Annotated in this window: 54 protein-coding genes and 1 tRNA gene (1 of these 55 running past the window's edge); 16 read left to right on the top strand and 39 right to left on the bottom strand. The window is 34.1% G+C overall.

Going from position 1 to position 57,671, the window contains the following annotated elements; all coding sequences use genetic code 11:
* Positions 1 to 490: the 5' portion of a CheR family methyltransferase gene (locus tag PPBDW_RS22600; protein WP_036788735.1), read on the bottom strand. It extends 335 nt beyond the left edge of the window; the window shows 490 of its 825 coding nt (coding positions 1-490); the start codon lies at positions 488 to 490; the stop codon falls past the left edge of the window.
* A gap of 1,224 nt (positions 491 to 1,714) precedes the next feature.
* Entirely contained in the window at positions 1,715 to 1,957 is a 243-nt protein-coding gene (locus PPBDW_RS22595) for a hypothetical protein (protein WP_036788659.1), read from the bottom strand.
* Between the two features lie 1,269 nt (positions 1,958 to 3,226).
* On the opposite strand from PPBDW_RS22595, the gene PPBDW_RS22590 reads away from it, so the two are divergent.
* Together PPBDW_RS22590 and PPBDW_RS22585 are read left to right on the top strand one after the other, a co-directional pair.
* Positions 3,227 to 4,909 (top strand): methyl-accepting chemotaxis protein, encoded by a 1,683-nt coding sequence (locus tag PPBDW_RS22590; protein ID WP_054262249.1) that lies wholly within the window; start codon positions 3,227 to 3,229, stop codon positions 4,907 to 4,909.
* 556 nt (positions 4,910 to 5,465) lie between these two features.
* A complete protein-coding gene (locus PPBDW_RS22585; protein ID WP_036788656.1) occupies positions 5,466 to 5,882 on the top strand; it encodes a hypothetical protein in 417 nt (138 codons plus the stop codon).
* Positions 5,883 to 6,204: 322 nt separating this feature from the next.
* Here PPBDW_RS22585 and PPBDW_RS22580 read toward each other — a convergent pair whose 3' ends face one another.
* Complete coding sequence (locus tag PPBDW_RS22580) at positions 6,205 to 6,975, bottom strand: hypothetical protein (RefSeq protein ID WP_036788654.1); 771 nt, start codon at positions 6,973 to 6,975, stop codon at positions 6,205 to 6,207.
* Positions 6,976 to 7,609: 634 nt separating this feature from the next.
* Here PPBDW_RS22580 and PPBDW_RS22575 point away from each other — a divergent pair.
* Both PPBDW_RS22575 and PPBDW_RS22570 read left to right on the top strand, forming a co-directional pair.
* Positions 7,610 to 7,684: transfer RNA gene (locus PPBDW_RS22575), tRNA-Gly, on the top strand.
* A gap of 322 nt (positions 7,685 to 8,006) precedes the next feature.
* The gene (locus PPBDW_RS22570) at positions 8,007 to 8,432 is read left to right on the top strand and encodes a hypothetical protein (protein ID WP_036788651.1); all 426 of its coding nucleotides are present in this window, start codon (positions 8,007 to 8,009) and stop codon (positions 8,430 to 8,432) included.
* A gap of 266 nt (positions 8,433 to 8,698) precedes the next feature.
* Here PPBDW_RS22570 and PPBDW_RS22565 read toward each other — a convergent pair whose 3' ends face one another.
* The 20 genes from PPBDW_RS22565 to flgB all read right to left on the bottom strand — a co-directional run bounded on the left by PPBDW_RS22565 (position 8,699) and on the right by flgB (position 25,721).
* Positions 8,699 to 9,526, bottom strand: coding sequence for an OmpA family protein (locus PPBDW_RS22565; RefSeq protein ID WP_036788648.1), 828 nt, complete (start codon positions 9,524 to 9,526; stop codon positions 8,699 to 8,701).
* A 3-nt stretch (positions 9,527 to 9,529) separates the two neighbouring features.
* Positions 9,530 to 10,396, bottom strand: a complete 867-nt coding sequence (locus PPBDW_RS22560; RefSeq protein WP_036788645.1) for a motility-associated protein — start codon at positions 10,394 to 10,396, stop codon at positions 9,530 to 9,532.
* Between the two features lie 39 nt (positions 10,397 to 10,435).
* On the bottom strand, positions 10,436 to 10,747 hold the full coding sequence (gene fliE / locus PPBDW_RS22555) for a flagellar hook-basal body complex protein FliE (protein ID WP_036788643.1): 312 nt from the start codon (positions 10,745 to 10,747) through the stop codon (positions 10,436 to 10,438).
* Positions 10,748 to 10,773: 26 nt separating this feature from the next.
* Positions 10,774 to 11,133: a FliM/FliN family flagellar motor switch protein gene (locus PPBDW_RS22550; RefSeq protein ID WP_036788640.1), complete on the bottom strand. Its 360-nt coding sequence runs from the start codon at positions 11,131 to 11,133 to the stop codon at positions 10,774 to 10,776.
* A gap of 4 nt (positions 11,134 to 11,137) precedes the next feature.
* The gene (locus tag PPBDW_RS22545) at positions 11,138 to 11,968 is read right to left on the bottom strand and encodes a FliM/FliN family flagellar motor switch protein (RefSeq protein ID WP_036788637.1); all 831 of its coding nucleotides are present in this window, start codon (positions 11,966 to 11,968) and stop codon (positions 11,138 to 11,140) included.
* A gap of 45 nt (positions 11,969 to 12,013) precedes the next feature.
* On the bottom strand, positions 12,014 to 14,149 hold the full coding sequence (locus tag PPBDW_RS22540; protein ID WP_052957442.1) for a flagellar biosynthesis protein FlhA: 2,136 nt from the start codon (positions 14,147 to 14,149) through the stop codon (positions 12,014 to 12,016).
* Between the two features lies 1 nt (position 14,150).
* Complete coding sequence (flgA, locus tag PPBDW_RS22535; RefSeq protein WP_181316458.1) at positions 14,151 to 14,834, bottom strand: flagellar basal body P-ring formation chaperone FlgA; 684 nt, start codon at positions 14,832 to 14,834, stop codon at positions 14,151 to 14,153.
* A gap of 1 nt (position 14,835) precedes the next feature.
* Positions 14,836 to 15,765 (bottom strand): FliG C-terminal domain-containing protein, encoded by a 930-nt coding sequence (locus PPBDW_RS22530; RefSeq protein WP_181318631.1) that lies wholly within the window; start codon positions 15,763 to 15,765, stop codon positions 14,836 to 14,838.
* 60 nt (positions 15,766 to 15,825) lie between these two features.
* The gene (gene fliF, locus PPBDW_RS22525) at positions 15,826 to 17,958 is read right to left on the bottom strand and encodes a flagellar basal-body MS-ring/collar protein FliF (RefSeq protein ID WP_082386875.1); all 2,133 of its coding nucleotides are present in this window, start codon (positions 17,956 to 17,958) and stop codon (positions 15,826 to 15,828) included.
* 37 nt (positions 17,959 to 17,995) lie between these two features.
* A complete protein-coding gene (locus PPBDW_RS22520) occupies positions 17,996 to 18,688 on the bottom strand; it encodes a sigma-70 family RNA polymerase sigma factor (RefSeq protein WP_036788625.1) in 693 nt (230 codons plus the stop codon).
* A 26-nt stretch (positions 18,689 to 18,714) separates the two neighbouring features.
* Positions 18,715 to 19,155: a hypothetical protein gene (locus PPBDW_RS22515; protein WP_036788622.1), complete on the bottom strand. Its 441-nt coding sequence runs from the start codon at positions 19,153 to 19,155 to the stop codon at positions 18,715 to 18,717.
* On the bottom strand, positions 19,155 to 19,427 hold the full coding sequence (locus PPBDW_RS22510) for a hypothetical protein (protein ID WP_036788619.1): 273 nt from the start codon (positions 19,425 to 19,427) through the stop codon (positions 19,155 to 19,157). Before PPBDW_RS22510 ends, PPBDW_RS22515 begins: the two co-directional genes overlap by 1 nt.
* Positions 19,427 to 20,530 carry a flagellar basal body P-ring protein FlgI gene (locus PPBDW_RS22505; protein WP_036788616.1) on the bottom strand — a complete coding sequence of 368 codons (1,104 nt, stop codon included), beginning with the start codon at positions 20,528 to 20,530 and terminating at the stop codon, positions 19,427 to 19,429. The genes PPBDW_RS22510 and PPBDW_RS22505 overlap by 1 nt, the downstream gene beginning before the upstream one ends.
* A 13-nt stretch (positions 20,531 to 20,543) precedes the next feature.
* A complete protein-coding gene (locus PPBDW_RS22500) occupies positions 20,544 to 21,233 on the bottom strand; it encodes a flagellar basal body L-ring protein FlgH (RefSeq protein ID WP_054262248.1) in 690 nt (229 codons plus the stop codon).
* 31 nt (positions 21,234 to 21,264) lie between these two features.
* Complete coding sequence (gene flgG, locus PPBDW_RS22495) at positions 21,265 to 22,050, bottom strand: flagellar basal-body rod protein FlgG (protein ID WP_036788613.1); 786 nt, start codon at positions 22,048 to 22,050, stop codon at positions 21,265 to 21,267.
* Between the two features lie 12 nt (positions 22,051 to 22,062).
* Entirely contained in the window at positions 22,063 to 22,797 is a 735-nt protein-coding gene (locus PPBDW_RS22490; protein WP_036788611.1) for a flagellar basal body protein, read from the bottom strand.
* A 30-nt stretch (positions 22,798 to 22,827) separates the two neighbouring features.
* Positions 22,828 to 24,024, bottom strand: coding sequence for a flagellar hook protein FlgE (locus PPBDW_RS22485; protein WP_036788607.1), 1,197 nt, complete (start codon positions 24,022 to 24,024; stop codon positions 22,828 to 22,830).
* Positions 24,025 to 24,026: 2 nt separating this feature from the next.
* Complete coding sequence (locus PPBDW_RS22480; RefSeq protein WP_036788604.1) at positions 24,027 to 24,713, bottom strand: flagellar hook assembly protein FlgD; 687 nt, start codon at positions 24,711 to 24,713, stop codon at positions 24,027 to 24,029.
* Positions 24,714 to 24,900: 187 nt separating this feature from the next.
* Complete coding sequence (gene flgC / locus PPBDW_RS22475; protein ID WP_036788601.1) at positions 24,901 to 25,311, bottom strand: flagellar basal body rod protein FlgC; 411 nt, start codon at positions 25,309 to 25,311, stop codon at positions 24,901 to 24,903.
* A gap of 59 nt (positions 25,312 to 25,370) precedes the next feature.
* The gene (flgB, locus tag PPBDW_RS22470) at positions 25,371 to 25,721 is read right to left on the bottom strand and encodes a flagellar basal body rod protein FlgB (protein WP_036788598.1); all 351 of its coding nucleotides are present in this window, start codon (positions 25,719 to 25,721) and stop codon (positions 25,371 to 25,373) included.
* 79 nt (positions 25,722 to 25,800) lie between these two features.
* On the opposite strand from flgB, the gene PPBDW_RS22465 reads away from it, so the two are divergent.
* The 6 genes from PPBDW_RS22465 to flhB are packed head-to-tail and all read left to right on the top strand — an operon-like array spanning position 25,801 to position 29,756.
* Positions 25,801 to 26,511, top strand: a complete 711-nt coding sequence (locus tag PPBDW_RS22465) for a FliH/SctL family protein (protein ID WP_036788595.1) — start codon at positions 25,801 to 25,803, stop codon at positions 26,509 to 26,511.
* A complete protein-coding gene (locus PPBDW_RS22460; protein WP_036788592.1) occupies positions 26,498 to 26,809 on the top strand; it encodes a flagellar biosynthetic protein FliO in 312 nt (103 codons plus the stop codon). The genes PPBDW_RS22465 and PPBDW_RS22460 overlap by 14 nt, the downstream gene beginning before the upstream one ends.
* Positions 26,799 to 27,545, top strand: coding sequence for a flagellar type III secretion system pore protein FliP (fliP, locus tag PPBDW_RS22455; protein WP_036788590.1), 747 nt, complete (start codon positions 26,799 to 26,801; stop codon positions 27,543 to 27,545). The genes PPBDW_RS22460 and fliP overlap by 11 nt, the downstream gene beginning before the upstream one ends.
* Positions 27,546 to 27,554: 9 nt before the next feature.
* Positions 27,555 to 27,827: a flagellar biosynthetic protein FliQ gene (locus PPBDW_RS22450; RefSeq protein ID WP_036788587.1), complete on the top strand. Its 273-nt coding sequence runs from the start codon at positions 27,555 to 27,557 to the stop codon at positions 27,825 to 27,827.
* A gap of 2 nt (positions 27,828 to 27,829) precedes the next feature.
* Positions 27,830 to 28,630: a flagellar biosynthetic protein FliR gene (gene fliR / locus PPBDW_RS22445; protein WP_036788584.1), complete on the top strand. Its 801-nt coding sequence runs from the start codon at positions 27,830 to 27,832 to the stop codon at positions 28,628 to 28,630.
* A 1-nt stretch (position 28,631) separates the two neighbouring features.
* Positions 28,632 to 29,756 (top strand): flagellar biosynthesis protein FlhB, encoded by a 1,125-nt coding sequence (gene flhB / locus PPBDW_RS22440; protein WP_036788582.1) that lies wholly within the window; start codon positions 28,632 to 28,634, stop codon positions 29,754 to 29,756.
* Between the two features lie 40 nt (positions 29,757 to 29,796).
* On the opposite strand, the gene fliD is transcribed toward flhB, so the two are convergent.
* The 8 genes from fliD to PPBDW_RS22400 all read right to left on the bottom strand — a co-directional run bounded on the left by fliD (position 29,797) and on the right by PPBDW_RS22400 (position 39,394).
* Complete coding sequence (fliD, locus tag PPBDW_RS22435; protein WP_036788579.1) at positions 29,797 to 31,908, bottom strand: flagellar filament capping protein FliD; 2,112 nt, start codon at positions 31,906 to 31,908, stop codon at positions 29,797 to 29,799.
* Between the two features lie 8 nt (positions 31,909 to 31,916).
* Positions 31,917 to 32,441, bottom strand: a complete 525-nt coding sequence (locus tag PPBDW_RS22430) for a flagellar export chaperone FliS (protein WP_036788576.1) — start codon at positions 32,439 to 32,441, stop codon at positions 31,917 to 31,919.
* 7 nt (positions 32,442 to 32,448) lie between these two features.
* Positions 32,449 to 33,774 (bottom strand): FliI/YscN family ATPase, encoded by a 1,326-nt coding sequence (locus PPBDW_RS22425; RefSeq protein WP_036788573.1) that lies wholly within the window; start codon positions 33,772 to 33,774, stop codon positions 32,449 to 32,451.
* A 79-nt stretch (positions 33,775 to 33,853) separates the two neighbouring features.
* The gene (locus PPBDW_RS22420; RefSeq protein ID WP_036788570.1) at positions 33,854 to 34,768 is read right to left on the bottom strand and encodes a hypothetical protein; all 915 of its coding nucleotides are present in this window, start codon (positions 34,766 to 34,768) and stop codon (positions 33,854 to 33,856) included.
* A 3-nt stretch (positions 34,769 to 34,771) separates the two neighbouring features.
* Complete coding sequence (locus PPBDW_RS22415; protein WP_036788567.1) at positions 34,772 to 36,382, bottom strand: flagellar hook-associated protein FlgK; 1,611 nt, start codon at positions 36,380 to 36,382, stop codon at positions 34,772 to 34,774.
* Positions 36,383 to 36,519: 137 nt separating this feature from the next.
* Positions 36,520 to 37,800 (bottom strand): flagellin N-terminal helical domain-containing protein, encoded by a 1,281-nt coding sequence (locus tag PPBDW_RS22410; protein ID WP_036788564.1) that lies wholly within the window; start codon positions 37,798 to 37,800, stop codon positions 36,520 to 36,522.
* A gap of 659 nt (positions 37,801 to 38,459) precedes the next feature.
* On the bottom strand, positions 38,460 to 38,657 hold the full coding sequence (locus PPBDW_RS22405; RefSeq protein ID WP_036788562.1) for a hypothetical protein: 198 nt from the start codon (positions 38,655 to 38,657) through the stop codon (positions 38,460 to 38,462).
* Between the two features lie 269 nt (positions 38,658 to 38,926).
* Positions 38,927 to 39,394 carry a flagellar export protein FliJ gene (locus PPBDW_RS22400; RefSeq protein WP_160295702.1) on the bottom strand — a complete coding sequence of 156 codons (468 nt, stop codon included), beginning with the start codon at positions 39,392 to 39,394 and terminating at the stop codon, positions 38,927 to 38,929.
* Positions 39,395 to 39,437: 43 nt separating this feature from the next.
* On the opposite strand from PPBDW_RS22400, the gene PPBDW_RS22395 reads away from it, so the two are divergent.
* Both PPBDW_RS22395 and PPBDW_RS22390 read left to right on the top strand, forming a co-directional pair.
* Positions 39,438 to 40,571 (top strand): flagellar hook-length control protein FliK, encoded by a 1,134-nt coding sequence (locus PPBDW_RS22395; protein WP_156312928.1) that lies wholly within the window; start codon positions 39,438 to 39,440, stop codon positions 40,569 to 40,571.
* A gap of 133 nt (positions 40,572 to 40,704) precedes the next feature.
* The gene (locus PPBDW_RS22390; protein ID WP_052957447.1) at positions 40,705 to 42,180 is read left to right on the top strand and encodes a flagellin N-terminal helical domain-containing protein; all 1,476 of its coding nucleotides are present in this window, start codon (positions 40,705 to 40,707) and stop codon (positions 42,178 to 42,180) included.
* A 588-nt stretch (positions 42,181 to 42,768) separates the two neighbouring features.
* Here PPBDW_RS22390 and PPBDW_RS22385 read toward each other — a convergent pair.
* Both PPBDW_RS22385 and PPBDW_RS22380 read right to left on the bottom strand, forming a co-directional pair.
* On the bottom strand, positions 42,769 to 43,128 hold the full coding sequence (locus PPBDW_RS22385; protein ID WP_036788556.1) for a hypothetical protein: 360 nt from the start codon (positions 43,126 to 43,128) through the stop codon (positions 42,769 to 42,771).
* A gap of 266 nt (positions 43,129 to 43,394) precedes the next feature.
* Entirely contained in the window at positions 43,395 to 44,147 is a 753-nt protein-coding gene (locus PPBDW_RS22380; RefSeq protein ID WP_036788554.1) for a hypothetical protein, read from the bottom strand.
* A gap of 1,180 nt (positions 44,148 to 45,327) precedes the next feature.
* Between PPBDW_RS22380 and PPBDW_RS22375 the strand changes: the two genes are divergently transcribed.
* Positions 45,328 to 46,617, top strand: coding sequence for a hypothetical protein (locus tag PPBDW_RS22375; protein WP_036788551.1), 1,290 nt, complete (start codon positions 45,328 to 45,330; stop codon positions 46,615 to 46,617).
* Positions 46,618 to 46,701: 84 nt separating this feature from the next.
* Here the strand turns inward: PPBDW_RS22375 and PPBDW_RS22370 are convergent, their stop codons facing one another.
* From PPBDW_RS22370 to PPBDW_RS22350, 5 genes are all read right to left on the bottom strand, one after another.
* Complete coding sequence (locus PPBDW_RS22370; protein WP_036788548.1) at positions 46,702 to 47,628, bottom strand: chemotaxis protein; 927 nt, start codon at positions 47,626 to 47,628, stop codon at positions 46,702 to 46,704.
* An 11-nt stretch (positions 47,629 to 47,639) separates the two neighbouring features.
* Entirely contained in the window at positions 47,640 to 48,128 is a 489-nt protein-coding gene (locus PPBDW_RS22365; RefSeq protein WP_036788545.1) for a chemotaxis protein CheW, read from the bottom strand.
* A gap of 61 nt (positions 48,129 to 48,189) precedes the next feature.
* Positions 48,190 to 50,130: a chemotaxis protein CheA gene (locus PPBDW_RS22360; protein ID WP_036788543.1), complete on the bottom strand. Its 1,941-nt coding sequence runs from the start codon at positions 50,128 to 50,130 to the stop codon at positions 48,190 to 48,192.
* 10 nt (positions 50,131 to 50,140) lie between these two features.
* Positions 50,141 to 50,884: a protein phosphatase CheZ gene (locus PPBDW_RS22355; RefSeq protein ID WP_036788540.1), complete on the bottom strand. Its 744-nt coding sequence runs from the start codon at positions 50,882 to 50,884 to the stop codon at positions 50,141 to 50,143.
* Positions 50,885 to 50,911: 27 nt separating this feature from the next.
* Positions 50,912 to 51,292, bottom strand: a complete 381-nt coding sequence (locus PPBDW_RS22350; protein ID WP_036788537.1) for a chemotaxis response regulator CheY — start codon at positions 51,290 to 51,292, stop codon at positions 50,912 to 50,914.
* 1,007 nt (positions 51,293 to 52,299) lie between these two features.
* On the opposite strand from PPBDW_RS22350, the gene PPBDW_RS22345 reads away from it, so the two are divergent.
* From PPBDW_RS22345 to PPBDW_RS22335, 3 genes are all read left to right on the top strand, one after another.
* Positions 52,300 to 52,536 (top strand): DUF4223 family protein, encoded by a 237-nt coding sequence (locus tag PPBDW_RS22345; RefSeq protein ID WP_237043590.1) that lies wholly within the window; start codon positions 52,300 to 52,302, stop codon positions 52,534 to 52,536.
* Positions 52,537 to 52,839: 303 nt separating this feature from the next.
* Complete coding sequence (locus tag PPBDW_RS22340) at positions 52,840 to 53,295, top strand: META domain-containing protein (RefSeq protein WP_036788534.1); 456 nt, start codon at positions 52,840 to 52,842, stop codon at positions 53,293 to 53,295.
* Between the two features lie 78 nt (positions 53,296 to 53,373).
* The gene (locus PPBDW_RS22335; RefSeq protein WP_036788531.1) at positions 53,374 to 53,667 is read left to right on the top strand and encodes an H-NS family histone-like protein; all 294 of its coding nucleotides are present in this window, start codon (positions 53,374 to 53,376) and stop codon (positions 53,665 to 53,667) included.
* A gap of 363 nt (positions 53,668 to 54,030) precedes the next feature.
* Here PPBDW_RS22335 and PPBDW_RS22330 read toward each other — a convergent pair whose 3' ends face one another.
* A complete protein-coding gene (locus PPBDW_RS22330) occupies positions 54,031 to 56,313 on the bottom strand; it encodes a hypothetical protein (protein ID WP_036788527.1) in 2,283 nt (760 codons plus the stop codon).
* Between the last annotated feature and the right edge of the window lie 1,358 nt (positions 56,314 to 57,671).

Raw genomic sequence — 57,671 nt, 5'->3', positions numbered from 1 at the left:
TCATGGCTAACTCATCATAAATACCCGCTTTACAAGCATTCAACATTTCAGAAGATATGTCAGTACCGACAATAGAGACATTATTTAATAATCCAGGAAGCCTAGTCTGTGTTTCAAGTACTGTTATAGCAATTGAATACGCCTCCTGCCCAGACGAACTAGCTGCTGACCAAACACGAATAGTTTTTTTCTTCTCAATCAATTCAGGGAAAATTTTTGATTGAAGAACTTTAAAAGGATAAACATCTCGAAACCACAACGTTTCATTGGTTGTCATAGCATTAATTACGTTATTTTTGAGCTCCGTATGGCCAGGAGCTTTGATTAATTGCATCAATTCAGATATTGTGGATATTCCAATTTTTGTCATTAATGGACTTAATCTACTTCTTACCAAATATTGTTTTCCATCGCTAAGAACTATTCCGCACTGTGCTTCTAGGAACCGACAAAATTCTGTGTATTCTTGTGTACCTATTATCATTGTCAAAGCTTTACTTCCCATTATTAACTCAATATTATTTTCTATTTTTTCAATATACACTAGCCGTCTGATATAACAAAAAGCGATAGCTTGGCCACCAAATTAGCGGGCAATACTCATGTAAGCAGCATGAATTTTGAACGTATATTTAAGAAGAAATCTAACTAAACACCTTCCATATTCAGTTAACTATTTAATTACTACTCTAGCCACGCTAGCTAAGCATGTATCCTTAACAGTAACCATAACCTAATAGAACAGCATAGATTGAGGCTACCTTCTGTTGTAGAAAGAACTTCCTGTAAGTTCAAAGTTCTTTGTGTATAAAAATGTTTATAGTTATAAAAAAATATAACTATCGATGTCCTGAAATAATGTCACCAAATTTTGTTATCCTCAGTGAACGTAAGCTTCAAAGATAACAAATTTAGTCAATCAATATATTATAAATTAATCATGTTATAAATGTCAGGTATGTTATAATATATCGAATAAATAATAAAATTCATTTTAAAATACACTCCAGACTTTTTTACTATAGCTATTTTCTTCAGACCCCAAACTTATTGACATTCGAGGGTCATTCAAATTAATCAGATATCCACCGCAATCGAAAGAAACCAAATCATACTAGGAACATCAATAAACACATATCAATTAATTTCCATGTAATTAATGAACTAACTTTTTTTAATCACTACTAGAGAATTTCTAATAGTATCTACTATATGATATTAATGTCTTCAAGAAAATAGCGGAACATTAGGAATGTGGGATTTTAATGCACCCCGATAAAGTCTTAATCCATTACCAGTTAATTTTATAAGTTAAATTAACCTATTGTATATCAATAAAAGCGAGTAATTTATGATAAAATGGTAACTTGTAAAATAATAGTGTGAATTAATTTTATGATTTTAACAAAAAAATCATAAACTTGCTTAATTATCTATCTTGAAAATGACATAACACCGCTTAAAATCATAAACAAATCATGTCATTTGATAGTTGTGATAATTTTTGTGACTTTTAATTCTTAAAAATATAGAAAAATGTTCTATAACTACCAGCAGTATATCAAGAGGTTGGCTATAGATTATATCTATAATTCTTTTGGAATTAGTTATCTTTTTAAGATATCTAAATAATTTTAATATATTTAATGGCAATAATCTAACCCACAGCTTATTTGAATGTATATGACAAATTTTTAATAATTATCGGCGATAATCAATCATCACTTTCCCAGTTTAATACTAAAATAGGAACATCTTTTGGAATGCCAACATCTCGATACTGATCAAAAACCTCTTTCCGTTCAACGTCTTCTATTTCATCGTTCTCACAATCAAGAAATAAAGCAGCTGCATTTATAGCATCAGCTTCGTTATAGCCAAAAACAATGGCTTGAAAACCTTCATCGCTGGTACAAACATAGGCGACTGACTGAGGATTATTAACTTCATTTGTCATGATCGAAATTTGCCAATTAATAAGATACTAAATTGAAAGTTATTTTTAATGATGACAAGTTACAAGTCAATGATTATTTGAAATTATATTTCACTAAAGTGACTACCTATTAAGTAATATCGCTTAGTTAAAATCGAAATATTTAGGAGAAATAATCTGTGCCGTATATCGCTAAATATTCTCGACTGAGCTTAAATATTTAGCGATAGAAAACCGAAACATTTCGAATGTACTACAATGAGAATAAAAGTAATAAAGTTTCAATACTGACAGCATACTATGACAATGTTTACAGTTTTCTCATCAGCCACTGAAACAAAATAAGCTATTGAAAAAATTGATAAAATAACAAAAAACGGCATTCTTCAATGCATAAATTTAAAGAAATGATATTGTAGAGTAATAATAAAAGCGGTCTTTTATCAGCGTAAATTTAGCGATTGATGACATGATTTAGAGAATGCCGGCACTCGAAATCATACTGCTTTTCTCTTTAAAAAAAGACACTACATCCACAAGTAAGAGTATGTTATCAGATAGAATTTTTAATACAGGATCACAACAACATAGTTATGTTTTCAAAAAAATCCCCAACATAAAATAATTAAATTTAGAAGATGAAATGATAAATTAGTCGCATTTCGTTATCATAAATTCAGGCCTGAATGCCTAAAACTATGATGGCTCACTTTAGGTTAACAGTATTACTATATATTATGGTTTTACCTAAAATATTTAAAAAAAAATTATTATTCCTTTAATAATAGTACAACTATTAAGTCTCACGAATGAGAATGTAAACTTAAAAAACTCATTCAGTATGTTATTCGCACAAAAAAATTAACTCAAAGATAAATAGGAACTTAACGAGATGACTTTTATCAGACTATCGCTCCATGCGAAAAAAGATTACTAAGTTATGATTTGATGATTAATGGAAAGTTTAGTCAAAAGAAATTGGATGTTTGATCTGAAAGGGAGTATTTCAGAAAATCTAAGAGCGCAGATCAACTCACTCATAAAAACACCATCATGCGTACTTTATAGTCGATATTTATTGGTAATTATGGACAAAATGACTGTTAATAAATCTATAGCAATAACAACTTAGTGTGAACAAGGTTACAATTACAAATATTGCTTACATTATACTTATGTAATTAATTATTTTAAAAAATTCCATTATAGATTCATACAAATAATCGTTTACGAAGTCATTGCAATTCATTATATTACAAATAATTACAACAAAATTTATATGAGCAATATATGAAACCTTTAACCCTCTCAAAAAAAATCTATCTGTCTTTTGGTGTCTTATGCGTCGGCATTACTGCTTTAGGGGTTGTATCAATGATCCGTATAAACGACCTCAATGATAATACAGCATATTTTGCGCAAGCCATTGTGCCATCTCTCACCTCTATTGATAAGATTAGTATTTACATGTCAGATCTTCGTCGATACCAATTTGCTCTTCTTGGAGAGGTTAGAGATCCATCTCCTGATTATGACAAGATTAATAACTATACGTTAGCTAGTACTGACTTATCCAATAAAATTACCAATGAATTCATTAATTATAGTAAGAATCTTAACGGAAAATACATCGATCGATTCAATACAAAAGATGAAGAATTAGCTAGCTATAAAAGACTTGATCAGATGTGGGAAAACTACCAAGAAATCAGTAAAAATTTTTCTGATGAAATCAGCAAAAATGACAATAAGTCAGCTAAAAAAACATTAAACACCACACTTAAAATATTTATCAAAACCAAGATGGTTTTTGATGAAATTCGACAAACTAATGAAAAGATGATGAAATCTGCAAACGATATGTCGACAACAATGTTTTATGACACATTATACCTCGTTGCTTCTATACTTGCTGTCGCTCTCGCATTATCAATTGGTATCTGTATTACCTTAATGAGAAATATTAATAACTCATTAGCTTTAATTTCCCGTTCAACACAAGGCGTTTCTAACGGAATTTTAATTCCTGATGAGCTATGTCAAGCCATTGATACTGGAAAATTTGCAGATGATGATATCGGTGCTCTAGCTAATTCAGTCAAAGTGATGAAAATTAATCTCAGCAAATTAGTTATAGACATCATAGAATCGACAGATAGCCTATCAAGTGCATCAAGTAGTATGCAAGAGGTCTCTAAAAGAACAGAATTAGGAATGAATTCTCAAGAGCAAGAACTGGAGTTGCTAAGTTCAGCGATGAACGAAATGCAGTGCACGCTTCAAGAAGTAGCAGAAAATACAGAAAATGCATCAACCAGTGCGAATGAAGCATCCAAATTATCAAATAAAGGTCGCGCTGTTGTGGGTCATACCGTCGACGATATTCGAGTGGTATCGACAGATATCGACTCTGCCAGCGAAATCATTGCCAAGTTAGAACAAGATTGTGCTGAAATAACCGTGGTGTTAGATGTAATCAAAGGAATAGCTGATCAAACTAATTTACTTGCACTAAATGCTGCTATTGAAGCTGCGAGGGCTGGTGAAAATGGGCGTGGATTTGCAGTTGTAGCAGATGAGGTACGAACTCTTGCTCGACGCACCCAAGATTCAACCGCTACAATAAATGACATAATTGTACAACTTCAAGGACGCTCTAAAGAGGCTAATAGTGCAATTACTCAAAGCAAGGTAAGAATGGATAGTTGTGTAGCTAAATCAATCGAAGCCGAAGATAATATCGCAAATGTTACCGATTCTATTGCCAACATCTCTGATCGAAATACTCAAATTGCAGCGGCTACAGTAGAGCAATCAAGTGTAGCAGAGGAGCTTAATTCAAGTATAATTAAGATTAAAGATGTTTCCAGCGCAGTATACGATGATTTAGGTCACGCAGAACAGGCAAGCAATGCCCTGTCAAACCTAGTTACTGGACTAACTAAGCTAACGAATCAGTTTACAGTGAAATAAACACTTATTCAGTATGCATTGATTAATGAAGTTGAAATAAATTTAAGGGGCTAGGCAAAAACAACCCTAGTCTCTTAAATATCAAAGACATCATACAACTTCAAACGTTACATAATAGCGGAGATATTTCTTTCATATCTTATATACGTCCAATCATGCATCTCCTTCCCCAAAGCCTAATTGAAATCTGTTTCACTAGGAAAAATGCGTTCAAACCCGAATTCAGCTACCACTACTGTCAAATCAGCAAGTAAAAAACCACAAGGTATACCTACTTGTAGCAAATTATACCCAAAAGCTATACCAATCTTAGCAAACACAGCATTATCATCCAACCAACTAAGCACATATACTAATATAAATATTACCCAAATTTAAAATTTTACAGCTACTATTAATTTAATTAATTACAATATATTTAATATATAAACACCTCCTCCCGATGATAAAAAAACACTAATACCATAAAAGCCTATTGCAACAAACGCCAACACTGATACAATTAGTATATAAGATACCTTATACCCAAAGAGAATATGCATGGTGCGTAGGTAATATGAAACAATCCGCTATCTATATTACACAAAGAACAAATAAAGCTTTCCATTCAGCACTGGCTAAAACAGGTAACCTCTCGTTAGCTTCAATCGTAAATTCACAATTAAATAGTAGCCTGCAGAGAAAGCAAAACAATATTAGAACTCAAGATGGTGGCCTTTTTCAGATAACATCTCATAAAAAAGTGCATAAACTAAGAGAATATAATCCTTATAATCGGCCCAAGAACTTCAAATATACAGAACTTAGCATTGCATCAATGGTTAAAACAAGAGCATTAAATAAAGAAAAACAATTTTTAGTTACTAAAAAAAGACTTGAAAGCTTTAATGCTACAACTTCAAAAGAAAATGGTTACTTCGCTATAAAACAAAAGATAGAATCTTACAATATCACCGAGAGAAATAGGTTATAGATGTAAATTATTTAACTGAAGAAACCGCTTTTATATTAAAAACGATAGGTAAATATAATACGCCTAATAAATTTATCAAAAACCAACCGAAAATATACTGGCAATTGTAGATAAAGTATCAAAAGCGGTAATACTCTAATTAAAATAATTGAAAATCTTTGCTATTCAACGTTTAATAACATTATTATACTGTATTTAAAGACAATATTTCATTTATCCATACTAGCCCCCCCCTAAATTAGTTGATACCCCCGTATATAATAATATTTAAATTAATATATTTTATTGAGAATGTGACAGGTTAAATATTACATCATTTTCATTACGCTTCTATTTCAATAATGGCTTTATTAACCAGAACCCCAGCAAGATCTGCTTGAGTAATACGCTTATTAAGGTTATTATAAAATAATGTACTAATACCCAAACGTGCTATTGTGAACTTATATGTAGAGACCTCTGTCTCACCACTCTTAATAAATAACGATTTAAATTCAAGCGATTGAGACCCTCCTACAATTTTTTTCAACTTACTTAAAGCCTTATTTGCCTGCTTTTCACTATTAATAACATCATATCGTTGTTCGAACTCCATCACTGCCTGCTGATGTTTCGCGGTGCATTCTTCTTTCTGGACTTTTGCTTGCTGTGCAATTTTACTTTGTGTTTGTTTCATCTTTGTTTGGCGTTCATATAATTTGGATTCAATCATATCTCTATGATCTTCTAAGCAACGACAAATCAGCGTCAGTGCTATATATGCAGATGCCTTATTTTTATACGCATAAATATTAGTTTCCATAGGACATTTATCTTTTACAGGCTGATTAGTCCCACATCTTGAGCTATTAATTTCTTTGAATTTTAGTTCTGTTTTATTATTTCTAGTATGGTGCCAATAAACTAACTGGGCTGCTGTTGATGCCCACCAACCATCAACTAAAAGATTAAACTTTAGTTCGTTAGAAACAATATGCACTTGTGCTGTCAGACTTTTGCTAATCTTTACTTCGTGATAGTTACGACTGTCAGCAAAATCAATACCGCTAATAACAGCTTCAATATGCTCCGGGTTTAAATCTAGATTAAGCATGTTTAATAATTCCTACTTTGTAAACTTTGGGGACAATCTCGATATTAATAATTAATATCATATACAATTGATATTTATAGTCAATCAGCTTTGTACTCTAATTTAATAAGTTAGCATAAAATAATAAATAAAAAATTCTTGAGTCGAATGAATAGAATCTAAAAAAATGCCGTTTAATATTCTAAGGGGGATTAGGATTATTTAACTAAATGATATAATATTAATTATGTCATTAAAGTTTTTGTTTAATTGATAAGCAGAATATTTTTAAAAGACTTAACCATGTAGAATTATACTACTTTCACTCTATAAATTGAGATAACAGAAATAGTTGATTTTATCCTTTAGTTAAGTATATAATTATTAAAAATATAAAGATGTTCATTTATAGTAAAAGAAACCAGACAGCGCTCTCTAAGTATATAGTCATAAATTCTTACTATCGAATAAAATGTAAAGTAACTGTATCTCAGTTTATATTAATAGTTATGTAATTAATGATCCAATTTCACGTTGGTGTATAATCAACGAAGAACTACTACCATTAATTAGTTTCATCAGATGATAATAGGTATTCGCATTACCCGTCATCAAAGCCCCTCGACTGGCCTAGATTTTATCTAGAAAGTCGTTTGCGAGCATCGTATAATGGTTATTACCTCAACCTTCCAAGTTGATGATGCGGATTCGAATCCCGCTGCTCGCTCCAATCCTACAAGATTTAAAGTGGTTGTAGTAAAGTATACCGTTAATTAAGCTAAAAACCCTATCATTACTAGAAACAAGAAGTGGTTGTAACTTATTGTAATATAATGCTTTTTATTACTTACAATGAGATAAGTAGATAATTGAAAAATACAGCATAATTCAAGTAAATTTTCACATGATAAATTAAACGCATATTAATTATGCGGCAAAGCATTCACTATTGATTATTAATCAGTTGTTTCGAATGCAGCAATATAATCCTTTATGTATACCATACAGTATATGCTAATGGTATCATTTAATAATTAATAATCGGTATATTAATGAAAAAACTAATTCCCTTAACAACTGCATCTGTATTTCTTTGCTTATCGGGTTGTTCAGTAAACAATTCTATTTACGATCATTTAAAAATGATGGGATATAGTGATTTAAGCAGAACTCAGCTATTATCTCATATAGATAATACATACATAAAAAGCTATGTTGATGGAATTTATAAAAATAAAACTGATATTATAAACAAAAACATCGATAGTATTGTTAGAAATAAATCTTGTATACTAGAAAAATACAACTCTAAACTATCAAAGCAGGATTTGGTTATTACATCTCTAATCTATGCTGAAAATCCTAATTCTATTCCCATCGCAACTATGTTTGCCATCGATCATTATGGATCTAATGTTGTGGACACTGTCATTAACAAGGTCAACTTTATAAATCATAGTTGTTTAACGAGTGCCTAATTGGCCTGATTCAGTCATCAGAATATATTTTTCTCACAGTACTTTTATTATCAGAATTAAAATAAAGTATAGATTGGATTTCGATTTTTTATGAGGAGTGTTATAATATTTTATTAACAACTCTCAATTTAACATTATTACAAACATTGATTATACTTATCTAAATATTTTCTAAAAAGTAACGCGTATTGAATATAAAAAACAACCAATTAAAAAAATTGGTTGTTTTTTATATTTATATCTATTTTATTAATCCTTATACATTTCTATTTTTTAATTCTTTTCCAAAATTCACGTGGAGGAGATGAGTTTAGCGTTATATATACCTCAACTCGTCTATTTTCCTTCCGTCCAGCCCTTGTATTATTATCTGCAATAGGATTTAAAGCACCATCTGCATGCATTGTTATAAATATATTGTCATGTTTAATTGTATTTATATGATTAACTACAGCCATTGCCCTTGCTGAGGATAAATTTAGATTATCTCTAAACTTTTGGTTTGGTCTCATTTTTCTATTATCGGCAAAACCATACACATGGGCGTATAAACCTTTACCATTTAGTATCAACCCAACCTTATCAATACTTTTAATTGACTTTGGTGAAAGATCATCTGAAGCGCTTTTAAACAGAAGGTCAGCAACAAATTTTATTTCAATCGATTCTTTATTAGTTGCTAAAATAACTTCTGCAACATTTTTATCTAGCTCCTTAGATAATTGATTGTATACAGCAATGATAGTTTCTTTATTCGGTTTTTCTTCTTTTATATCCTCATTGTCTTTTGTATCTTCTTTAGAACCAGATACGTCAGCCTGTGTATTTTTATCTGATAAGACTTTTCCATTTGCATCTAATTTAATTGCATTGTAAGTTTGTTTAACATCCTGTTTAAAAAACTCACTGACACCGGCTAATTTATCTTCAGGAACGGTGCCTGCAACCCACAAGACAAAAAATACCATTGCTAGCGTTGTATAAAAGTCTGCTAGTGCTATTTTCCAGGCTCCGCCATGATGGTCATCACCATGACCACGAACTTTTTTGATAATATAGTACTTTTTAAGTACTTCTGTGGGTGGTTTGGCCATTATTTACTGCCCTTTAGAAATGCTTGCAACTTTATTTCTTAAATCCTCACGTGAAATTCTTTTAGCTGGCAGTACCTTTTTTCGTGCAATTTCTGCAGCTATAAATAAATTATGTTTTTCACGAACAGACATTATAAAACTTAAAATAACAGTAAGATAATCTCTCTTTTGATCAGCCATCTTTGTTAAAATATAAGCAATTGGATAAAAGATACCATACGCAAAAAATATACCCAATAGCGTACCATATAGTGCAGCACCAATTTTCTCACCAATAATCAGAGGTTCTTGATCTATATACATCATGGTAATATTCATCCCCATTACAGCGGCAATAATACCGAATGATGGCATAACTTCAGTCAATGCAGTGATAGCTTTTACTGGGATCATTTGCTCATGATGATATAACTCTATTTCTTGCTCAAGAATAGCTTCTAGTTGATGAGCTTCAAGTTTATCCCCTCCAGATTCTAGCAGATTGAAATTATCCACGATAAAATTTAATGCATCATTATCAGATAAAACTAATTCATATTTTTTAAAAACGGCACTCGTTAGTGGATTTGAAATATGCTCTGCAAGCTCCGAATTTCCGCCATTTTTTAAAACAACCAGTAATTCTGTCATCAGTTGCAATGTTTGAGTCGTTTTTTCTTCTGTATATAATGGCTTAATTAATGATTTTAAAGATAGACCCGTTTGTTTAACTGTTTCTATTGGGTTGGAAATCAAAAAAATCGTCACAGCCGAGCCAAATATAATTACAAACTCACCAGGATGCCATAATAACCCAAGATGGCCTCCGTTAATAAAAAAACCACCTAAAAGGGCGGCAAATAGCCCTAAAAAGCCTAATGGTATCCTCATTGTTATTTCTCTATTGTTATTTAAAGTATAGTAATTAAGCTAGATAGGCATGTTGCTTAGTGAAGTATAGGCTTCTAGCATTTTATTTCTAATTTCAATTGCAGTTGCCATGGAAATTTGTGCTTCACTACTTTTTAACAGCATGTCAGCAACACTTACATTAGGTTTGTGTTCGATAACGTCTTTTTTAGCTTGAAGTGCGACTTTCTGAGATTCATCTAATTTATTTATGGTATTAATAAATGCATTATCTTGACCGTGAACAAACCTATTCTCATGATTATTTGATCGGCTAGCTTCCGTTGCTAGCCTATCCATTGTCATGAGCATACTAGCGTTAGTGATTTCCATTATACTCATTTACCCAAAGTGTTTAATTAATTTGATACATTTACCATTTCAGTAATTTTTACTGCAAACTTTTTATCGTGCTTAACAATTACACCATAAGCAAATAATGTATCTTGTACTGTAATCGGGAAGCTTGCGTGCTCATCAGTATCTAAAGTGATTAAGTCACCAGTTGTTAGCTTGGTAATATCACTGATTAACATTGCAGCAGTGCCTGCTTGTACCGATATATTTAACTTTACATCAGGAAGCTTAATCGCTGACGTAACTTGAGGAGTTGGCATGCTCGAATCTCCTGAAAAATTTTCATACATATCAGGGGTACTAATTCCTTGCACATCTTTGAGAGACTGCTCAATGCTTTCATTTGATAGATTACTATCCATTATCTTACCTTATTTTTACTGCTCGTTGGTTATCAAGTAGCCCCATAACGCCAGAGGCTATTATAGAACCGTCATTCGTTTCAATATCAACTAGATTTATGTTTCCAAGCGGTATCAATGAACCAATTTGAAGCGCTGAAACTTCTTCAATGGTCATCTCCGTTCTAAGTAAAACAGCAGTTAAATCAAGTTCAACGCTCTCTAATCGTGCAATATTATCAGCTCTAGTTGATGTTTCTTTGTATTCATTTAATCCACTAATAAGCGTGTCACTGATTATATAGCTTATTTTATATGATGTCTGATCAATTTCTATGTCATGTTCAAGAATAAAGAGATTGCTATCCAAATCAAATGGCATTTTATTAATGTCAACAAATCCATCAGGAGCAGGGAAAAACCCAAGTTGATTTGTCCACATTTTCGGGTAGAAGTTATTGAATAATAGCATTAAAGTTAATGCCATTTTATTCTCAAACCATCCAGCCATCTCTTTTTTTTCTACCGGAGCGGTGTAACTTGGCGCTCCGTATTTAATAGAGTTTAAGTGATCAACCAGCTCAAACGGGAGATGTACCATGGAATATTCACTTTTATGGTTGTAAAAGTAAATATGTCCTGGTTTACGATCACCAATAAAATACTCATTAAAAGTCATTATTGTTGAGTTTGATCTCTTAGTGAATTTTACTACACCATCAGAGACATCTGACGCAAGATGAGCTAGCTTTTTGGTAGCTATTTGATGAATCGCCTCAATTTCACTTTCGCTCCTCGAACGTAAGTGCTTTTTAATATCAATGGTTTGACACCAATCATCGTTATAGTTTTTCATATTCTCTACTTTAATTAAATATACTGCAATTAATGCGCATTAACATTATTTTATTTCGGCCACAATGTCGAATTTAATATTGGTTGGCAGCTCATTAAATCCAAGTATATTAATTTCTGGGATTTGCGGCTTTAATAGCTTAATGAGCGGTAATCTAAGCTGATCAGCAACAACCATTATTGGTGCTAAACCATTGCTTATCATTGCCTGGCATTCTTTATGTGATACCAAAAGTAAATCAGCTAATTTAGGCCCATTTATGATTATTCTACCATCATTGTTAATGCTCTCCATTAAGAGTGCTTGTAGTTCATGATTAACAGTCATTACTGATATGTATTTAATACTACCAGTAAGTTTATAGATAATATGCTCAATCATTGCTTTTCTAACTAAAGTAGTTAATTCAGCAGTATTTATTCCTGATGGAGCATGAAGTGCAAGTGTTTCAAGTATGGTGTTAATATCCTGAATCGATATACCTTCCCTTAATAGGTTGCGAAGTACATCAAGCAGCCTTGAGATTGTAAGTGATTTTGGAATCAACTCCTCGATAAGTTTTGGAGACTGCTTTGACATATGATCCACAATCTGCGCTACGTCCTCATGAAACAACAGTACATGCATATAATCGTGCATTATCTGTGATAAATGAGTAATAATAACCGTTGCAGGATCAGAAACCTCATAGCCTTGCAATCTAGCTTGAGATGCATTGTCTTCATCAATCCAGTATGCAGGTAACCCATATACAGGATCTTGGGTTGGTATACCGTCAATAGCACCTCTTGAGCCGCCCATATCAATTGCTATTTGCATCGATGGCTTAACCTTACCTTCTCCCCTTACAATGCCTCGAATTCTTATCTCATAGCTTTCAGAATCCATATCATAAACATCACGAATCAAAATACCTTTAATAAGGACACCCATTTCTTGCGATAAGTGTTTTCTTACACCGGTTACCTGTTCGATAAGTTCTGCACCATTTTCAGCATCAAGAAGTGGCACCAATCTCATACCAATGCAAATTTCAATAGGTTCTGGCGGTGTGATATCATCAAGCGTAAGTTCTTTCTGCTCAATATTTTCTAAAGCACTACCATCAACGTTTTCAAGCACATCTACCGCTGGTGAGAATTCATTATCTGACATGACAAGCTTAGCTGTAGGTACAGTTAACTCTTTGACACCTTGCTGGTTATAATAAGCATATATACATATTGCAGAGCCAATACCACAGAATGCTATTGTTGGCATGCCAGGTACCAAGCCAATAATGATCAATATAGACCCAGAAATATAGATAACCTTGTTATCCATCAGCATCTGCGAACCAATCATTTCTGATAAATCTTGGCTTCCCGATGATCTCGATATTATTATAGCTGTCGCCGTAGAGAGAATTAAAGCTGGAATTTGAGCAACTAATCCATCACCAATTGATAATAGAGAGAAAGTCTTAAGTGCTTCGCTAAACGGTAAACCATGCTGTACAACACCGATACAAATACCACCAACCAGATTAATGGCTAAGATAATCAATCCTGCGATTGCATCACCTTTTACAAACTTAGAAGCACCATCCATACTGCCATGGAACTCACTCTCCGTACTCAGTATCTCACGCTTAATAGCCGCTTCTTCTGATGTTATAGAGCCACTATTCAACTCAGCATCAATGGCCATTTGTTTACCCGGTAAAGAATCAAGGGTGAATCTTGCATTTACCTCAGAAATTCTCTCCGAACCTTTGGTAACAACCATGAAATTAATAATAATTAATATAAGGAATACAACAACACCGACCGCAAAATTCCCGCCAATTACAAATTCACCAAATGATTCAATAACTTGCCCTGCACCACCACCACCACTATGTCCACTTGTTAAAATTAGACGAGTAGAAGCAACGTTGAGTCCAAGTCTTAATAGCGTTGCAGATAGTAATACTGTTGGAAATATAGAAAAATCAGCAGGCCTTTTTGAATAGACACAGATCATTAATATCATTATCGAGAGAGCAATGTTCACTGTAAAAAACATATCAAGCACTATTGCCGGTAATGGCACGGCTATCATTGACAGCAAGACAAGTAAAAATAATGGAGCACCTGAAGCATTTCCAAGTATGATCTTTAATCTGTCTTTCGGTGTCAGACTGTATTGACTGTCTGCCATGTTATAGAACCTCGACACTAAATGAATTCAAAACCTTTGCCCTTATTATCGTTAACGATTGATTGTTTAAAACATTAATAACATCATTAATATATCCATCATCTAAAGCTTTTCCTTGCTCCTCAAGATAAAACTTATCATTATGAACAATAATTCTAACATTACTATTCCTCATAATTGCTGGAGGGCTATAAATATCACCAAAATTTAAAATTTTACCATTTTCCAAGTCTCTTTTAGCTCTGACACCATTAATATCTTTAAAACTAAATATATTTGAACGTCTAACAGTAGACATATCTTCAAATTCGAGCGTAGTATTGGTTTTATCTATAAGCTGATGTCTTAATATCCTGTTCCTTGTAACTAAGACTGGTACTGTACCTTTAATCTTATATCTCAAAGATATTTCTGCATTATTAGAACTACATGAAAGATTAACTGTTCCCGAATCATATCTACTCTTAGATGCATAGAGTTTAGTTATTAATTTTCCAGTACAATTTTTATTAAAGCTGGAAACTACCTTTTTATCAAAAATAATTTCAGCAATTTTAGCTTTTACTGATACCAACGCTGCAATTTCACTCGTTAACTTATCTTTTTGCGGCTGTAATCTATTTTGACTAGCGGCATTAAATGATAAAAAAAGCAGTGCCAGCACCACTGCTTTTTTGTTTAACACGCTAGTCTTGACGTAATTGTACAAGTCCATTGACTTCTTGTTCTCTTGCTGTAGCCAAAATCACATTTTGCGCAGCAAGAATATCAGCATCCGATACATTGCCACCCGTTAATTCAAGCTCTGCAATTTGTCGCGCATTCTCAGATAACGCACTTAATGCCTTTTCCTGCAGATTTTGCGATAAATTACGTATAGCAAGACCTATTGTTGATGAATCAATTTCATTTAGAATGATGTACAACGTGACATCATCAAGCATTAAAATATCATTGAACGTTAGAATATGACCACGTATTTCTTTTACAAGATCAGGATTGATTTTCTCAATTAATTCTAATTGTTCTGTCATTTCATCTTCGGTTAAACCTTCTAAAATCTGCGCGACTTCTTTAGCACCGTCGTAAGTTCCTTTATTAACAGATTCATCGATTTTATCTTCAAGCCAATCGTTAATCTCTTTTAGTTTCTCACGACTAATATTTTGAGAAGTCCCCATATAGAGTAGAATTTCAGTCCGATGTTCATTATTCATTTTCTGAATGACTTCAACGGCCTTATCTGAATCAAGTCGACTTAAAATTACCGCAGAGATCTGTTGCGATTCCTTGAAAATAATATTAATTATTTGATCGACAGATAATTCAGCCAACTTATCAAATCCATAAAGCCTCTGCTCTTCAACTAAATTAAATTCGATTAATTTTTGTTGAATTAACGCTTGCATCGCATCAGTCATAGCAACTTCATCAGGATTCACTAAGCGAGACATGTATTCATTGAACTCGGTAAGAACCTCAACCGCTTCAACCTTGGTTATTTTTTCAGGAACACCTAGATCATCCTCTTTCATTAAAATTAGAAGTTTTTCTGCCTGTTTGCGCTCAAGTTTATCTAGAACCTGTTCAAAATCTTCCATAGGAATAAGCTTCATAAGGATGCGAACTTTATCATCACCGGTCAGTCTGCGGCGTTCTAATTTTTTCTTAGTCATTTATGACATTTCCTGATGTGGACGTTGAGTTTTTTCAATTAATGAGTCGATATCAAAATCATCACTGAATTCATCTGGTGACACAAATAATTCACTATCAGCATCCCCAGCCTTAGATATGCGTAGAATGCCGTTATTGTCCTTAATTTCAGCGATAATTGAATTTTGTAAATCAGTTCGATTATCTAACCATTCACTTAACACGATAAGTGCAGGTTTTTGCTTGTCACGCAGATTATCTTTAGCTATTTCAATCAGAGATTCCAAATCTACATCGTCCGCATTTAAATTATCTTGACCTAATTGGTCACGTGTCATTGTCTTAGCTATTTCGTCTTCAGAACGTTTCACGTAGCCATCATTTTTCATGACATCGCCAAGAATATCTTGAATATTTTGCTCTTGTTCTTCAGTATTTAAAGCATTTTGGATCTTTGCTTTATTCTTTCTTCGAACAAAAAGTAGCCCCAAAAGCAGTACAATTAGTGCAATACAAACACTTATCGCTACAACCGCATAATCTTTTAATTGCAGACCAGTCTTACTAGTATCAGCTTTTACTGGTTCAATCTTCTTAAGCGACTGACGAGGGATAAAGGAGTCGGTTATTACTGTAACAGTATCCCCTCTTGCTTTATCAAAACCAACAGCACCTCGAGTCATACTCTCGATATTTAACGTTCTTTGTTTGATAAACGCTTCTAGAGCAATTTTTCTATTTGCAGTATTATTTTCGTTATAGGCCTTCGTTAGCGTTTTAACTTCTTTATCATACTTTGCTTTAAGGGGTGTATATGCTGTTAAAGCAGCATTATATTTTACTAAATCAGCTTTGTATTGCTCTTTATCTTTACCATATTGAGCATAAATTGATCTTTGCTCTTCAGTCATTCTTGCTGGTTTAGTATTAGCAACAAAGTCAGGTTCTTTGGGCTCAGTCGGTTTAACTGGTGCTAAAGGTGCATCAGGAAGCTTTATTGCGGCGCCATCGTATACAAAATCGTCTTCTAAGGTCTTTTTATCGATAAGCACAACAACATCTATTTTTCTTAAAGCCATGCCTCCATATTCTGTATTAGTTACAGAACGGCCGACATTATAATTACGCTTTATTTTCTCATGAGATATTGCTGAAGCATTCGCGCTAGGCACAGAGCTTTTATCTTTCGCCGATAATTTAACATGCCCTGGAGGCTGATTACTTAGAGCCCCTGGAACGCCTTTACCTGCACCGTCTCGACTATCATCATAATTATATTCTAATTGTTCAGATTGAATAGCTTGAGGATCTTTTAAATATTCTTCTTTAGTGTTTTGAATTTTGTCGTAATTAATGTCTGCATTGACAGAAACTCTCATATTTTGCAGACCAATTAAGGGAGCTATGACCTGCATTATATTAGCATGTAATTTCCCTTCGAGTTTAGTTTTATACCTTACTTGGCTTACACTCATCGCATAATTGTCTTCAGAATCGCCAGTAAGTTGTTGCGCGTACTGATCGGTAATAACAACATCATCTGGTGACAAGTACGGAACACTCGAACTAACAAGATTCGCAATACTTCTAACTTGCGCATCTGAAAGTTGCTTTCCTGGCTCAAGTTCTAACATTATAGATGCGGTAGACTTGTTTGTATCACGCATAAAATCAGATGCTTCAGAAAGAGATAAATGCACCTTTGCGGCTTGGACGCCATCAATTTGTTCTAACGTTAGCTGCAGATTTTCCTCAATAACTTGAGTTTTTAGTAGTTGCTGCTGTGTAGAGTTAATAAATATACTTTGCTCTTTATTTAATAAATCATATCCCGTCTTTGACGAAAACAATTGACCATCTTTAGCAAGTACATTTCTTGCTGGAATTATGTCTTTTTCACTAACAAGAAGATCGCCATTAGGAGTAATTCGATACTTAATATCCTTGGTATCTAATTGCGTAATCGCCTTAGGAATATCCGCGCTATTTTTTGATGATATTAATGAGACATACCCACTATTAGCATCTGAATTTGCAATATACGTTGCAGCTCCACCACCAATAGTAAGAGCTGTCGCTACTGCGACGGCTAACATTTTGTGCGTCGTTGGTATTCCCGATAACTTACTTGATATATTATTTAAAAGACTCATAGAAACTACTAACCAGTTCTTATTACATTAAAATTAATTATACTGAATTTAATACAGAAGACAGTAAATTTTTAGACTTAGATAAAAGCTGAGAAACTCTCGCAGGAGTCATATTTATAATCGTAGCAATTTCAGCTAATGTTAATCCTTCAGCATAATATAAGGACACTACATTCTGTTCCATCAAACTTAACGATTTTATCCACTTTTGAACCTGTTGATAAACATCAATTTCGGATTCTGGACTAAAGTCTTGTAGTAAAGACATTTCAATGGTGTTTCCATCTTCACTAGTATCGTGCACCTCAGTGTACTTTTTTGCCGAAATAATGTTTTCAATTTTACTAAGAGAAAGTCCTGTCAAATTTGATAATTCAGTACGTAATGGCTCTCTTTCATGCTTTACAAAAAAATCCCATGACACATTGTTGATTATTTTTATCTCAGCATTTAATTGTCTAGACGTGAATGATTGAGATCTTATGAAATCAAGTATAGAACCACGAATGCGTATACTAGCATACGTGCTTAATGAAGCCCCCGCAGAATTTTCCGCATTATAATTTCCATGAGCATCCAATAAACCAATCATTCCTTCTTGAATCAAATCATCAAGGTCGATATAGCATGGTAGATTATGCTGGTTATATATAGTTCTTGCTATTTTTATAACTAGAAACCTATGATCTTCAACATTATATGGGCATTTCAATTTCTGAGATTTGTTCATTCTAAAACCCAATATATAAGATATTATTAACGCCTTTTGCCATATACTTTGGGCACTGTTGATGTTAATGCAGGCTCATATTTTTTGGCTTGCTCAAAAAGAGGTTGGTTAAATTCATTTAATTTTGATAATAATAACTCAAGTTCCAACATCTCATTATTAAGCATTTCAGCACCTTTCTGACATCGAGTCCAGAGCATTAAAAGCTCGCTGTCATTTGCTAACATAGCTGTAACTGCTTTTTTATTAAATGCACCTACTTCTTCTTTTGCTATAACACTTAATTCATTGAACCACTGTGTAACACTATGATTCAATAATTCTATTCGATAAATACTTTTTTGGAATACAGAAACTCTATACGTTGTTAACCCCGTTCTTAACGTTGGTGTTTCCAATAAGATTACATCGATTTTATTCACAATATTGCTTAATAGCTGATATATTCTTTTTCTATTCTGGTTCATTATTTACTACCATTAAATTGAATTATTTGATCATAAATGGCCTCCGTTAATTGAAAATTAGGCGACCTTGCCACAGATTCTGCCATTTTTTTATTAAATAAGTCATTGGTGTGAGTTTCTGTGATTGTTGAACTAGGCTTCTGAGATACTTTTAATAATTGCTCAAGCATTAATTGTGCAAAATCTTGAGATACTTTTAATGCTTTGGTATCTATCTTCTTATCAACCGAATCTGAAAATGCCGGCGCAACGCCGACACTATGAATGTTCATCATATTACCAGTATTTTTGCACGTAATGATCCTGATTTTGCAAGTAATTGCAGAATATGTGTTAAATCATTATGTGATGTCCCCATCTTATTCAAAGCATCAACTAAATCAGCTAATGTCGCACCTTTTGGAGAAACTAAACTAATTTCTTTCTGATTTTGCTTTAATGAAATTTCAGAGTTTTTTATTTTAATCGTGGTGCCGCTAGCAAATGGAGCTGGCTGTGATACACCTTCGCTTTCAAAAATATTAATCGTAAAATTGCCTTCAGATATTGCAACAGGCCAAATATGGACATCCTCTGACATCGTTACCGTTCCACTGCGACTATTTATAACCACAGTTGCTTCAGGTCTGCCAACCTTAACATCGATGTTATTAATCAACCCTAGAAACTCAATCTTAGCCTGCTCATTTTCAGGCATTCTTACCGCTACAGACCCCGCATCTTCTGCTGAAGCTGCACCTTTGCCAAATTTCGCATTAATAGCCTTAGCAATATTTGAACTGGTTTCAAAGTTTGGATGATTAAGTAACAGATTAAGCGTTCTTTTCCCTGCAAAGCCAGTATTTACTTGTTTTTCAACAATTGCACCATCAGGTATTCGTCCGACAGAGGCGGTATTAACTTGCACCGTGCTGCCATTCAAACCTTCTGACATATAACCATCTACCAACACTTGACCTTGAGCAATGGCATACACTTTTCCATCTAAACCCAGCAATGGCGATGTTACCAAGGTTCCCCCCCTCAGACTCTTTGAGTTGCCTACCGATGATATCGTCACATCAATCTTTTGGCCATCCTTAATAAAAGCCGGCAGGGTTGCGTTAGTCATTACAACCGCCGCATTTCTTGAGTTTAGACTAATATTTTCTGGTACTCGTATTCCATATTTATTTAGCTGAGTGGCTAATGACTTGTTTACAAAAGTATTTCTATCTCCGGTACCTTGTAAACCAACCACTAAGCCATACCCTTGAAGTTGGTTATCCCTAACACCTTCTATAATCGCAATATCTTTGATTTGATCGGCATGTGACTGCTGGGTAAAAATCAAATATAGTGCAGTTGATATAATCGTTTTTGCTATTAATTTCATGTGTAACTCCTCTTTAAAACATCCAATATTTCGAAGAAACAGCATCCGTTAAAAAGCCACTTTGTGAACGATCATAGTTATCACCTTCACCAATATAATATATCCTAGCATTAGCTATTTTATTAGATGGAATTGTATTATCTGTGGTTGAAATATCCGCTTCTCTGATCACGCCAGCGATAGCAATCGTCTCGATCCCATTCTTCAATCCAATCGTTTTCTTTCCTGCAATAGCTAGATTACCATTTGGGTATACTTTTACGACAGTAACTGAGATATTCCCTTTTAAGCTATGACTTTGTGATGATGCACCGGAACCGTTATAGTTAGTGCCATTTTTAAAATCAAGATTTAAATCTGCTGACGGTAACTTGGTATCCATAAGGCTACCATTAAACCCAAAACCTGTTTTATTATTTGATACTTTAGATGATTTATTAGCTGTAGAATCATTAGCTTGAATTGCTTCATCCATACTAACAACAATAATATCGCCTAACCGGTAAGAACTGCCGGTACCAATAAGAAAATTCTTATTTTCGTTTGTATATATAGAACCACTTGAGTTCGCTACCGTCGACATTGGAGCCTGAAATAAATCCTCTTCAGGTTGCAAGAGTGCATCGATCCTTTTAGGAGCCAATGGAGAAGCACAGCCAACTAATGAGACTAACACCGCTAAGGTTAATAATTTTATTTTCATTATATTTCTATTTAATTACATTAAAACTAAATCAATTGCCTATTTTTTGTGAAGCAAACGAAAGCATATCATCAGCCCCTTTAATTACCTTAGAGTTAAGTTCATAAGTACGTTGAACCTCAATAAGATTAACTAATTCCTCTACCGTATTTACATTAGATCCTTCTAGCGCAAACTGCTGAATCTCACCAAATCCATTTGTTGCTGGTTCGCCCAGAATTGCTTCGCCACTTGATTCAGTAGATGCATAGAGGTTATCTCCAATCGGTTTTAGACCTTCAGGATTAATAAAGCTTGCCAATTCAATTTTACCAACTTCTTGACTATCCTGACTTGCATTTGTCTTAACGCTTACGGTGCCATCTCTTCCAATAATTATTTGGCTAGTATCACTCGGAATGGTAATTTCAGGATCTAATGGCTGATTTAGATTTGTCACCAAGCGACCATCAGGATCAACTTTTAATTGGCCACTTCTCGTATAATATATCTGTCCGTCATTTTTACTTACTTTAAGCATTCCGTTGCCGTTAATCATGATGTCTAATTCTCTATTCGTCATTTTTACGGTGCCTTGTGAGAAATCTCTCGATACTCCAGCCACCTGAACCCCAGTCCCTGATGTAACGCCAAGTGCTGAACTTCCCTCAGATTTTTCAGCTTCTCTCAGGGTCTGATACATCAAAGAAGAGAACTCAACACGTTCACTTTTATAACCGTTAGTATTGGCGTTAGCAATATTGTTTGAGATTGCAGCTAGCTGCCTCTCTTGTGCTGATAAACCAGTTTGTGCAATATGTAATGCTGCTATCGACATTTCTTGTTCCTGTTAATTTAGCTTAAGTAATGAATTAGAATTTTTATCTAATGCTTTTGCAGCCATAATCATATTGATCTGATCTTGATATGACTTTGCAATTTCTAATGATTCGGTCATTGCAACCATAGAGTTAACATTACTGTTCTCTAATACACCAGGCAAGATTGCTCCATCCGCAATGGTCGCAGTCATAGCGCGACCATCTTTTCTGGTCAGCACACCATATGGGCCTTTAATTAAGTCTTTACCCTCTATCGCAACAATCTTTAGTTTATCTATTACTTCGGTATTATCATCATCACGAACAGTAACGTTACCATTACTAGTAAATTTATACGGTTTACCATCTTGTATTCTAATTCTTCCTCTATCACCTAATACTATATTTCCCTGAGCGGTTCGTAGTATTCCGTCTTTATCGGTAAGGGTGGTAGCAGTAGAAATATATCCCTCGGTGCCATCAGGTAAGCTTACTGCTATCCAGAATCCATCCCTCGCAGATAAATCATTACTGAGTCCCGTCGTTCGGTATGTTCCCCTTTGGGTGTTAACTTGCATCGTGTCGAGCTGGCTGTAAGCACCACTGTTTAGGGTATTGGTCATTTGAGCAAACAACGGCTGGAACTCAGCATGATCACTTTTAAAACCGATTGTATTCGCATTAGCAACATTCTGTGCAATTATAGCCGTTCGCATTAAATCTTGCTTAGCAGCACTCATTGCAATGTATATTGAACTGTCCATTATTCTTATTTCTCAAATGCTGTACTTTTCTTAGATATTTAAGATTGCTTGATCTAGTGCCTTACCTGTTTTCAGTACATTTGCTGAGGCTTGATAATCTCGCTGGAAGTTAATCATTTTAACTAATTCACTCGATGAATCGACATTCGATCCCTCCAATCCTCCTGAGTTAATACGGCCAAAACCACTGGTACCACTCACACCATAATTTACAGCGCCAGCCGCTTTTGTTTGTTTAAAATTACCCGTATTACTTACTGCCAGTCCATCAATGGATTCAAAATCGGCCAGAGCTACCATACCAATTTCAACTGATTTCCCATTAGTGTATCGAGCGGTAATATAACCGTCATCCGTAACTTCAGTATTAGCAAACTCGCCTGATGCCTGACCATTACCGTCGACCTTTCTTACCTTCATCTCACCATCAAAATTAGTCGCAGCCGATAGATTCATACTCACATTATTTACACCATAACTTCCAAGAAGCGCTTTTAAATCTACATTTATAGTGCCGTTTGGCATACCAGTGGTGTTTAACGAACCATCGGCATTAAATGTAATAGTTGAAGTAGAAAGTTTCGACTTATCTATTGCTTTTCCATCTAGATCAACCGAGATATTCCACTGCGTTTGACCGGCAGCTGGAGTATTACGTTTTTCACCATTGAATTCAATATTAAGATCATGTTGAGCACCTACAGAGTCATAAACACGTACGGTCGTTAGCATCTTATCTTGTTTATCGACATGCCCCAAATTGACGTTTAAATTAATATTATCGGTAGGCGTTGGTTTTAATGGTGTCTTATCAATGGACAAAGGAGTCGGTGTTCCTGACGTTTGTCCGGCAGGAAAACCCATGACATTACTTTGGTTACTATTTACAAGGTGGCCATCTTTATCAATTGTAAAATTACCATTTCGAGTATACTCCATCTGTGAAGTACTCTTATTGTAAACAACAAACATTCCTTTTCCAGTTATCTTTAAATCAGTATCTTGAGACGTAACAATAAATGAGCCAGAATTAAAGTTACGTGTTATAGCCGCGATAGCAACACCACTACCAGCTTCTTTAGATGATCCAGCATAAATGGATTGAAACTTAGCACTCTCTGATTTATAGCCAATAGTTTCAGCGTTTACGATATTATTTGATGATGAAGCCAATGCAGCAGACGCAGCATCAATACCCATCTTGGCGTTATTCATATAATTAGACATTATTATTTACTCTTACTATTAGTTTTAAACATATCACCAATTTTAAATTGGGCGCCACCATCAAGGACTGCATGAGTCATTGGTTCAAAGCCAATTTCTTGGACGATTCCTCGAGCCAGCACCCTTGATGGTGCTTTTGAATCAATTGAATGTGCAGTAATTTTATAGACACCATCTTTTACCATCGCACCGGTATCGCTTTTACCATCCCAATGCCATTTGTATAATCCATTTTCGTCTGCATTCACTGTGATTTTTTTAACAGTCAAACCAGCCTGATCGGTAATCGTGATTTCTTGAGGTCCGTGCATCGTACCTTGATTATCAATCTCACCATTAAGATCTGTTGCTTTACTACTCCAATAAACAGAATCGGTTTTAAACGAAACATCAGAGCCTTGTAAAGTGGTTGCTTGCATATTTGATTGACTCATACTCGCAAGAATAGATAACTGGCTGTTTTTATTAAATAACTCCAATTGTTCTACTGTTGTTATCTGAGCTAACTGACCCAGCATTTCAGAGTTTTTCATTGGTTCCGTTGGATCTTGTGATTGAATTTGAGCGAGAAAAAGTGCCATAAATTGATCATTAAGCGCAGCCCCTCCTTTTACTTCTTTTTTTTCTGGTTTAGATGTCAAACCATTATTAATCGAAGTTGGGCCTATGCCCGTTGTTTTGTCTACCACTATCATTCCTTATCTTTCAATATACTCAATAAAAATTAGCGTCTTATTAATTACTAGAGATTTACCGATAATAATACTAACACTTTAAATTAGTTCGAAGAATATTTTTATAACAGAGCCATATAATTACAATAAAATAAATCACCACTCTGGCGATATGTATAACTCATAACATCCCTATTGACTATTATTTTAATGCTTTAATTGACTGCATCAATAGCTGCTTTGCGGCTTTCTGTACTTCAACATCAGACTCAAAACTTTGTTGTGCAGAAGTCATATCAGCTATTTGCTCAATTTTATTAACGTTTGATTTATATATAAAACCATTTTTATCTGCTTTAGGGTGATTTGGACTATAAATAGCTAAAGCAGGAGCCTCGCTATTTATTATTTTCGATGCAATAACACCTTGAGATTTCGATTCTTCATTTAAGTAAATTGACTCAAATACAGGAACTTTTGCTTTATATATTTCATCAGCAGAGCCCGCTACTGACTCAGCATTTGCCATATTACTGGCTACCGTATTGAGTCGAATTGACTGAGCGATCATTCCACTAGTCGCCACATTCATCGCATCGGTTAGTGTTAACATTTTATTCCTTTAATTATCTATAAATAAACTTAAACTACCCAAAAAATAGTGTAGATTTTCTACTTACCCCTAATTGCGGCTAATCTTGAATCTCTGGTTGTGGTTAACATTTCTAAAGCCATTTGATAGTCTGTTGTATATTCAGAAAACTTTGAGGTCTCTAAAGCATCATTTACTGTATTTCCATCTAATTTAGGGGTAATCTCGCCTCTAAATTTTATATCACCCATTATTGTATTTTTATTATTTTCTTCAGATTTTAATAACTTAGTTAACACATCGTTGAACTCAAGATCTCGAGCCTTGTAGTTAGGCGTATCTCTATTTGCAATATTTGCAGATACTAAAGATAATTGTTGCTCTCTTATTGCTAGAGCGGAAGAAAAAAAACCTAATGTTGAGTCTAACATGCCTATCTCTTTTTGAATGTAGGTAATATTACTGTATATTCGAATATATACATTAAGCTATAACTTTTGGAAGCCTTTTATGACAAAAACATCTGAATTTGTACAGTACAGTGATGCTTTTTATGAAGCCAAAGCTATTGAACATCCAACTACCTCTGATACCAATAATAATGTAGTGACGAATAAGATTGGGGAGTTTGATAATGAACCTCTGCCAGAAAACATCATTAATAACACCTTAATTAATACAGAAAATGACATTGAAGGATATGATGACAAAACTTCGTCCCATTATGATAATGGTTATCAGGATGGTTATCAGGATGGTTATCAGGATGGTTATGCAAAGAAGCTTGAGGATACCATGACAAGCGAGTTAGAGGCTACTAATGAAGCCGATAGTGACCAAATCAAACTGGAGATTGCAGCCAAATTAGAATCTTTATCTAAAAATAATTTTTTCGATAACTCAATTATTGCGGAGTTTGTAAATCTGGTATCAGCGGTGTCTAAAAAAGTCGTGTTATCTGAATTATCCACAACCCCTGAGATGATAGAACGAGCTGTCTTGGCTGCAATTAATGAACTGATTAATATAAGTGATATCATTGTTGAATGTAGCACAGCAGATTTTGAATATATGCCGAATAAAGATAATATTGTGATAAATATTAACCCATTAATGAATACTGGTGAATTTTCGGTTAGTTGCTCAGGACAGCGAATTGATTCGACTTTTTCATCAAAAATTGATGATGTTATAAGGAATGCATTTAATGTATCCAAGTAATTACACAGGAAGTATTACGCTTACTGTATTGATTTTAATTGGTTTACTCATTATTCGTTATTTGCTCCTTCGTCATAAAGATTTACTGTTTAAATTTATGAATATCAATCTCGATATGCCCTCTAAAAAGGGGACAGTCATCATCCAAATAGAAACAACAACTAAGATCAGTAAATCATCAAGCCTTATGATTGTAAATGTTGATGGCGAACGACTTCTCCTCGGAGTAACTCAGGATTCCATATCCAATATCAAATCGCTTGGAAAAAGTGAAAGAGAATACAACAATGAAAGATAAATTAGTTTTTACATTATTAATGTTAGGTCTATTTTGTTGCAGCAGTAGCGCCATCGCTGCTGATAATACGATAGAACTCATTAAATCGGTTCCTACTGCCGGTGGCGTTAGTTATAGTACAAACTTACAGATCCTTGCAGGTATGACCGTTATTAGCTTGCTTCCTGCAATTTTACTAACAATGACTGCCTTTCCAAGGATTCTGATTGTTTTAGCGTTACTAAGACAAGCATTAGGCACCAGTTCCAACCCAACTAATAAAATATTAATCGGCATTGCTCTCCTGCTAACGTTATTTGTTATGTACCCTGTATTCTCTGACATAAAACAGCATGCAATAGACCCGTATTCTGAGAATAAGATCACTGATACAGAATTGGTTATAAGGGTAGAAAAGCCGATTAGAAAATTTATGATGGATCAAACAAGGAAAAAAGACATTGATCTATTCCTAAGTATGACTGATACAAAAGTTGATAATAAAAGTGAAGTACCGCTACCTACTCTTATGATTGCCTACTTAACTTCCGAGCTTCAAACGGCCTTTCAAATTGGCTTTATCATTTTCATTCCATTCCTAGTGATTGACTTAATCGTAGCCTCAACGCTTATGGGTCTAGGTATGATGATGGTTTCACCGATGATTATTAGTGTTCCGGTAAAATTAATGCTGTTCGTATTAATTGATGGCTGGTCATTAGTTCTAAGTACATTAGCTAAAAGTTTTTACTTTTGAGGTGGCATTATGGGTCCTGAATACGTTTTATTGTTAGTACAAAATGCTTTTATGGTCGTCGCGTTTGTCGCGGGACCAATAATAATGGTTTCTTTAATCCTTGGTCTCGTGGTTGCTTTATTTCAAGCAGTCACACAAGTAAACGAAGCCAGTTTATCATTCGTGCCTAAGTTAATTGGCGCAGCTATAATGATAATCGTAATGGGGCCTTGGATGATCGGAAAATTAACTGATTTTACCATCGGATTATATACCAGTATTCCGGCTGTAATTGGTAGCTAAGTATGGACGCTTATTCTGTTTTACTTAAATATATGTATGGCATTTATTCGCCGCACAACTTGAGTAGTTTCTTTTATGTTTTATTTAGGATTTCAGCCTTTATTGCTGTTGCTCCATTTTTTGGAGATACAGTCGTTCCAAAGAAGATCAAAGGCGTATTGGTATTTATGTTAAGTGCATATATTGCGCCATTACTCCCTGTACCTAAGGAGTTGGAATTATATGCATATACGCCTGCAGTAATGTCGGCATTACTTCAGCAGATTCTAATCGGCCTTATTCTTGGACTAATATGCAAAGGGTTTTTCGACACCTTAAGAATGGCGGGGCAAAATATCTCAAATGCTATCCAACTTGCTTTTGCTCAGATGATAGAACCAGGCAGTGGGTCACAATCTTCTGTCATTGGTAATATTCTTAATACCGTTGGCAAAATGTATTTTCTATCCTCACTGGGGCTTTTATTTTTAATTGGAATATTTATAAAAAGTTTCTATGATATGCCGATAAGTGCTGATTTTCTTTCAAATAAAAGTTACTTCGACATCGCTTGCTGGATGGGTAAAATCTTTTCTATTGGAATGATGCTATCAATACCAAGCGTTGGTGTGGCGTTACTGATTAACGCAGCGATGGCTATCGTTACTCGCTCAGCGCCATCGCTGAACATTTTTTCTATTGGTTTTCCACTAGTGATCATCAGTGGTGTTATAGCACTAATTCAAATAATGCCTTACTTGCTCGAAAGATTCTTAGTGTCATCCGATTATTATTTTCAAATCATCAATAATATAGGACTCTAATATGTCGCAATCAGGAGACAAAACAGAAAAGCCAACGCCAAAAAAAATAAAAGATGCCCGTAAAAAAGGAGATGTCCCGCGCTCTAAAGAATTAAGCACCGCGGTTATACTTATTATTGGCGTGCTCTTTCTTACTGTTGATGGCGCAAGATTAACCAACGAGATGGGATTCTCAATGAGACATCTTTTGTACTTTGATTTTAAAACACTAAAATCACCGCAAGATATGTCAATGCTAATCATGCAATCAATTGGTTCAGCATTCATCACAATACTGCCCTTTATTTGTATGTGTGCGATTGTGGCATATCTTGCTCAATCGATGCTGGGTGGGCAGATATTTACGCTATCTAAATTAATGCCAAAACTTAGCAATATCAGTCCTATTAGTGGATTGAAGAAAATATTCAGTTCAAAGTCTTTAGTTGAATTATTTAAGTCTATATTAAAAGTTACGCTTGTTACTGGCCTTTGTTTGGTATTCCTTCCATCCAATATCATTAAGCTTATCAGTCTCTACAATGCGAGTTCCATTTCTGTCGCTTTGTCGTTAATGGTCGCAATTATTTTAAATGGAGCGATGTCATACGCACTTATTCTTTTAATTGTTACGGCTATCGACGTCCCATATCAACGTTATAGTCATAATAAACAATTAAAAATGACCAAGCAGGAAATTAAAGACGAATATAAGAATGCAGAAGGCAGTCCTGAGGTAAAGGGTCGATTACGACAATTAATGCGAGAAGCTTCACAACGTAAGTCAGTTTCTAATGTTCCTAATGCTGATGTTATTCTTACGAACCCAACCCACTACTCTGTTGCGATAAGATATAAGGACGGACAGGATCAAATTCCGGTCATTTTATCTATGGGTAGAGACAATGTCGCAATGCTCATTAGAGCTAAGGCATCAGAATGTCGCATCCCTGTTCTTGAGGTTCCTCCATTAGCTCGTGCGCTTTTTTTTCATGGTAAAGAGGGCGACACCATTCCATACGAACTCTTTGTACCCGTAGCAAAAGTATTAGCGTATTTAAATAGGCTAGACAACAAATTAGCTCATCATATTGATAGTGGTTTTATCAGTGATCTCATGGTTCCAACTGAATTATCAGAAAAATAATAATAAAATCCGGCATAATAAGCCGGATTTTATTAATGGCTTATTTATCCTTCTTATCTGGGAAATACATAACATCTAACATATCTTGAATTGAACTTGAGCGCGATAGTGCAGACTCAACATGAGAATATTTTCCCCAATACTGTTTGGCTAATTTATCTGATTTATCTTGCGCGGCGTCAAGCTTTGATACTAATGAATCTAAGCTATTGGTATCAAGTGATTTTTCATAATCCTTAATTGCCGCTTTAACGACGCCTTTATCATTGTTGATCATATAGCTCATAGAGTTTTTAATAGAGGTTAAATACCCGCGTTGAATAGTAATCGTTTCTGGCTTTCCTATTTGAACATTTGAACTAATATTCAGCACTAAGCCTTTGGTTGATTTGTCAAACATTGATGATAATGCATCCCCATCGCCTAACGCATGAACTCCATTAATCTTACCCGCAACATCCTTACCGATATTTTTTGTAAGCGTTGTTGTAAAACCAAGACTCTTATTATCTTCATCGACTTCAAAGGAATATTTAGAACCATTTTTAGATGACGTGAGTTCAAGCGAGCCATCAGATTGGCTCTTCACGATCACACCATCACCTTTCGATTTCATTGCATCATTACGGTTTATTTGATTAGATATCTCCAGAGCAAGCTGATCGGCATCATATGTCTTACCCTCTTGCATTTTTATATCGACTTTAATGCCATTAATGGTCATTTTGATAGTGCTGTTAGTAGCATTAATACTTACTGGGTATTTAACGCTCCCCGTATGAAGTTTAGCCGGTGCTGATTTTTCAGTAATTTCAACATCATATTTACCGTTTTGTGTATAGTAACCACCGGTTTTAGTATTACCAATTTCTTTTATAGAAATTGCATGTGTAGTGGAATGGTTTTTATTCAAAAGCACATCATTAATAATTTGCGGATTAGCCTTCAGCGACTTCTCTAATTTATTTCTATCAAATGATAAGTATCCTTTTTCATCCGTTTTAATACCAATGTCTTCTAACGAGTTGCCATTTTGAGCTAGCTCAAAATCCATATCTGACAATGATTGTTTTAAATCTTTTAGAACCTTGGAATCATGAAGCGAGCCTTGAAACTTTTCACCTGGTGATGGGTTGCCAAGGAATGATGTTACATCCATAAGACTATTAAAGTTATCGACAAAGAACTGCACATTACCAACAAGTGTGTTTGTATCTTGAGAGACAGAGATAGCAGCTGGCGTGGTCGTCTTGCCAGTGATTTTTAAGTCTAACCCCATAACATCTTTTATATCATTTGAGGTATATTCAAAATCTATCCCATTAATACTAAATTTTGAATTATCAGCACCGACTTTTTCTGTAAATGTCGCAGTATTAGTTCCATTGTAATTAAAAGAATCAATATTATTAATAGGTAACGCACTATCTTTCGTTGTTTTTATATTAATAGCATGATCAGCACCCGTTTTATTTGAATAGATAGCTAAACGTTGTTTATTTGAAGGCGTGGTAATTACTGTTGCAGTAATCCCCATATTGGCATCATTGATCTTATCCGCGAGACTTGAAACAGTATCCGTCTCATCAACCTTAATTAAGCCACCACCGCCTTGCCAGTTATCAGAAAACTTACCCGCACTATCATATGACCCCAGTGAAAACTCCATACTCCCCTTACCAATAGGCTGAGATGGATCATACTCTCCAGTTGTTAATGTCTGAGCAGATGCAACCTGAGTCACATTGAGCGAGTACTGAGTCGCTTTGGTTATATTAGCCCCTTCATTAACCGTTGCACTCGCCGCCAGCTTATCGCTTACATTGACATCAAATCCACTTAGAAACGATGCATCTGACAACTTCTCTACTGTTTGTAAAAGAAAAGTGTTCATGGTTGAAGTTAAAGAAGTTAGAGCTCCAATCTTTACATTAGCATTGGTAATATTTTGTTTAAGCTCAGGTATAGTGCCGCCCATTTGTTGCTGAACAGACATTTGAACCAAGAGGCCAGAGTCAAAACCATACTTTTTACCACCACCTTGAGACTTTAATATTTCACCGGCAACTTCGTTTCTGTCCGTTTTTGTTGAGTAATACGCATCTTTACCAACTATTTGGCCGTTATTATTTCCTGAGACACTAAAGTTCATAATATTATTTACCTTGAATTAGTTACATAATGGTATTTTACTGGAATGGTATTCCAGCTGTTGAGTAGTTCTATCGCTATTTTAAGTGCGTCCTTCACTGCCTGCTCATCATGGCGAATAATACAACATGTGCTCTTATATTCGATAAAAGCATAGAGTTTTCGTAGATCTGAGCATAATTCAGGGTAAGCACTGTCATTTAATGTATTTCTTAAATGAGAAGTAATATTATTAACTTTTGTTAAAACATCGCCCTTAATTGCTGTTAATCGATTTACCTCCCTCATGACTTTTGCACGCTTCATTATTGCTGATTGGTTTGCAGGCCCAAATGTTTTATCTCGGTTTTCCGTTAGCTTATCAGCGATACCTCGATATTGATCAATTTGCGCAAGATATACCAAAGCATCTTTTAAACACTTTACAATTTCAGAGTACAATAAGGCTGTTAATTTATGTGGTGAAGCGCCTCCGATTTTATTTTGAATTCCGCCCCCATAACCTCGACTAGCAGCATAATTTTTTTGCACCATAAATCCTCTAAATTTCGTATAGTTGGCTAATACTGTCGGCAATATTAACAGACTCTATCGGACTCTGTTTTATATATTGTTCAATAGTGGGGTATAAATTAATGGCCATATCAATATTTGAATCTTTACCCATTTGATAGGCTCCAACATTTATTAAATCGCGATTACTATTATAATCAGCATAAATACGTTTAAATTTAATTGCTGCCTGTTGATGGTTTTGAGCTGTAATCTCTGTCATCACTCGAGATATTGAAGCACTAACGTCAATTGCAGGATAAACCCCCATACTGGCAATAGTTCTTGATAGAAAAATATGGCCATCAAGCACCCCCCTCGCAGAGTCTGCTACCGGATCATTGCTATCATCACCTTCAGTCAACACTGTATAAATAGCGGTTATCGAGCCGCCATTACTTCCCTTTCCTGCTCTTTCTACTAAAGCCGGCAACATCGCAAAAACAGACGGTGGGTAGCCCTTACTTGCAGGTGGCTCACCTAACGATAAAGCAACTTCACGTTGAGCTTGTGCAAATCGAGTTAAAGAGTCCATAATTAGTAATACATTTAATCCCTGATCCCTAAAATACTCAGCAATTGTTGTTGCGGCTTGTGCACCTTGAAGCCTCAGCAACGGCGGCTCATCTGCTGGACAAGCCACAATGACGCTTTTCTTGCGGGTTTCTTTATTTAGTGTTTTTTCAACAAACTCTTTAACCTCACGTCCACGTTCACCAATTAAACCAATGACAACAATATCTGCCGTTGTATTCTTGGCAATCATAGAAAGTAGCACTGACTTTCCGACACCAGTCCCTGCAAACAAGCCGATTCTCTGACCTTTGCCGATGGTAAGCAGGCCATTAATAGCTCTTACTCCAACATCAAGAGGCTCATCGATTATTCCCCTCTCCATAGGGCTAATACCCTGTCTAACAAGAGGTAATCTATTTTCACATATGATAGGCCCGCAACCATCTAACGGAAGACCTATTGCGTTAATTACACGACCTAATAATTGTGATCCTACGGCTAAACTACTTTCCTCACTGATCATTTCAACTTCAGCCCCTAGTCTTAGGCCTTTAGTTGAGTTTACTGGCAGCAATGAGGCTTTATTATGACTAAAACCAACAAGATCCGCGATCACCTCACCAGTTGAGGTCTTTATTGAAAACCTTGAACCAATAGGTTGATTAATACCAATAGCCTCTATAACTAAACCTTTGGTTGATTCTAGGCTTCCATAACTCTTATTAGTACTTTGTGTTGCAATTGCCTTTATGGCCTTTCTAAGCTGTTGCTTAAGGTTAAGTTTGCTATTTATTTTCATGGGATTAATTAATAATTACACTAATACTATCAAACAAAAAAGAGCGCTTTAAGCGCTCATTTTTTAAAAAATAATACAATCACATACTAAGAATATCATCCGACATCTTGAGCACTGTTTGCATTATTGATATCGATGACTTGGTCATATTTTTAAATTTTGCAATATCCACTGTAACTTGCGCAAAATCTGAATCCTGAAGCATGGACAGTTGGGTTGAATAACTGATATCCAGTGATTCATAACGCTTAATCGAAGTATTAATTCGTTCAACGCCAATCGCAATATCTGTTGTTTTAACAATGGCTTCATCATTAAACGATTTAGCTGTCGCTTTTAGCTTTGTAGCTTCCTCAGGAGAGAATGATTCTCCTTTTTCAAGCTTATCTCTGAGCTCGATAAGTCCACTAAAAATAGAAACCCCGTCTTTATTACTAAACAGATTACTACCATCGTATGATATTTTACTATTTAAATTCGTTCCAATGACAATCTTTTTTTGAATATCATTACCTTCGTATTTAAATCCAGCAATATTGCCATCGCTATTACGGGTAAAGGAAAAAGCTGGGCTATTTGAATTATTGCCTGCAAATACATAATCGCCAGTATAAGATTTAGAGTTTGCTGTCAGTGCTACTTGTTCAATGATTTCATTTAGATTTTTAGCAAATACTCGCTTATCCTCGGCATTAGTCGTTCCGTTAATAGCTTTTTCCGTTAGTGCTAAATAATCTTCTGTCGACTTTTTATAAGTATCTAGGGAAGCCGATGTTTCGTTCGCTAGAGTTGTAGCATACTTTGCACTCTCACTGTACGAGGCATTTATTGATATCGTCGATTGAAGCAGCATTATTTGAGACTCTGCGGCTGGATTATCGCCTGCTCGATGGATCTTATAGTAAGTGTTATTTTGCGCCTCTACTGTACGATCCATATTTTTTGATATTGACGATGCCATATTTCTAAATAACAAGTTAGTAGAAATTCTCATATTTTATCCTATTACTTCTAAAATTGATGACCAAAGTTTTTGAGAAGTTTGCACTATTTTCGAAGCTGCTTGGTAATTTTTCTCATAGCCCAATAAGCTAATTCGTTCATCACCTAGATTAACGCCACTATATGCTCCCCACTCTTCATTCGCTGAGTTATAAATGCTACTAGATGTTTGCTTTTGTGATAATGCAGTCGCTGAATTAATGCCGATATCAACAAAAATAGAAGCAAGTCCTTCTGCAAGCGTCGAAGAACCATTAAACATTATTTTATTATTACGAACATTAATAAATGAAGATACATTCCCATTATCACCATTAACAGCCGGTGCCTTTGAGGAAATAGCAATGTCATTATCTGTACCTACAACCTCAAATTTTTCGGCGGCTGTTTTCATAGGATCAATTAAAAAGCTATCACCTGTCATTACAACGCCGGTAGATAATGATATATCCAAGCCATCAACCTTGATAGGTAGGTCAGCAGATGAAGTAACAACTTTAGTACTATTATTATAAAGCTCAAAGCCGGTTGGCGTTTTTGTTAGCGTATAAGAATCTGCAGTTAATGCCTGATATCCTTTGGGATCAATTGCTATCAGCAGATTACTATCACCTAGATTATCTTTAGATGGTGAAGCGCCCGCTGTAATCGGTGCAAACAAATCTTTGCCTGGCTGATTATCAGCAGTAAAACCTTTTCTATTTGCTTCATTGTAGGCGCCAGTAATAGTCGTCGCCATTAGTCCTATTTTTCGCTGAGCTTCAGCAAGAGCACCACTTCTTACTTCAAGTTGACCACCAATGGTACCACCAAGCAATTCTGGATTATCACTTACAATCTTCCCATTCACAGATACTGAATAATCATTACTAAATTCTGATTTACCAACCTTCAAGTCTCGATACTTATCACCATCAACTAACGTCATACCAGATTTAAGTTCAATTCTAACGGTTCCATCGCTCCCAAAACGGGTGTTAACATCAAGCTGTTTTGATAAATCACGCACCAAAGATTCTTGGCGATTTAATAAATCATTTAAGCTATTACCTGGTGGTGTTTTTGAAATTTGATTATTTAATTCAGCGGTTTGTTTCAATAACGTATTAGCATCGCTAGTCGATGTTTTAATTTGGCTATTTATTGCGTCCTGCTGCTGATGAAGAGAGCGCGCCATATCGTTAATGTTGACCCTAACTTGATCAATATCAGCAATAATTGTTTTTCTTGTCGATGGCGTATCTTCAACTAATAGTCCATCCCATGAACTAGACATTTGTGTTATAGACGACTGAAATAAATTTTCATACTTACCATTTTCAGTCGTTGTTGAGCCAGTGATCAATTTATCAATTTTTGACGCTAAATCATAAGCAGATGAGTCTGCAGCACTTCTGGATGTTGCCATATTTAATCTGGAAGATAAAAAAGAATCACTCATCCGCTGTATATTTACAATTAATTGACCACCAGAGCCGGTAGTAAATTTTACCGTTTCACGAGCGAAATTGGTATCATCTGCATGCTGAATATTTTTAGACGCTACAGAGGCACCAGACATGAAGCCTGATAAAGCCTGTTGTGCTCGATTGATCATGTTTGACATATAGGTGCTCCATTTATTTCGATATAATTATATCGAATTTATCTATTTCTTATAATTTCTTTATAAAAAAACACAGCATAGCTGTGTTTTTTTATAAAGATAATATGACATTTATTATTAATATTGTCGATATTAAATTACTTAAGCAATTGAGTCACTTCGCTTTGCATTTGGTTTGACTGTCCTAACATTGCTTGTGATGCTGAGTTCAGCACTTTTTCTTTAGCTAACTGCATAGTACTCGCGGCATAGTCAGTATCTTGAATACTACTTAATGATGCATCTGTATTATTTTTAACGTTATGCAGATTATCTGATGCAAAACTCAGACGCTTTTGCGCGGCACCTAAGCGCGCTCTTTGCTTAGAGACGGTATCAAGAGATGTTTTAAGAGTAGAAAGAATATTATCTAAATCTGATGAGTTAGTTAATGAAGCACCTTTAAGTCCTAGGCCTTCAGAGCTCAAATCAACGGATCTCAGAGCGATATTATCGTATGAATTACCTAAACTACCCACGTTAATAACAATATCACTGAAGCCAGTTTTACCGTCAGTCGCTGTTCCCGCGCCTAGGCCAGTTTTAGCTGTTACGGCTGAACCTGCAATTGTATCAATTGTTGACGCGCCAAGTTTTACTCCATCAACTCGATCATCTGAATCAATTTTCAAATGGCCATCAGAATTAAGGATCGCTTTTGCATTAGCACCAGCAGCTTTTAATGCTTTATTAATAGTACCAATAATTTCATTAGCAGATAATGACTTAGTACCAAAATCGACACTGATTGCGATTGGTACCGGTGTACCTGGTTTTGCTGGCACAGCAGCAGCTCCACCTTTAACGGCAGGAACTGCAGCAGTCATTGGAGCCGTAGATACATTAAAAGTTAACGTATTATTAGCAACAACAGGAGGTTTAGCTGTCGCATCAGCAGCAGTAAAAGTGATGCCTTTTGAAATATCTTTACTAAATAAAGCAGAGCCAGCACTATCACTCGCATTATTAATCAAAGAAATGCCATTATAATTAGCTGACTGAGAATTTCGATCTAATTCGTCAACCAGTGAGCCAAATTCCTGATCCATCATATCGCGATCTTGAGCGGAGTAAGCGTCATTCTTACTCATTTCAGTCAATTTAGTCATGCGCTGAAGAAGTGTTTCAGTCTCTTTCATTGCCCCATCCATTGTCTGGATAAGGTTAATACCCATATTAGCATTAGTTACTGCAGTATCAAGAGAGTTAGACTGAACTTGCATCCGTGAAGCCATTGCACTACCTGCAACATCATCTGCAGCATTATTAATACGCTCTCCCGTAGATAGCGCAGTCATTACCTTTGAAATGCCACGTTGTGCAATCCCAACTTGATCAACAGCATTACGAGATGCAGAGTTAAAGTTAACACTTAACATGAATTTATCCTGTTATTTTATTATTATCTTAATATCGACAAAATAAATTTGTTTTTAAATAAAAAAGCAAAAAAAACAGTAAGCTAAATCATTCGATAGTTAATATAATTATAAATTGACAACATATCCAATGACTCATTTTTCCATTTAAATACAAACACCTATATAAAAACAACCTCTTGGTAATATATTTCTCTGGTTACGAAACATCGCCACTAATTGTTGTAATATAATTAAATTGAAAAACCATTACTCTCAAATACATGTTTTATTGTCGTTTCTCACCACTTTTTACGCTACATTCACTCTCAATAATCTAAAAAAGTGTCATCAATAAAAATAACCATATGATTAGTATATTTATTTTACGAATATTTCATTATTGACGACTACCGCACAAACAACATATTTATGTATTAAAATGTAAATTATCTTCTTATCAGCATATAATATTGCTTAATTATGCTAATAAAATAAGTAGTATTTAAATTTAAATATTTCAGGTTTGTAAATAACGATAAAAACCGAGAATATAAATATTTTCGGTTCTCACATACGACAAGGATTATCTAAATATTTAGATCTACATTACAGGTATTATCTCACGAGATAGAACATTTAACATCAGCTCTATTTATCTATTAAAATCCACATAACAATCATACCCGATTAAGATTCATAGTTAGAAGCTCTCTAGCTCCAACATTAAAGCGAAGTTCAATAACGCCATTAGTACTGGTTTTTTTTATTAACTCAACACCATGCTGGCTATATTGCTGAACAACTACATCTTGAATGTCTGAAATCAAGTCGTCATAGTTTAGTTCAGGTTTTAATTCTTTTTCTTTAAACCACATAACTCTCACATCTCCTTACAAATAATAATTATACTTTAATATTAAACTACAAAATCTAAATCACTACAAATAGCCCATTATCTAATTCGGTATCCTACACTATCATCCAACAGACAGAAAATATCATAATAAATTGATTAATAAGAATTAAAGCATTGCTGATGATTACCCCTTACGCTTAAAAATAGTTAAATTTGTATGTTCTACGCATTTCAACACAGTGGCAGCAGATAAAAAGACGATTTAAAAGATCTGCTTTAACAAGATCGTTACACAGAATTACCTGGCTGATCATATTTTCTTAGCCCAAACAGAATTTGTCCAATTTCATCATTTTCAGCGGCTTCTTTTTTATCTTCCAAAAAATTAATTTCCGACGTCTTTGACTCAATAACAGACTCAATTGCTTTAAATTCAGAGAATGCTTGTCTCCAAGCACTTAACGCATCAGTGAAACAAAGATTTAACGCTGCAAGCTTCAATTGTGATTTAACAATATTGTCATGTGCAGAGGTAATTAAACTATTTTTAATTTGGTGGAATAGAAATGTATTTTCAGTGGTTTTTTCTAGCGTTAGCTCTTGGTAGTATTGCTTTAAATTATCAAGATTTTTAACCTCTGCATCCAGCATCTTTCTCGATTCAGACAAAATCACCGCCTTATTATCAAGATTAGTTTGCTTAATATCTTTGTATGTTTCTAAGCTTCTAATTTTATTTTTAAGTTCTTTAATCAAAAATGAATCCTCAGCTGACATTTTTCAATTAATTGTGATATTAATGAACAATATCATCAAATCGAGCATAATTATGACCTTTATAAAGCAATTACCAACAATATCGCCTAAAAATAAAGGCTCTTTGAAACCAACCAAACAAGATCATGGCAAAAAAATCGACCATAGTTTTGAAGCAACCTTAAAATCACTCAACCTCCATCAAGCACCAAGAAAAAAAGAAGTAAAAGTCAGCGATGAAGTAATAGCTAAGGAGCAGCTGAACTTTACACCGAAAAAGAATCGGCTTGAAGGGGAAGATGTTAAAAAGGTAAGTAAATCTAATTTAAAGAAAAAAGAAAAAAAGGAAAACACTGAATCTGAAAATATGATACCGGTTGATATTACTGTTTTTAATCAGCAATTATCATCTAAGCCAAAACCAGTAACCACTGATATCATTAAAACGGCTATCCTTGACCATAAACCTAATATTAAACTAGTTAATGATAAGCTCCCTTCAAAAAACCTTAGTGCCTCAAGTAAAACTGATGCTAGACACCAGGCCTCTGCTTTTATTACTGACGGAAAACAACCCGATCTTCGCATAGCGTTAGCTGAAAAGAAAAACTCCATGAGTGAGTCCTTAGATCTAAATGGTAAACATAAAATAGATCTATCATTTCATTATGATGATTTAAACGGTTTTGTTCAAAAATCACCGCAGTCAGAATCATCACCAACCGTTGAGTTAAATCCCAAAAACCTTGTACTTTTTAATAATAAACCGATCACAGAAAAAGAATGGGGCAGTGAGCTGTCAAGAATCATAAGTAAGAATATCAAGGATATCAAGCAGCTAGAAATTATCGTCCACCCAAGACATTTAGGGCCAATAAAAATACTTATTGAAGAAGCTAATGGTAAAAATAAAATAAGTATCGTTGCCAAAGATGCCTATGTTGCGACATTAATTGGAGAGCATGTAAATAATATTCATACAAAACTGCTAAATAGTGGAGAGTCAATTGTCAGTATTAACGTTATAAATGACTCTAAATTGAATGATTCCAATCAAGATCACAAAAATCAGCACGGAAATAAAGAGCCGCATCAACAGTTAGACTTTGGACCAACAAATAATAACATTGAAACTAAAAAAGAATCATCAAAAAGTTTGACTGGAATTTTTGCTTAATATCAATGCGTTAGCATTATTTTTACTGAGTTTTATCAATTTATATAAAAACCACATTTAAAAAATCAAATATAACTGCCGATATATGATTCATATAATTCAACAATAATTAATTATTTAAAGGTAATTTAAAATGCTAAGCATTAACTATAATTCAGCATCACGTAACGCCGTAAACCAAGTAGGTAACGCACAAACTGGTATTGCAAAAGCAATGAATGCGCTATCAACAGGTAACCGTATTAATAGTGCTGCAGATGATGTTGCAGGTAGTGCAATGGCATCACGCATGCAAGTACAGTCTAACTCTCTTGATACTGCAGTAACTAACGCTAATATGGGCGTTAACTTAATCCAAACAATGGATGGTGCAATGAAAGAGACTGAAGAACTTCTTCAGCGTATGACTAAATTGACTGAAATGAGTAAGAATGATGCCTACTCAACTCAAGATCGCGATATGATGGATCAAGAGTTTGGTGCTCTATCAAACGAATTAGATCGTAACGCTCAGTCAGCTAATTACAATGGTATTTCTTTGATCAACAATGCTGGCAATACTGCAGCCTCTGCTTTATTTGATAAAGATATTTCAAAGGGAATTACCTTTACCGCTGGCAACGATCAATTAACATTTAAAGTAACTTCGACATCACCTCTTCAACCAGCACCTAAAACTGCAGCTGAAGCTGTAACTGCAGCAACTGCAGCTGTAACTGCAACAACTGCAGCTAAAGCTGCAGCAGATGCAGCAGCTACTGCTAGTCCTTCAGATGCAGCTTTAGCTAAAGCTAAAACTGCAGCAGATACAGCAGCTACTGCAGCAACCGCAGCTAAAGCTGTAGCTGATACAGCTGCAGCCTCAGCAACTGCAGCTAAAACAGATCCAACGAAAGCAGCTAAAGCTGCAACAGATTTCAACAAAGCTTTAGATGCCTTAGCAACACCTACTTCAAAGGATATCACCGTAGATTTTGGTACTAAAGCATTATCTGCAAATGATATTGTTGGTGCGATTAATAAGTCATTAAAAGCTGCCGGTGCAAATGCAAATGCAACCATTAACTCTGAAGGTCACTTGAAAATTGACTCAAATGATCGAGTAGATGGTGCGAAATTTACCAAGTCAACAATTACTGACATTGCCGGTACAGCCGCTGCTGCAACAGGTCTAGGCGCAGGTACAGCGACTGACGGTAAAACTGGTTTTGGTGATATCGTTATTAACGTGGGTAGTTCAGGTAATGCATACGACAATATCTTCCTAAAAACAGTTGATTTAAGCTCTGAAGGCCTAGGTCTTAAAGGCGCTTCATTAACAAACTCAACAGATCTAGATAAGACTCTATCGACTCTTAAAGCTGCTCTTGATACTGTTACAGAGCAACGTTCTCATCTTGGTGCATCTCAAAAGCGCTTAACGTTTGCATCAGATAACCTACAGAATGTTAAAAACAATACTGACGCATCATTAAGCAGCATCGAAGATACTGATTACGCTGCTACTACAATGCAATTAGCTAAAGAAAAAGTATTGAACTCAGCATCACAAGCAATGCTAGGACAATCAAACCAAATGCAAAGTGAAGTAACTCAATTACTTAAGTAATTCAGCACTACTTTAATACGATGAGTAATCAAGCTGAACATTTAACTTGATTACTCCTCAATACAAATAAAAAACCGAGAACATTAATTTCTCGGTTTTTTTATAGCTATATCATATCTTTTAAAGATTATTGATCCACTCCATCATATAAAACACATTACTTATACCATAATAATTCCGCATCAACATTCATCTTAATTTTTTTCTGGTATTTAATAGCTATAGTGTCTTGCTATCTTTTCATCTGATTCTAGAATTTAAATCTGCGCCAAATAAAAACACTGTAATTAATGCCATTAATTACAGTGTTTTTATTTATTTTTAATGATTACACCTTTTGATAAATAAAGCTAACCAACGCTTTAAAATGCACATGATCGACAACTCTAACAGACTAAAGAAGAATATTTGAACCACCACTAATGAAAACCTTGAAATACATCACTTAAAACAGCGTCAGTTTGAAACAACAATCCCATGGTGAAATAATCCATATTAAGCTAAGGCCATCATAAGCAGTTTGAAAGTGCTTTAATAGAAAATGGCTGAAACCCCATTCATTAACGTCTGATTGAGTAGGATAAGTAATTATTCATAATCAAAACTCTTTATTTGATAGCTTAATATGCCTCGATAACTCGCCTCAAGTGATAAACCAACGAAAGCAGCAGCATATGTACAATAGAAATTACTTGACTCAATTTCTCCAGTCTCAATATTGTGAAGGCTGTACAGTTCCGGCTCATCACCAGCATCTACACAAGCTAACTCGTTTTTTACGATGATAGCATCTGCAGCTTGCTTTAAATATTGTGTTTTTTCTGATATCAGCGAGTACTCTTCCACCACATATGATGAATTCGCCATATTCTTCGTTAATTTTTCAATAACCTCAATCAACTGAACTACCGACAAATTACTATCCAGATAATCATTTAAATTTATCACTAAAAATCACCTTTTCAACTATTTGCTTCACTGAAAGTAATTTTCCAATGATATAATTAGCGAATTATACATGTAAATAAAGCATGAACAACCATTGCTATCTAGCTAAGATGATTATAGTACTCAAGTGAAAATCTATTCGTGAACCTCAACCAGATTGTTAAAAACGACTACTGGTATACAACGCGTTCTAATATAGTTTGAATAAACTAACAATAGAGCAACTATTCACGACTTATTATCAAAAAGTCAACAAAAGAACTCCCTTACAGCATCACTTTTAAATAATTATCAGCCATTTTTGATTGAACAATTAGACTGTTAATATAACGATCGATTAAGAATGGATCATGATTATTGTATACATTACTTTTGACTCCAGCCCCCCACTCTATCCCTCTCAAGATATGAATAGATATTCTTGACTTAGCCAGTTCTATTGCATCGATCAATTCTATAATCGAACTAATGAGTACATCTGTAGTGTATAACCACAGATTATTAAATGCCGCTAGCTGATCCTTATTTCTATCAATAATACCATCCCCATTTCTTAGATCGAAGATATAATTATTGTAGTCACCAAGTAAATCATTAAATAATTGTTCGCGTTTTTTACTTTTATGACCAATTAACACTGATGAAATCAAAGAGTTATAACACGTAAACTTCGGAATTATCCCTTGAGCTATCAAATTAACCTCAATATCGGTAGCGATATCTATTGGATTACTATTTATCCCATTATTATCAATACTTTTAAATTCGACTGCGTACTCAAAAATTATATGTTTATTTTTATTAAGAGTAGATATTTCAGATAACAATTCTTTTTTTGCGGGAAGCAGTACATTTAGATACGTATTCATAAAGCTATCAATCTTAGATTTATATAATTGATTTGATACAATAGCCTCTATTTGAAAGACAGATGATACCTTCTTTGGATACCCAAGAATAAGTAGAGGCATTATCTCCTCAAATTTAGTTATTTGTGTTAATGCGATGTCAGATTTCATAAATAACATTCTTATTAAATTGTTTACTCTATCTCTAAAATATTTAAAGATATTCTTTTATTACGGTATATCATATAATTATTATGACCATTTAGCAGTATAGCTAAGCGCATTTTTCAATATTTTATGCTTTTCATTATTCTGTAATAACAGAAATATAACTCACTCAGTAATATTAAAAAATAAATAGTGCCATTAGCTTATTCTAGGACAAAGGTTAATTTCCCCTTACGAAAAACAAATATTCTAGAGCTGCTCATTTTAACGAAATTTCGCTTTTTCTTCTTGTGATAAAGTTCTGAAGATACTTATACAAGTAGTAAAAACAACATTGCTTAAATTTCATGCAATTAATACTTAATTAGGATCCATAGAAGAATACCGTTCCTGTCAACATTAAGTCGCAAACTCACCTGATCCTTCTTATAAATAGTCTAAAAATTCCTTATAGGAGTATATATAAGGCCAGATCGACTTATATTCTAACGAATCGGGTTAAAATGTGTTAATAATTAAATTTTATCCCTTACTAAATAAAATGGAACTACGAGGCTACCATAGATTGATTTATTCGCCATAAGGCCAATTAGCTAAAGATATCTTATGTCACTACCAGATAATCAGTGAACAACGAAAACTCTAATGCTAATTATAATTCCTAACATCAATTAAAAATGTTAGGATAATACCCTCGCAAAGCCGTTTTTCAGAGACTTTCAGCACCTGAATAAGGTTACTAAAGGCTTTTAGTCGTGATTAACGAAAACGTTTACTTCAAAAATAAATGAGCATTCAGAAGTACAGTCGAGAGATTTTTCATCTGTGGATATATTGAATATAACATCTTACTGTAACTGGAATTAATGATGCATTCTAAGCCATAAAGCCTCTATATTAATGCCGACTAGGCATATAGTGTAAAATAAAAACACTCAATAATAGTTATAGTCCTGCAGTTAAATATCAACTAAAAATAACCATTATTTTTTTATATTAAGCTCTTAGCTTCATTTATTTCTAAATTACTTACTCGCAAAAAATCACTTCTAAAATTATAACGATACTCATTCGAGAGGCTATCCTCTTATGATTGATTATTTAAAGAAAATATTGCCACTACAATTATTTTTGATTAATATATTAATATTAAATTAATAATTGCAGAGGAATTACACTGTCTATGGGAACTTCAGCCCAAGCGGGACGAACAAAACTGCCTAAGTTGCAACTTTGCGCGAATGTAGTTGCTCGCAGTCAAACGAAATATCAAGAAGCACTTAAAGTACTAAATGATTATATCAAGGCGAGCTATCCATCAAAACAAGAATACGATCTAGATCACATTCGCAGCTCGTTCTTGGATGAAGGTGATAACCTACGACTCACTTATGAAATTGAAAACTCACTTCTTAATATTAAAAAGAAGTCAGATAAGAATAAGTATACTCCACAACATGGTCAAGATTATTTAGAGTTGGCGAATAACGCCCTGAAGGAATTAATAACAAAAACCAACATTATAAATAAATCCTCAGTTATGTCCCAAGAGGCCAAACAAGCATTCTCGGCCGAATACTTTGACAGCATGGGATTTGATGAGTTAACTCGGGCAATTTTTGAGGATCTAACAACTCTTCCTGAAGACATGCAAAATGGATGGCTGAACTCTTTCTATATACAGCTAGGTATACGAATTGAGCTTCTTGTAGAACTTTATAATATAAATCCAAGCGAACCGCCTAGCCTTGATTTTCTGATCGATACAAGAAAACAAATTAAAGCGATAGAGTCATTTTATATGCAATCAAAAAATGGCATGACTCCATTTGAAGAAGAGAATAAACCAGCGACAGCAGGTCGTCCTCAAAAACCACAATCATTCATCGTATGCCGTTATCAAGCTGACGCACAAAGAGCCTACGACGAGTATAAAAAAGCAGCCATTGATGTTAATGCTCAGATTTTAACACCAGAACAAGTACTCGAGAAAAATAAGGATGTTATAACAAGTGCAACAGGTAGAATTGCACTAAAACCGATTGAAAAAGCAATGAGTGATCGCTATAAAGCTAACAATCTTATTGAAGATCTCACTCAACAACTAAAAAATGAACAAAATGTGCCCAGCACGAAACCTCGAGCAGGTCGCACTCCAGTACCACTACCTGATCGTATTAAGAAGCTGAAGAAAGAAGTTAAGCAACTAAGTCGCTTTATAGAAGAAGAACTACAAAAAGCTGAAAACGAAGGTGCTGAAAGTTATACTAAGACCATGCTTTTATTAAAAAAAGCTGAACGTAGAGATCTACGCTATGGTCTAAAAAGACAAGGGGTCAGCCCTAATACATCAATTGAAGATGCAATCACTTCCAATGAAAGCAAGGTCACAATAAAAATGCGACAAGAGCTGAAAGAAGTTGATAATCAAATTGATGATCTAATCAAAGCATTAAATGACATTATTAAATAAATTCATAATCCCAGTATCTACTGGGATTATTCCTTTTGGCCTAACAAGACAAGAGATAGTAACTATCCTGATATAAGAGGAAATCTACCTAATCGCATATATTCCAGCAATTATTGCATCCGTTAAAACATCAGGTGAAAATTTAGGAATAAAATCATTGGCGCCAAATTTATCAAAGACAGAATTATCACAAATACCTGATAGAGAACTATGCAAAATGACATAAATATCTTTAAGCTCTTCAGATGTTTTAATCGTAGAGCATAATGTGTATCCATCCATTTTTGGCATTTCAATATCACTAATCACCATTAGCAGGTTTTCTCGTAGGTTTTCAGTATTATTGATCTCATGTAACATTTCTAATGCTTCTGCGCCATTGTGGGCCTCAATAACATCAATCCCCATTTCATTAATGGTTCTTTTTAATTGATGTCTCGCCACTGATGAGTCATCAGCAATAAATATAAACTTCCCCTCCAAGTTATCAGGTATAGTTTTATTATTTATAACGTCTGATATGTTAATATTATTGGGGTTTATTTCATCCAAAATCTTCTCCACATCAATAATATCAACTAAATCATCTCCAACTTGAGCAACAGAGGTAAGGTAGTTATTTTTACCAAGACCTTCTGGTGGTGGTAGTATATTTTTCCAATTAAGATTAATTATCTGGTCAACACTCGCAACCAAAAAGCCTTGTACTGTTGAATTATATTCTGTAATTATTACAAAGGCCTCAGATGTCTCATCTATAGGTTGACCACCACTCGCTGCACGTAAATCGATAATAGATATATTCTGTCCCCGTATATGTGCGACTCCCCTTATATATTGGTGCATACATGGTATACGGGTTAGCTTAGGACAAGGTTGAGCTTCCCTCACTTTAAATACATTGATAGCGTAGCTCTGAGTAGAGTTATCAAGCTTGAATAGAAGAAACTCCATCCTATTTTGACCCATTAGCTGGGTTCTTTGATTTTCATTGCTAAGCAATTCAGTCATATCGTTCTTATTTACTCTAAGTTTGTTAATTCTTTGTACTCATCTTTTGCGAGTAAGTTTTCAATATTACAAAGAATAATAATATTGTCATCTAACTTTGCGACACCTTCAATTAACATAGTATTTTCGTCTGCGCCAACTTTAGGTGCACGATCGATTTGTGAACGATTGAGGTAAATCACCTCTGCAACGCTATCTACAAGCAACCCAAGAACATTATCAGCTGACTCAACAATCATAATACGTGAGTTGTCGGTAATGGTTGCTGAGTCTAAATTAAAGCACTTACGAGTATCAATGACAGTAACCACTTTGCCACGCAGATTAATAATCCCCATAACAAAATCTGGAGCCCCAGGTACGTCAGCAATTTCACTTAACCTTAGCACTTCTTGTATATCCATAACATTAATGCCATAGATTTCATTTTCAAGGTTAAATGTTACCCACTGAATTTGCTCATTTGCGCTATTCGCATCTTCTATTTTTTCAGGTTTCATTAATATTATTATTCCTAAAATTTTATTAATAATGCTGGCACTAAATCATGTCAGCTTATGATTAATTTCCAATATAATGTTTTACCAAAGCAGGAATATCAATAATCAATGCAATTCCACCATCACTGGTAATTGTAGCTCCAGCCATTCCAGGCGTACCTTTAAGAAGATTATCAAGCGGCTTAATTACAACCTCTTCTTGACCGACTAAATTACTAACCACAAACCCAAAAGTCTCGTTCCCGCAATGAGTGATAATGACATGTCGGCTTTTATCGCTATTCATATTCGCTGTCGACTTACATAACCAATCTTCCAAATAAAACAACTGGATTGGTTTATTTCTAACGTAAATCGTGTGAAAACCACCCACAATACTGATTTCTTTCGATTGAATGTTTATAATTTCTTTCACATTCGTTAGTGGTAACGCAAATTTATTTGAAAGTACCCCAATCATTAATGCCGGTAAAATAGCTAATGTTAATGGCACTTTTATTTCAATAATGGAGCCCTTACCTAACTCAGATTTAACTGTAATCGTTCCGCTTAGCTTAATCAGGCTAGTTTTAACGACGTCCATTCCAACGCCACGTCCTGATATATCCGAAATTTCAGTCTTTGTAGAAAAACCAGGTTCAAAAATTAACTGATATGCATTTTCATCCGTCATTCTTGCTGCACTTTCTTCATCAAGAATGCCACGGTTTATAGCTATATTTTTTAGTTTCTCTGGATCCATACCAGCGCCATCATCTTGAATTGAGAGCAAGATGTGATCACCTTCTTGTGATGCAGATAAAATAATAACCCCGGTCTCTGGCTTACCTTTAGCTAAGCGCTCAGATGGCATTTCAATACCGTGATCAACAGAGTTTCTGACTAAATGAACTAGCGGGTCGGCTAAAGCTTCTACAAGATTTTTATCAAGATCTGTATCTTCACCAACAAGTGTAAGTTCTATTTTCTTATCTAATGTTCTTGCTAAATCTCTAACAACTCGAGGGAATTTTCCAAAAACCTTCTTAATTGGCTGCATCCGTGTGCGCATAACTCCTGATTGTAGATCAGCAGTAACTATATCCAAGCTAGCTATGGTTTTTGACATTTCTTCATTGTTTGATGAATTTGATGAACTAAGTGCTAAAAGCCTATTTCTAACAAGTACTAATTCTCCAACCATATTCATAATATCATCAAGAGTACTCGTTTCCACTCGTACTGTTGTTTCATGTTTTTTTGGCGTAGCTATTACTTGTGGTTGTTTTATTGCAGCAGTAACTAATGTCGGTTGCTGAATAACAGGTCCGTTACCTTTACCATGAAGTTCGTCTAATAACCTCTCAAATTCTTCATCGGTAATCTCGGCATCAGCATCAGCATCAGCATCAGCATCAGCATCAGCATCAAATTGATTTAATTCACTTGTTATTAAGTCTTGTGTATTCGTATTATTATCTATTGAATCCAGAAGTAGCTGAAATTTGTGATTAGATAAATTATCGATACCAACATTGTCCAGTCCGCTGTCCTCTAAACTACAGTGCTTATTAAAAACAGCTTCTTCTGTAATATCGACAACATGTAAATTACAGCTTTCATCTTCTGTTTCTGGTTCAGAAAACTTATGTAGCTGCGAAATAAGTTCTTCACTCACTGGCGCTAATTCAGAATTTCCCATTTGCAGTTCTTCAAACATATTTTTTACAGCATCTAGTGCCAATAAAATAATGTCCATAAGCTCTGGTGTAAGCGTTCTTTTATGATTTCTTAACACATCAAATATATTTTCAGCACCATGGCAACAGTCTACCATTGGGGTTAAACTCAAAAAACCAGACCCCCCTTTAACTGTATGAAAACCTCTAAATATTGAGTTTAACAAATCAGCATCATTAGGCGCTTGTTCTAATTGAATCAGTTGCTCTGAAAGCAGGTCCAATATTTCACCAGCTTCAATAAGAAAATCATCTAAAATTTCAGCATCTAATCCAAAATCCATAATTGTCTCCTTAAAATCCTAGACTTGAAAGAAGATCATCGACATCATCTTGGCTACCCATAATATCATCGCGATATTCGCCAGTAGGTACAGGCCCCTCTAGTTCAGGCACAATATGATTAACAGAGCAATCCTCAAGATCTACTTTAAATAACTTTAGTAGTTCTACAAGACTATCTTCGACTTCAATGGTCAAATTAATGGCTTTCTTTATTATTTGACCACTTATATCCTGGAACTCTTGCGCCATAATGATATCGTTTAATTTTTCGGTACTTATAGCTGTATTTCGCTTTGTCAGTTTTATAAAAGAATCCAGATCATATACAAGTGTTCTAAATTCATCGATGCTAATGTCTTTAGACATCAAGGTATCCCATCGATTTGTAAGACTTGCAATTACATTGCCGATTTCTAAAATAACATTTAATGTAATATCTACATTATCCATCGTTCTATTAGCAGCATCTTCTGTCATGTTAATAACATAGTTAAGTCGAGTCCGTGCATCTCGCATTTCAATTGAGGCTAACTCTTGAAGTCGCATATCTTGTACAAAATTATGTAAAGCATCATGCACTTCACGCGTCAACATGCCTACACCATTAAATAATTCTTCTTTATTTTGTTTTTGCACAGCACCAGAAATAATATTATTAGCATCTTCAATCATATCCATTTCAATAAAATCTTGAATCTGTTGAAGCTGATCTAGTGATAGCAATGGCTTATTCTGTTGTATACCGATGCTCATCATATTTTCCTTATTATTTTTGGTTCATTACATACGAGACAAAACGGCTGTAATTTTTTCTTTTAATGCTTTTGAATTAAATGGTTTAACAATATAGCCATTCACACCAGCTTTAGCGGCTTCGATAATATTATCTCTCTTTGCTTCGGCAGTGATCATCATTACAGGAATATGCATTATTGACGGGTTTGCCCTAACATTTTTTAGTAAATCCAAACCACTCATTGTTGGCATATTCCAATCAGTTATTAAAAACTGATATTTACCAGTTTGAAGTAATGGTAATGCAGTTGCACCATCATCAGCTTCATCAACATTTGTATACCCAAGTTCATTAAGTTGACTTTTAACGATTCGACGCATAGTTGCAAAATCGTCCACAACAAGAATTGAAAGATCTTTGCTCATAAAAGGGTCCGTATAATTATTATGTTATATAACGATATAGAATAAATCTTTACTGTCTCATTTAGCAAGCAGAAATAAATTTTTTTACCTAACATTCAGTTGATAACCAAAGCTCATTATTAATATCAAAATAAACAACTACATTACAACCAATTGGCATTAATAAAATCAATAAAATGAGTACATTCATTGTCAAAGAAAACATCACAGGGAGCACTGAGATACAACAATGCATATTCAAACTTAATATCATGATTTATATATAAAAAATTAAAAACCCTACAATATTGATACTGTAATTCTGTGCGCCAAACTAACAATCCTCCCCGAACTCGCGCTTGTAACACCGAGAATGAAAGCTAAAAAAACTCAAACAAGATAGCTAAGAATTCTTTGACTAAAAAAGATGAACGATGAAATACACCTCTGATACCTACTAAAAGACACATTAATCTCAATCGAATACGAAACTCACTAAACATGTAGTATCAATAATTACAAGTTTCTACACCCTGGTACGTCCCTACCCAAAAAGTAATTAATATTATTATTGATTTATAATGTATTTTCTCACACACTAATTAATTACATTAAAACATTGGGGGATGAACGATAGGGCTACGGAAAATGATAAATTGCTAATATTTACTTAATTAACTTAAAATACCGCCTAAATAGCCGATCACTACAACATCAATAAATTCTGCCGACACATATAACAGATTGAAATATAATAAATTTAACAATATAAACAGCTCAACGACTCTCATGCCATCGATAATTTTGGTGACCTAATAGAGACTATCAACTTATGTGAGCACAGAATAAAGTAAATGAATATCTTTATGAATAAGACTATGATTATAAAAAATAACAATCGACACAAAAACACCAAAAATCATATATTTTTCAACAGCTTGCACTAATCACCATTTAAATATCGCTTATATTAGAGAACAATTATAAATATCTTTAGCAATAATTAACTTATAGGTTATTGATCTTATATGCCACAATGGTATAGTGGCAAAAATACCTCTTTATTGGAATTAAATGAAATGAAATTAATTACTGCTAAGTTCGCTTTTGTTGTTATTGCTGCGGCATCTATTCTTACTGGTTGTACTGGTACTTCTTTTAACAAAGATAAGTCTTGTTCAACTGATTACTTATTAGTTCCTGCGATTTCTGTTTCAGCTGCTTTGGGTGCCTGTGATACACAAAATGCAACAAACAAACATTAATATCTAAATCTGCATTATATAAATATTTCACTTTTTGACTTATCATTTTTTGAATTGTAGCTAAATAAATTGATTAAAAAGGTCGCCTAGGCGGCCTTTTTTGTCTTTTGACATACAAAAATCCTAACTCAATTTCAAAACCAACCTTGAATCTAGAAGAATCAGACTTATTATAAAAGGGATTGACTTAATTGATAAGGTTAACGTAATCTCAATAAAATATAATATTACTAAAATTTAGACATATAACATAATTTGCCTGCAATTTATCTGTGCATTCTTATGCATTTATTATGGAATAATATGAGCAAAATAAAAGTATACTTTGGATCATTATTGCTTGCCGTTGGTTGTTCAACTGGAGGTAGTCATGATAAACCTAACTTGATGTTTAAAAATAACAATAAAAATCCGATAATTAAAAGAGATATTGATTATTCAGGAGTATATGCAGTTTACCTTCAAGGCTATGAGAAATATGAAGAAATTGCTCCATTGATAAATTTGCGAAAAGACGGCGATCATTACAAGATATCAGCATCATTTGGTTGTAATACAATTACTGGTGGCGTTAATGTAGAGAATCATTCATTAGTAACAGTAAAAGGAGATGATGTTGTTAGAGGAAAAAATATTTGCACAAGCGATATAATGAGAAAGGAGATCCGATTTATATCCATACTTAATGGTGGATCTGCATTAATTGATATTAACAAAATAAAATACGATAACTATACATTCGTGCACGAAAAATCATAACCCATTAATATTAAATAAAAAAACCATTATTAATTTAATAATAATTAAAACGTATAGACACAACATTAGAGAGCAAACATGACCACACAAAACAATAACAATATAAAAGAAATAATCACTGCTGGTATTCTCCTTAAAATTCGAACGACTAAAAAGTTTGTCGCTAACTATTCTTCCAGTGATGTAGAAATAATGATCAATAATCTATTATCAGTACAAGATAAAATTATACAACAAGAAGCCAAAAATATCGAAAATGAAAAAGCTCGAGTCAAAAAGTATGAACAAGCTATCGCAGCACTTTCAGAACAAGGACTATCTTTATCTGATCTAAACAAATACGCTAAAAAAACACAAACAAAACGTAAATAATAAATCGCTAACCTATAAACTTTCATAGTTTAACTTGAGAACTGATATCATCAATGGTGTAGGAAACGTTAATCGTCTTTACACTACTGATGTTGTATCTCAAAATAAAATACCGAGCAGAGCTTAAGGCTATGCTCGATTTTTATAAGTAAAAATATTAATTTAGCTGTTTTTTCTTATCACGCCTAGCAATCCAATGTCGGTAGAATTATGGCTTACTATGATTCAACGCATCTGTCTGTAGCCTTACTTTATTTATTAGCCAACCAATAGCACCGCTAGGTAAGCACTGATAAAATGAAGTACAGGATTATTATGAGTAATGATGCATAATGTTTTTGTAATCAATCGATGCTCTATTGCTTACTTAATATAGTGTTTAAATGCATTGGCGAAAGCTGAGGGATCTTCAATAGGATTGATTGTCTCACTATATTTTACGATATGTCTTTTGTTATGTGTAATCAATATATATAACTCATCCAGATATTTTAAATTCTTAGATTTTTCTATCATACCGTTTAACGCGTTAAATATATTTTTCATTACATCTAGCGTAATAATGTAGTCACCAATACGCAACGGATGAATAGCCTCAAGTGCGCAAACTATACGTTTATAGATTCTATCTTCAAAATCTCCAGATGTTACAGCTAACTCACTGACAATATTTTTAATTCTTTGATCATTTGAATATATTGTTAGAGTTTCCTTAAATTCAGTTTTAGGCACACTTAACCATAAATGCGTTTTTAATATTTCTTTTGCTGGAAATTTAGCAATTTGAATTCGCTTTGCATGAAAATTCCTTACTTTTTTAGACTCAATAAATGGAGCCTGTTTTACTACTTCAGGATCAAAATCAATGATATGTTCATTTAACATCGGACCAGCTGCAGCAAGAGCTGGTTGTAATCTGTCAGATTTTAATGTGTCTTTTACCTCTTCTGAGATTAGTTGATACGATACATCACCGCAAACATCACTAATTGTAAAACCAGGATTAACAATTTTATCTACATTAAATAATATATTATCAAGCGCATGCACTTGAGGCGACACACTATAGAATCGACGTTGAGATAATTGTTTTTTATCAAGTTCTTCCCCTTTTGTCACTAAAGGTAAAATACGTGCCGGAATTGACTCTTTGATCACATCAGCAGAGAAATATGATATATCTAAATATGTTCTTTTTGTTCGACCAATACCATCTATTACAAAGTTAAATGTTATACCACCAAGATGAGCTTTAACACGCGCAATTAAGTGCTTGTTTTTTAAGACTTCATTAATAGCAACTTGCTTATAATCTCGATCATAAAATGCAACAGTATCTTTGTTGTTAAAGTCATATTTCTCATGACTCACGATATACTTAGTAAATTTTGTTGCATGTTCATGAAGAGAAGATACGACAAAATGAGAAAATTGTTCTGTTGTTTTAGGAACTTGTTTATCACCACTAATCATAACAGGAAAAATATCCATCAGATCTTGTGAATCAAGTTTTATCTTCTGTTTAGAAGATGACTTTCCAGGCCATTTTTTTCGTGCTTCAATATAAATTAAAAAAGTAAAATCAGACCCAGCCATGATTGTCCATGGCAGTAAGTATGGTCCTTTTTGTCTTAAAATATATTTTAATATATCAGCATCCCACTGAAGAACATAAACTTGTGCAAACTTAGCAGATTCTCTATTTCTTAAACGTTTAGCTATTCTAAAAAATGGTTTCTTCGTTTCAGAGATCCAATTACCTTCAGAAAATTCATAACCACTAAATTCTGTATTAGCCCAAATTTCTAAACTTTCATCAATATAGGTTTTCCAATATTTATTATCGTTAACCATTAGCCACGTTAAAACTTGATTACGATCAATGCTACAAACAGCTTCAATATGGTCTTTAACTAGAAATTGTTTAGAGTGTGTTTCAAAATAATTTATTGTTAAATTTATAATAATGTAAAGGAAACGTAAATTTTCTGGTCGAGCAATATCGTACGTGTTTTTAGTTGCTGTAACTTGAGATCGAAAATTATCACTATGCTGACGTTCATACTGTTGATTATTAAGATTTTGTTTCGATGCAGGTAAAACGTCCGCAAAAGAAGTATGCTTAGGTAGATAGCATGTATTAATAACTTGACTAAGCAATCCGTGTTCGTTGATGCTCCGTGTTGGTGTTTTTAATGGATTAGCATCACCTGTTTCAATTAAATGTCTGTTATTACAATCAATGATAGCTAAATCATATTCACTTATTGTGGATTTTTTTGTAATTCCGTAATGATCTTGAGCAGTACTAATTACATACAAAGATCCATTACGTGAGTTTTTATGTAAAAACCTTTTTTCTTTTCTACAGATACCTGCTTTTTTAAGTTGATGAGATATTGGCCTAGCTGTGTTGATCTTTATATTAAACAATTTTGATAATTCATTTGCTGACCAACACTTTTTGTTTTTTTTAATACTTTGTTCAATTAGAATATTTAAACGTTGGATTTGGAGATTTGTTATCAATGACGTATTTAGTTGATCTATTGACGATATTGTTTCATCAATTAATATAATTGGACCATCACTACCAACTCGTATTTCTTCTATATAGCTTTGATGGGTAGTGTCAAAATAGATCATTAAAAAACTCCTGTTTCCTATAATAAGATTTTTATATTGGATATTAGATATTAGATATTAGATATGCTCTATGCTTTTTATTGGTAAAGCTATTTTAAATCAGTGAGTTATAAACTCTCTGATTCAGTGATCTATACCTAATTAACCACTGATCACTAGTTAATCATCTACTGATCATTACCTTGTCAGCAACTGATCTTAGGAACTTAGCAACTGATCTTAGAAACTCAGCAACTGATCTTTTTAGAATTAACACGTTATGCACAGAGTTATCCACAGTTTGAGCATCTGTTTCTTTTAAATACTAAAAAGTTTTAATAAAGATATACATTAAGTATGTTTCCACGTACCAAAAATCTCTAACTTCTATTATATGACTTTAATCAAGAAGAAAACAAGTTGAGTTTAATCAGTTTTAGACTTGATGAATTTAGTCTTCAGATTTAATAACCGTTATAAGGTTCTATTTAGGCATAATTCACTATAATAAACATCGTCGAAACTTGAGTTTAATCTTTACTAGACCTGTTCTGATTCATTTATTAATTCAATTATTGAGATAGCTAGTTATTCTTAGTAGATATTGAGTTTAATTATTAACAATATTGCTAATATTAAAACTTACTTTGTCTTAAGTTACTGAAAGAATTGTCAGTTTTATCTTTTATCAGCAGGCTTAGGGTTGTACTTGATCATTGAGTTTGAATGTTCAGTTTAATCACCGCTGTAAGCTTATTCGTTGATGATTAAAGTGACGCTGTTGTGTTTGTAACTTATTGAAATAAATGTTATTTAATTTCAACTGGTTGGGGTTTGCCTAATCATTGAGGCTGAATGTTCAGTTTAATCACTGTTATAAGCATTTTAGTTGATGATTAAAGTGAAGCCGTTGTGTTTATAAGTCATTGAAATTAAATGTTATTTAATTTCAACTGGTTGGTGTTTGCCTAATCATTGAGGCTGAATGTTCAGTTTAATCACCGTTGTAAGCTTATTCGTTGATGATTAAAGTGAAGCCGTTGTGTTTATAAGTCATTGAAATACAATGTTATTTAATTTCAACTGGTTGATGTTTGCCTAATCATTGAGGCTGAATGTTCAGTTTAATCACCGTTGCAAGCTTATTCGTTGATGATTAAAGTGAAGCCGTTGTGTTTATAAGTCATTGAAATACAATGTTATTTAATTTTAACTGGTTGGGGTTTGCCTAATCATTGAGGCTGAATGTTCAGTTTAATCACTGTTATAAGCATTTTAGTTGATGATTAAAGTGAAGCCGTTGTTTTTATAAGTCATTGAAATAAAATGTTATTTAATTTCAACTGGTTGATGTTTGCCTAATCATTGAGGCTGAATGT

This window comes from Photobacterium kishitanii, from assembly GCF_000613045.3.
Lineage (GTDB): Bacteria > Pseudomonadota > Gammaproteobacteria > Enterobacterales > Vibrionaceae > Photobacterium > Photobacterium kishitanii.
Note: the sequence above shows the minus strand (reverse complement) of the source record. Positions and strands in the feature narration are given on the sequence as shown.

Excerpts from the sequence above, each read along its gene's own strand:
- PPBDW_RS22595 (WP_036788659.1), bottom strand. The coding sequence starts at position 1,957 with ATGACAAATGAAGTTAATAATCCTCAGTCAGTCGCCTATGTTTGTACC.
- PPBDW_RS22590 (WP_054262249.1), top strand. The coding sequence starts at position 3,227 with ATGAAACCTTTAACCCTCTCAAAAAAAATCTATCTGTCTTTTGGTGTC.
- PPBDW_RS22585 (WP_036788656.1), top strand. The coding sequence starts at position 5,466 with ATGAAACAATCCGCTATCTATATTACACAAAGAACAAATAAAGCTTTC.
- PPBDW_RS22580 (WP_036788654.1), bottom strand. The coding sequence starts at position 6,975 with ATGCTTAATCTAGATTTAAACCCGGAGCATATTGAAGCTGTTATTAGC.
- PPBDW_RS22570 (WP_036788651.1), top strand. The coding sequence starts at position 8,007 with ATGAAAAAACTAATTCCCTTAACAACTGCATCTGTATTTCTTTGCTTA.
- PPBDW_RS22565 (WP_036788648.1), bottom strand. The coding sequence starts at position 9,526 with ATGGCCAAACCACCCACAGAAGTACTTAAAAAGTACTATATTATCAAA.
- PPBDW_RS22560 (WP_036788645.1), bottom strand. The coding sequence starts at position 10,396 with ATGAGGATACCATTAGGCTTTTTAGGGCTATTTGCCGCCCTTTTAGGT.
- fliE (WP_036788643.1), bottom strand. The coding sequence starts at position 10,747 with ATGGAAATCACTAACGCTAGTATGCTCATGACAATGGATAGGCTAGCA.
- PPBDW_RS22550 (WP_036788640.1), bottom strand. The coding sequence starts at position 11,133 with ATGGATAGTAATCTATCAAATGAAAGCATTGAGCAGTCTCTCAAAGAT.
- PPBDW_RS22545 (WP_036788637.1), bottom strand. The coding sequence starts at position 11,968 with ATGAAAAACTATAACGATGATTGGTGTCAAACCATTGATATTAAAAAG.
- PPBDW_RS22540 (WP_052957442.1), bottom strand. The coding sequence starts at position 14,149 with ATGGCAGACAGTCAATACAGTCTGACACCGAAAGACAGATTAAAGATC.
- PPBDW_RS22530 (WP_181318631.1), bottom strand. The coding sequence starts at position 15,765 with ATGAAGCTTATTCCTATGGAAGATTTTGAACAGGTTCTAGATAAACTT.
- fliF (WP_082386875.1), bottom strand. The coding sequence starts at position 17,958 with ATGAGTCTTTTAAATAATATATCAAGTAAGTTATCGGGAATACCAACG.
- PPBDW_RS22520 (WP_036788625.1), bottom strand. The coding sequence starts at position 18,688 with ATGAACAAATCTCAGAAATTGAAATGCCCATATAATGTTGAAGATCAT.
- PPBDW_RS22515 (WP_036788622.1), bottom strand. The coding sequence starts at position 19,155 with ATGAACCAGAATAGAAAAAGAATATATCAGCTATTAAGCAATATTGTG.
- PPBDW_RS22510 (WP_036788619.1), bottom strand. The coding sequence starts at position 19,427 with ATGAACATTCATAGTGTCGGCGTTGCGCCGGCATTTTCAGATTCGGTT.
- PPBDW_RS22505 (WP_036788616.1), bottom strand. The coding sequence starts at position 20,530 with ATGAAATTAATAGCAAAAACGATTATATCAACTGCACTATATTTGATT.
- PPBDW_RS22500 (WP_054262248.1), bottom strand. The coding sequence starts at position 21,233 with ATGAAAATAAAATTATTAACCTTAGCGGTGTTAGTCTCATTAGTTGGC.
- flgG (WP_036788613.1), bottom strand. The coding sequence starts at position 22,050 with ATGTCGATAGCAGCATTACATATTGCACAAACTGGTTTATCAGCACAA.
- PPBDW_RS22490 (WP_036788611.1), bottom strand. The coding sequence starts at position 22,797 with ATGGACAGTTCAATATACATTGCAATGAGTGCTGCTAAGCAAGATTTA.
- PPBDW_RS22485 (WP_036788607.1), bottom strand. The coding sequence starts at position 24,024 with ATGTCTAATTATATGAATAACGCCAAGATGGGTATTGATGCTGCGTCT.
- flgC (WP_036788601.1), bottom strand. The coding sequence starts at position 25,311 with ATGTTAACACTAACCGATGCGATGAATGTGGCGACTAGTGGAATGATC.
- flgB (WP_036788598.1), bottom strand. The coding sequence starts at position 25,721 with ATGTTAGACTCAACATTAGGTTTTTTTTCTTCCGCTCTAGCAATAAGA.
- PPBDW_RS22465 (WP_036788595.1), top strand. The coding sequence starts at position 25,801 with ATGACAAAAACATCTGAATTTGTACAGTACAGTGATGCTTTTTATGAA.
- PPBDW_RS22460 (WP_036788592.1), top strand. The coding sequence starts at position 26,498 with ATGTATCCAAGTAATTACACAGGAAGTATTACGCTTACTGTATTGATT.
- fliP (WP_036788590.1), top strand. The coding sequence starts at position 26,799 with ATGAAAGATAAATTAGTTTTTACATTATTAATGTTAGGTCTATTTTGT.
- PPBDW_RS22450 (WP_036788587.1), top strand. The coding sequence starts at position 27,555 with ATGGGTCCTGAATACGTTTTATTGTTAGTACAAAATGCTTTTATGGTC.
- fliR (WP_036788584.1), top strand. The coding sequence starts at position 27,830 with ATGGACGCTTATTCTGTTTTACTTAAATATATGTATGGCATTTATTCG.
- flhB (WP_036788582.1), top strand. The coding sequence starts at position 28,632 with ATGTCGCAATCAGGAGACAAAACAGAAAAGCCAACGCCAAAAAAAATA.
- fliD (WP_036788579.1), bottom strand. The coding sequence starts at position 31,908 with ATGAACTTTAGTGTCTCAGGAAATAATAACGGCCAAATAGTTGGTAAA.
- PPBDW_RS22430 (WP_036788576.1), bottom strand. The coding sequence starts at position 32,441 with ATGGTGCAAAAAAATTATGCTGCTAGTCGAGGTTATGGGGGCGGAATT.
- PPBDW_RS22425 (WP_036788573.1), bottom strand. The coding sequence starts at position 33,774 with ATGAAAATAAATAGCAAACTTAACCTTAAGCAACAGCTTAGAAAGGCC.
- PPBDW_RS22420 (WP_036788570.1), bottom strand. The coding sequence starts at position 34,768 with ATGAGAATTTCTACTAACTTGTTATTTAGAAATATGGCATCGTCAATA.
- PPBDW_RS22415 (WP_036788567.1), bottom strand. The coding sequence starts at position 36,382 with ATGTCAAACATGATCAATCGAGCACAACAGGCTTTATCAGGCTTCATG.
- PPBDW_RS22410 (WP_036788564.1), bottom strand. The coding sequence starts at position 37,800 with ATGTTAAGTGTTAACTTTAACTCTGCATCTCGTAATGCTGTTGATCAA.
- PPBDW_RS22405 (WP_036788562.1), bottom strand. The coding sequence starts at position 38,657 with ATGTGGTTTAAAGAAAAAGAATTAAAACCTGAACTAAACTATGACGAC.
- PPBDW_RS22395 (WP_156312928.1), top strand. The coding sequence starts at position 39,438 with ATGAACAATATCATCAAATCGAGCATAATTATGACCTTTATAAAGCAA.
- PPBDW_RS22390 (WP_052957447.1), top strand. The coding sequence starts at position 40,705 with ATGCTAAGCATTAACTATAATTCAGCATCACGTAACGCCGTAAACCAA.
- PPBDW_RS22380 (WP_036788554.1), bottom strand. The coding sequence starts at position 44,147 with ATGAAATCTGACATCGCATTAACACAAATAACTAAATTTGAGGAGATA.
- PPBDW_RS22375 (WP_036788551.1), top strand. The coding sequence starts at position 45,328 with ATGGGAACTTCAGCCCAAGCGGGACGAACAAAACTGCCTAAGTTGCAA.
- PPBDW_RS22370 (WP_036788548.1), bottom strand. The coding sequence starts at position 47,628 with ATGACTGAATTGCTTAGCAATGAAAATCAAAGAACCCAGCTAATGGGT.
- PPBDW_RS22365 (WP_036788545.1), bottom strand. The coding sequence starts at position 48,128 with ATGAAACCTGAAAAAATAGAAGATGCGAATAGCGCAAATGAGCAAATT.
- PPBDW_RS22360 (WP_036788543.1), bottom strand. The coding sequence starts at position 50,130 with ATGGATTTTGGATTAGATGCTGAAATTTTAGATGATTTTCTTATTGAA.
- PPBDW_RS22355 (WP_036788540.1), bottom strand. The coding sequence starts at position 50,884 with ATGAGCATCGGTATACAACAGAATAAGCCATTGCTATCACTAGATCAG.
- PPBDW_RS22350 (WP_036788537.1), bottom strand. The coding sequence starts at position 51,292 with ATGAGCAAAGATCTTTCAATTCTTGTTGTGGACGATTTTGCAACTATG.
- PPBDW_RS22345 (WP_237043590.1), top strand. The coding sequence starts at position 52,300 with ATGCCACAATGGTATAGTGGCAAAAATACCTCTTTATTGGAATTAAAT.
- PPBDW_RS22340 (WP_036788534.1), top strand. The coding sequence starts at position 52,840 with ATGAGCAAAATAAAAGTATACTTTGGATCATTATTGCTTGCCGTTGGT.
- PPBDW_RS22335 (WP_036788531.1), top strand. The coding sequence starts at position 53,374 with ATGACCACACAAAACAATAACAATATAAAAGAAATAATCACTGCTGGT.
- PPBDW_RS22330 (WP_036788527.1), bottom strand. The coding sequence starts at position 56,313 with ATGATCTATTTTGACACTACCCATCAAAGCTATATAGAAGAAATACGA.